Source organism: Flavobacterium calami (assembly GCF_038290035.1).
Classification (GTDB): Bacteria; Bacteroidota; Bacteroidia; order Flavobacteriales; family Flavobacteriaceae; genus Flavobacterium; species Flavobacterium calami.
Genome location: NZ_JBBYHS010000001.1, coordinates 57,672 through 115,342 on the forward strand (window position 1 = coordinate 57,672; position 57,671 = coordinate 115,342).

Genomic DNA, 57,671 nt, shown 5'->3' on the forward strand with positions numbered 1-57,671 from the left:
TTAAATATTGCGGCGGATGTGTTGAAGGATCTTCCGCCCTAGGCATGGTAAACAACGTAAGATACCCTACCACAGCAACCAGCAGAAATATAATCAGTGTAAACTGATAATTTTTAACAGCAAAGTTTGTTATTTTCATAATACTGATTATTTAATGATCTTGATAGTTGATTGTTCGTTGAGATAAGCACTGTTTGAGATCACAATCTGATCTGTTTTCTGAAGACCTTCTTTTATGAATACTTTATTGTTCTCAAATTTATTAATGGTCACCGGCTGTCGTTTTACTTTGTTGTTTTCCACAATAAAAACAAACGCTTTGTTTCCGTCAGCTTCAATAAGCGAATTGTACGGAATGATGATGAAATCTTCTGATTGTTCTGCCTTTATTTCGGCTTTTCCAAACATTCCCACCGCTGGTTTGCTTTTTTTAAGGCTCAGTTTTAATTCGACTTGAAAGGAGCCCAATGCCGCATCTGCCGCCTGAGATTTTCTAAAAATAAAGGCATCGAATTTTTCATCAGGATAACCGTCAAGCGTCACAGTGGCTTTCTGCCCTACTTTTACCGCGGCCCATTCTTTGTCTGTCAATCCTACTTTTAGCAGATAATTATTGTTTTGGGTGGTTTCATTTATAGCCAGAATTGGCGATCCTGCGCCAACTACTTCTCCTTCGCTGGCTATTTTTTTCGAAACAAAACCATTCGCAGCAGCATAAATTTTAGAATAACGCGCATTAAAAGCAACCGCATCTTTCTGTTTTTTAGCAATGTCAAGGCCCGTTTTGGTATTCTGAAGCTGTTCTAATGTATAAACACTGTCTTTGTACAAATTGCTTGCTCGTTTATAATCACGCTCGTACTTTTTGAGATTCAAATCGGTTTGGTTCAATCCTGCATTAATCTCTGTTTCGTCTAATGATGCCAGAAGCTGGCCTTTCTTAAAAAACTGGCCTTCTTCAACATAAATACGACTGATGACCCCTCCTATTTTAAATCCATAATTGGCCTGATTTTCTGTTGTTACTAAACCTGATGCGCTTATGGTATTGTTAAGAGCAAAAGATTCGACCGGAGCTGTTTTAATCGGGATGACATCCGCGCTTTCAAAGGGCGAATTTTCCTTTTTTTCTTCTTTACAGGCGTAAAAAAGCGTTAAAGCAAGCAATATAATCAACCCTTTTTTGGAGGCTGCGATATGTTTTTTTAGATAATTGTGAATCGTTAATTTCATGTTTTTTATTTTTAGTTAAAAGTAAAAGTGGCGTTGGCTCTTTCTAATTCTGCAAAAGCAATCCAGGAGTTATAAAGCGAAATATTAGTGTTAAGCTGCGCATTCACCCATTGGTTCTGTGCATCAAGCAGTTCTATATATATTGCCTGGCCTTCCTTGTACAATTTGGTAATGTCATCATTGTACTTTTTGGCCGACTGCTTTTGATTTTTATCAGCATTGAACTGCTCTAAGGCCGATTTTAGATTGTTCTGTGAAACCTGAAGCTGAAGCAGCAGCTGCTGTTTTACATTATCAGTTTGCGAGATGATTTTTTTACTGTCTTCTTCAACTTGCTTCAGCTTCCATTTGTTTTTGTTTCCCGAAAAGATATTCCACTCCAGCCCCACTCCGGCAAAATAGTAGCGTGAGTTTTTATCCGCCTGAAAATCAAAATCCTGAATTCCGAAATCGGCAAAGCCGTTTACTTTTGGCAGCCAGTACGATTTGGTCAGTCTGCTTACATTTTCGTTTATTTCTTTTGCCTGAGTGAGCTTTTGCAGCTCTTCTCTATTTTGGGTATTTTCTGAAAGTACTTCTATTGGCAGTGCTTCACTCTGATCAGTTTCTATTGCGGCATCAAGTTTTTGATTCAATAAAAAATTAAAATAGGATCTGGCATTATTACTGGTTTGTCGGGCGGTTTCTAAATTGGCCTGAATGCGGATTACCTCATTATCGCTTCGTAAAACGGCAGTCCGGTTTATTTTTTCATTTTTAAATAAAGCCTGATTTACCCTTTGGTTTTCTTTTACCAAAGCCAGGGCATCTTCATAAATCTTAATACCTTCAACCGATTGCAGGTATTTGTAATAAGCAATTTTAATTTCCTTTACTAACTCTCTTTGATAGATTTCGAGTTCTATTTTTTGAAGCGTCGTCTGCTGGGCTTTTATTCTTTTATTATAAATAATTTCAAAATTCAGCAATGGCATCGTGGTATGAATTTTAGCATCATAAAAATTATCCGGATTTATCAAGACCGACTGATTTTCTAACATCGGAAAAGCGTTAGAATTGGTAATTTGATTTAAAGTATTATACACCGGATTCAGCATATCTCCAATTGGAATATCGATTGTCCTTCCGCCTTCTGCTTTGGTGTAACTTCCATTTAGGGAAACTGTTGGATAAAATAAAGCTCGTGCTTCTTTTAAGGCATACATGCTTTTATTAATATCAAAATTATGCTGCCTGATTACTTCGTTATTTTTTAAGCCGGTCTTTATATAAGTTTCCAGCTTGTTCTGTGCATACCCTAAATATCCTAGACAGAGTATTGCAAAAGTTAGTTTAATTTTCATTTATTGTACATTGTTTATTATTTGAACATTGTTCATTTTTTTGGGCAAAAAAATTTTTAAAGCTTTTCTATCATTTTTAGATATTCATTGTATCCGTCATACAAAATGGTATCGGGATTCGTAAAATTTACATTTTTAATTCTCTGGTGAATTTCCAGACAGCACATGCCATGTACCAAACTCCAAACCATAAATGCCAGCGGCTCTACATTATGGCCTTTAAAATAACCTTTGTTAATACATTCTTCAATAGTTTTTTTAACTAATCCAAATGCTGTGCATCCTTCATCCCAATCTTCATTCTCGGAGTCTTTCAGGAATTCTATTGGAGCTTTTAGATTAAACATCAAATCGTACATTTCAGAATTTTCGATGGCAAATTTGATATAGGCAAATCCCATTTTCTTTAATCTTTCCTTCGGATCTTCTATAGTATATAACTCCATAAAATAACTATCTAATTCCTGAAAACCTATTGTATGAAGATCATGGAGAATATCATTTTTATCTTTAAAATAAACATAAACAGTGCCTACACTGTAGTTAATTTCTTCAGCAATGTTTCTTATGGTAGTATGTTCAATTCCTTTTTCAACAAAAAGCTTTTTAGCACCTTTTAATATCAGGGCTTTTAAAGCTTCTTTTTCTTTTGCTTTTCTATCAATTGTACTCATACTTATTTTTATTACTGCAGACAAAGATATAAAATAAAATGAACGCTGTTCATTTTTTATTCAGTTAAATATTTTTATACAAATTAAGATTGCAATCTGGCCGTAATACCTTTATGATTCAATAACTTGTAAGCTAACTTTGGTAAAAATCTATTTAACAGATAAATCGCTTTTGTATCGCCAACACGAATAGTGTACGTATTGTTTTTTAATCCTTTTATTAAAGCATCAATTAGCACATCTGGTGTTATCGATTTACCTTCCATTCCCTCAGACATATTTGTTTTTACCAACGGCGGCAATAATTCAAATATTTTTATTCTGCTTCCAATTATCTGTAAATGATCTCGTAATGCTTCTGTATAAAAACGTACCGCAGCTTTTGATGCTGAATAAGTTGGTACAAGATTAGACGGCGTGTAACTCAATATCGATGATGTATTGATAATAGCTGCTTCTTTTCTGCTTTTAAGCATATCCAGAAAAAGATCATTTAAGAGAATAACTCCTAAGTAGTTAGTATTAATTTCCATGGCAGCTTTTTCAAAATGTTTTGAATTACTGAAACCTAAATTATCCTGACCATTCATAATTCCGGCATTGTTATAAAGTATATCGATACCACCCATTTCATTAATTTGGTTGTACAAAGCAACCGCGGCTTCCTGGCTGGACGCATCACTTTTAATGGTCGTAATGGATGGATACATTTTTTTGGCAAGATCCAATTTTTTCTGATCTCTTCCTGTAATAATTACTTTAGCACCTTCTGTAATGAACTGTTTTGCAGCCTCTAATCCGATTCCGGCAGATCCACCTGTAATCAAAATTATCTTACCTTTTAATTCCATAATTTTTCTATTTAGTTTATTATTTCTATATTTGCTTGCGAAATGCAAGTGCAAATATAAATACATTTACTTGCAAAAAGCAAGTGATTTTAATTTTATTTTATGAAAACTCAAAAAAAGAGATCAGACTGCCCGGTAAGTTTTTCACTTGAAGCCTTTGGTGACAAGTGGTCGCTGTTGATTGTTAGAGATTTAATGCTTAAAAAAAAATGTACCTATGGCGAATTGGCAAAATCCGATGAGAAGATCGCAACTAACATTTTAGCCGCTCGACTGCTCTCGTTAGAAGAAAACGGAATTATTCAGAAAATGGAGCATCCCGACAGTAAAGCCAAAGTATTGTATCAATTGACACAGAAAGGAATGGATTTAATTCCAATAATTGTTGAAATTAATCTTTGGGCAGAAAAGTATACCAACATTCCTGAAGAAAGAAAGGAATTGCTGGCACAAATGAATGCTGATAAGGAAGGATTTATTAAAAATGCTTTAAAAGAACTTGAATTAAATCTATAGTATAGATTACATAGCTACTACTTTTTTTGCCACGATAAATTTGGACTGGAATGTGCATGACAAAACACGCCCCCGCAGGTGCAGAACTGCCTCCAATTTTGTCACACAAGCTAAGGCGGTTTTAATAAAAGAGGTTAGCGATTTGTTTTTTGAAGGTACATCTCCTTCAATCCCCAACAGGACATTCAAACCAAATTACCAAAGCCACTGGAAGACAAACAACTACATATAATAAGCCAATTTCTTCAAATCATCCAAAAAAAATGTTGAAATTTGTCCCGTCGGGGTCACTCTTAAAGAAACGTTAAAACATCAGTTCTAGCGTTTTTTTTATACTTTTTTAATAAAATTTAACCCACTTTTACCTATAAAATTGAGCGGTTTGAAAATCTAGTAAGGGTGACTACTCAGGATTCAAACCATTAGCAAACCCATTGTTTAAAGGAATAAGCCGAATGTATTATCTTTATTTTAACAAAAAATAGTAGAAAGTTGAATAATGGAAAAATACCCCAAACAAAAATTATATATTAAAAAGGTCGTTATTATATTTAACGAAAGAATAATATGGATATAGATTTGAACAAAAAACCTCCAAAATCAAATGACATTGAAGGTTTCTGAATTATAGTGGTCTTTACAAACCATTTTTTTACAAGATAAAAAAGCTAGTTATTAAAAATGATTAATATTTTATATTTTCTAGCATTCTAAAATCACATAAATATTAAACTATTTTAAATCGACTGTTACTTTTTCAATTTTACCAGTAAATTCGAAAGGCATTTTGTAATTCCAATCAACAGGAGAACCAACATCTTTTCCTATGTCCATTCCTTCTACTATAGAGAATTGAACCGGAACCGTTTTTTCTAATCTGCCTTCAGCTATTTTTTTACCATTTGCACTCATGCTGATCTTCCCTCCTTTTCCTAAACCTCCTCCATCATATAGAAAATCAACAATAAGTTTAGTCTTGCCTTTTGGCAATGCTTCTTTTGCATTAAAATATATCCAGTCTAAAGCGAGATAATTGTATACAAAAACCGGTTTACTATCTTTTAAATACAATCCATATCCAGCCTGCATCCCTCCATGAGTTATAATTATACCATTAGTATTAGAATCTGACAATTCTAATTCAGCCGTAATAGTCCAGGATTTATTAAGCATCGGTGGCGCAGCTGCATCTGGCAGACCAAATGTTCCTGGATAATAGGTCATTGTTTTACGCTTCCCTATTAAACTTGGCCTACCCATTAGTTCAGCGTTAAATCTAGGATTTGAGCCACGCCAATCTAATGGCAATACATTATATTTGGAGGCCTCTATCCACCACAAATCCTGCATTTGTCGAAGTTTGTCAGGGTTTTGTGCTGCTAAATCATTTGCTTGTGTAAAGTCATCATCTATATTATAAAGTTCCCATTTCTGTTTATCAGGATCAAATGCTCCACGTTCAGCTACCCATGGAGGAAAAGATAATGCTGATGCCATCATCCATTACTATAAATTCCTCTATTGACCCCTAATTCAAAATATTGTGTATTATGACGTTCTTTCGCTTTTGCATCGTTAAATGTATAAGCAAAACTAATTCCTTCAATTGGTTTTTGTTGTATGCCGTTAAGTTCAGTTGGAGCTGTTATACCTACCGCTTCATAAATTGTAGGTACTACATCAATTACATGTGTAAACTGACTTCTTAGTCCTCCTTTATTCTTTATTTTTGCCGGCCAATCAATAATCATTGGATTACGAGTACCCCCAAAATGACTTGCAACTTGTTTTGTCCATTGAAAAGGTGAATTCATTGCCCATGCCCATGCAGATGGAAAATGATTATAGTGTTTAGGACCTCCTAATTCATCAATTACTTTTATGTTATCTTGCCATTTTTCAGGATGTCCGTTAAAAAAAAGCATTTCATTAACAGATCCTTCAATACCTCCTTCTGCACTAGAACCATTATCTCCGGCAATATATATAGTTATTGTATTATCCGCATCTGGTAATATTTTAATTGCATCTGTGATTCTTCCCATCTGATCATCAGCAAATGAACCATAAGCAGCAAAAACTTCCATCATATGTGAATAAAGACGTTTCTGTTCGGCATTCAAAGATTCCCATGCTGGTAAACTTGCTGGTCTTGGAGTCAGTTTTGCATTTGCAGGAATTACACCTAATTTCTTTTGACGTTCAAATGTTTGTTCTCTATAAAGATCCCATCCCATGTCAAATTTTCCTTTAAACTTTTCAATCCATTCTTTTGGTGCATGATGAGGTGCATGTGTAGCACCAGGCGCAACATATAAAAAGAATGGTTTATCTGGCGCAATACTTTTTGTTTTTTGTACCCATGAAATTGCTTTATTCGCCAAATCTGTAGTCATATAATAATTTGGATCTGTAGATGCTGGGACAAGATTTCGATTTTCATATAATACAGGGTTCCAATGGTTCATATCACCACCATTAAAGCCATAAAAATAATCAAAACCTAAACCATTTGCCCAATGATCAAAAGGACCAACATCACTTGTCTCCCAAGTAGGTGTATTGTGATTTTTACCAATCCAAGCTGTAGCATATCCATTTTGGCGAAGAACTTCTCCAACGGTACCGCAACTTTTGGGTAGGATACATGTATATCCTTCATATCCTGTAGCTGCTTCGGTAATACCCGCAAAAGCAGCAGAATGGTGGTTGCGTCCCGTTATTAATGATGCTCGCGTAGGACTACATAATGCAGTTGTATGAAAACGATTGTAACGTAATCCCTCTGAAGCAAGTCTATCCATTGTTGGTGACGGAACTCCACCTCCAAAAGTACTAAATTGTCCAAAACCAGCATCATCAAGTAAAATTATCACAATATTCGGCGCGTTCTTAGGTGGTTTAACCGGTTGAGGAAATTGCGCTGGATCTGAATCTAAATAAGTCCTACCTACATGACCATTAAAATGAAAGTCCGGTTGTGGCAATATTTGAGGTGTTCCTACTTTTTCATTTTCTTGTGACAGAATTAAATTTATTGAAAGTATTCCAAAAAGAAGAAAAATTTTTTTACACGTATAAGTATTCATAGTCTAAAATTTATGTTCATAATAAATCTTTATACTATAAAATTAACGTAACAATTTTAAAATTAGTCAATGATTTTTTATAGAATAGGTTTCAAATTATAAAATGCAACACATTAATAAAATTTTCATCGATAATACGAGAGATTAAAACTAGAATTCCAGCGAGAATGAAAATAAGTCCAAAAATTAAGTTTATAATAAAATCAGTATGCTACGAAACATCTACCCTTTTATCTTCAAAACTTAGAGTGTAATATTTTAGAACTTACCATCAATAAATTTTGATGCGAATATTTTCAGAATAATAATTTAAATTTACTTGTGAAAATTTGATTTTTTATGTTCAAAATTTATTGAAAAAATTTATAACCACAAATCATTATTATACAAATTATACCTTCGTCGAATTAACACTTTTTAAATATTTAACCCTGACGATACATACAAACCTCTCATGATTGAAAATTTAGAATAACTATCTTACAATTTCACTTGAAAGTAAGCTAATTTCTTTAAATCATTCATAAAATGGTTTGTAAATTGTTCAGTAAGGGTCACAAACAAGCCAAATGGCGCCAATTGAAGACAATTGTCGCCATTTTTTTTTATAACCTTGCTTCTTTTTGTTAATCTAAAGAGCCGGGCTCCTAAGTGTAAATCTTAATTTAAAATACACCGCCTGAAGAATGATATGGATCAAACCTAAAGCTTTTCAAAAAAACAGATAACTTTTATTTTTTTATCGCAATACATTCTATTTCAATGCTCGCGTTTTTTGGCAATGAAACCACTTCAATTGTGCTTCGCGCGGGAAAGTGATTGTGGAAGTAGCTTCCGTAAATGTTGTTCACGGTTTCAAACTGCTTGATGTCTGTAATAAAAATCGTGGTTTTAGCAATATGATTCAAATCGGAGTTGTTGTTTTCCAGAATGGCTTTTAAATTTTCGAAAACCTGAATGATTTGTTCTTCAATTCCATTTTTCAAAGTGTTTGTTTTTGGATCAATGCCTATTTGCCCCGAGACAAACACTAAATCTGCAAAACTGGTGGAATGGCTGTATGGGCCAATTGGTTTTGGCAGATTGGAATGGTTTACAGTAATTATGGATTTGGTATTACTGCAGGAAGCGAAAACTAATATGGCTAGAAATAATGCTATTCTTTTCATCTCTATTTTATTTTAAAGGATAAAAAAAGAGGCTAATTTTTTAAAACTAACCTCCTTATGAATTTTTATTTTTTTACAAATTTCAATAACTCTGAATTGAATTTATCCAATTCTTCGATGAACAAGGCATGGCCGCTTTTTTCCAAAGGTACCAATGTAGAATTTTTTAATAGGGAGTGCATCTGTTCAGCTAATTCATAAGAACATATTTTATCCAATTTTCCGTGAAGGATTAATGTTGGGATTGTGATGTTTTTCAAATCCTCTCTCAAGTCGCTGTCTCTAAGCGTTTTTAATCCTTCGGCCATTGCATAAGGCGAAGCTTGCGCCTGAATAGTACCTAACCATGCGCCATATCCGGGAGAAACGCTTGTTTCGTTAGCAGGGAATATTTTTCCAAAGTTTTCCAATAATTGAGGTCTGTTGGTATTGTTCAATTGGATTAATCCATCCACATCTTCTTTACTCCAAAAACCATAATTAAAGTCGGCTCTTTTTGTCCATGTTGGCGCTGCCGCTCCGAATAAAGCCAGTTTAGAAACATGTGCCGCTTTGTATTTGGCCACATAATGCACTACAGTTGCACCTCCCATTGAAAATCCTCCGATTGTTGCGTTTTGAATGTTCAATTTGTCAAGAACCACTTTGATATCGTCTGCAAAAACATCGTAGTTGTATTTTCCTGCCGGCTTGTCAGATAATCCGAAACCTCTCAAAGTAATTCCGATAACTCTGTATCCTTGTTGAGTAAAATAAGCATATTGATACTCATACATTGCATCGCTCAATGGCCATCCGTGGATCAAAACGATTGGCTGTCCCTCGCCAAGGTCGGTAACGTGAAGCTTTACATTTTTTTCAACTTCTACATATTCTTCTCTTCCATAAGATGCTGGAACTCTTTTTGTCTGTGCAGACGAAACGCCGCTAAATAATACTGCTGTAAATAAACCGATTGATAAAATTAAATTTTTCATGTTTTTCTAAATTTTAGATTGTTATTTTTTTAATAATTTGGTTATTGTTATTTGATGTTGCAAAGTTGGAGCAAAGTGCAGGAAAGGACAATGGATGGTTTACTCTTTGAACTGCACTTTTTTCCCTTTCTTGATTTATGACTGGATAAATTCCAAAATGTCTTTGTTGATAGTCTCAGCTTCAGTAGTCGGCATACCGTGTGAGAAGCCAGGATAAATGATCAGTTTTCCGTTTTTCAAAAGCTCGGCCGCTTTTACAGCAGTTGTTTCATAAGGCACAATCTGGTCGTCGTCACCATGCTGAACCAATACTGGAACATCAATACTTTTAAGGTCTTCAGTAAAATCAGTTTCAGAGAAAACTTCAATACAATCATATTGCGCTTTTATGCTGCCCATCATTCCCTGTCTCCACCAGTTGTCCTGTATTCCTTTTTTTACATTCGCACCTTCACGGTTGTAGCCATAAAAAGGAACAGTCAAGTCTTGGTAAAATTGCTGTCTGTTGTGTAAAGTATTGTGTCGGATATCATCAAACACCGCCAATGGCACACCATTTGGATTTCTGTCGTCTGCAATCATATAAGGGGTAATGGCACTGATCAAAACGACTTTTGACACACGTCCTTTTCCATATTGTGCCGCATAACGCAAAGCCTCTCCGCCGCCAGTTGAATGCCCGATATGTATTGCATTTTTAAGATCCAAAAACTCAACCAGTTCAGCCACATCCTGCGCGTAAGTATCCATGTCGTTGCCTTTATATGTTTGGGCAGATCTTCCATGGCCTCTTCTGTCGTGGGCGATTACCCTGTAACCCTGATTAAGGAAAAACATCATTTGGGCATCCCAGTCGTCAGATGACAGCGGCCATCCGTGGTGAAAGAAAATTGGCTGTCCTGCTCCTAAATCTTTGAAGTAAATTTCTGTTCCGTCTTTTACTGTAAACTTGTTCATGTTTTTATATTTAAATGTTATTGCTGTTTTGATAAGGCAAAGTTGGGATTAATCCGGGCGCCCATCAATGGATGGTTTTCTCTTTGAACTGCACTTTTTTCCCCATGCTTTAAATTTTATTATTTCTTGAAGCATGTACTTGTCTTTGCCACGGAATGAGTCCGCTGTCCGTTTCAGGTTTTGTACAAATTCTGGCGCGCCAGGCTCTCAAATTCTGCTTGGGATTATTTATTTTTCAATACAAGAAGAGGCTTGTTCTTCTCCACAATGTAGGTGGCAAGCTCCGAAGCTTTACCGTTGCCTACATTTTTTGCGGAATGATTTTTTCCTTTGGGAATAAAAAGTACGTCGCCAGCTTTAAGAATAATGGGTTTTTCTCCTTCAATCTGATATTCAAATGTGCCTTCCAGCACATAAATCAGTTCCTCGCCCGGATGGTTGTGCATCCCAAAAGCGGAATGTGCTTGAAAGTCTATCCGGGCCTGAATAGTTTCATATCCCGAAACCGAAATGTCATGTCTCTGCAGATTAGTGCGGCTAATTCCTGACTGCTGTGCAGAAGCGGTCGCTGGAGTTAAAAATGCAGTCAGTCCTGCCAATGCAGCTGCACCTAATAATAAATTCTTATATGTTCTCATCTGTCTATTTTTTATTTTTAATTATTTTTCTTGTTGTTACTATTTTAAATGTGCCCTTAAAATCCAAGCTGTTTTTTCGTGTTCCTGCATCAATCCCGTGATGAAATCGCTGGTTCCTAGATCCTCATAATCGTTAGCAAAAAGATTGATGTTTGACCTTATATGATTGATTATAGCTTCATGCGCTGAGAGCAGTTCGCTTATAAAACTTTGGCTGTCGTTTTCAGCAGGAGCATTTTCTGTAAGATGGCTCAGTTCCAAAAACGCTTTTAGAGTCCCAGGAACCAAATGTCCCAAAGTGCGGATGCGCTCAGCAACGCTATCTATTGTTTCTGCAATCTGCCCTGCCTGCTCGTCAAACAGTTTATGCTTGTCATAAAAATCATTTCCTTCTACGTTCCAGTGTGCCTGTTTGGTTTTGGCTAAAAGGACAAATTCATCTGCCAGTATTTTTGATAATATGTTCGCTACGGATTTTCTGTTTTCTTCCGAAATTCCAATATCTGTTGTCATGATTAATTGTTTTTGTTAATTTGATATTGCAAAGTTGCAGCAAATACTTCCCCACAACAATGGACGCTTTTCTCTTTGAATTGCACTTTTTTCCTTTTATACTAGATTGTAGTTATTTAGATTACGCCTTAAAAATGGACTAAATCTTACTGATGAAAATTTCAGAAAAACTAAATTTTCATTCCATTGAAGCGTAATAAACTACTTCTTCTGGTTTGAAAAAGCACAAACAGTTAATTGAAAAAATGTACTGTACATTAAAAAATAGATGTTATAACCAAATAAAGAGATGGTTAAAAGCAAAAAGAAAGCTTATTAGAAAGTCATATCTATCGATTCAGGATTAATCGGTAAGCGTTTGATAATTCAATCTTTGCTTTTGTGTCAAATGGAGATACAAATTCTTGTGCTGAAAGCAAAACGGGAAGCAATAATGTAATTTTTTCATTCTCTTTTTAGTCATTATTAAATTAAGTTTTCTCAAATCGCAATTGTCTAATTTGAATACGAAGACATTTACGTTGGAGCAAAATTGAACATTACTGAAAAATAAAAATGAATTTCAATGCCTAAAAAACGTGACAGGTGTTAAGAAAAAATGTGACTTTTAATATTTAACGACTAATTCTAGAGAGGTATTCATAAAATGACATGCTTTTATCAATCTCCATTTTGTTAAAAATTCGCTCCTTTCTCTTTCTGCAAGCCTCTTGTGTAATATTGAAGATTGAGCAAATCTCTTTGGAGCTCAAATTCATATAAACGTAACATATAAAACGAATGTCATTAGCTGTAAGGTTCGGATGTTTTTCTTTTAAACAATTTAAAAATCCTTGATTGACTTCTTCAAAATGAATGATAAAATTGTCCCATTCTGAATTTGATTTCAAATGTTCTTTTAAGGACTTAATATGGCTCTTTAGCGTATTATCGTGAGAAACATTTGGAATTTCTGAAAGGGAGTTAACAACTTCCTCTATCATGTCATTTCTCCCGGAGAGATACAATGCTTTTGCCAACAGTTTTCTGTTTTTTTGTTCGATCTCGTTTTTAAGACGTTCTTGCTCTAAAAGTGCCTCACTTTCAATCTCTTTTATCTGTTGCTCCAGCATCCGCTTGTTACTCTTTTCACTCTCAAGTTCAAGGTTAATGATTTTTTGCTCTCGCTCTATAATAATTTTCTTTTGTTCTTGTTTAATTATCCTATTTCTGTGCATTCTAAACAAAAAAAAGAGCAATAAAATAAAAAAGACGATTAAGACGCCAAATATTTTATGCTCAAATCTTGATTTTTCTCTCGATATCTTCAAATCGTTTTTATAATTCAATACATCAAATTTCACTTTATTAGTTTCGTAAACATTCTTCTGAGTCATATTATCTAATGAATCTCTCGTAGAAACCATCATTCTCAATGCAGCTAAAGCCTTACCGTCTTTTTTCTGAAGCACATACACATCAGAAAGTTGATCATACAGTCTCATTCGACCTTCCAGATCTCTTGTTGCTTTCAAGCATAAATTGATATAGTAAACACATTTGTCATAATCTTTTTCCAAAAAAAAGGCCCTAGCTAAAAGATTAAGAATCGTTGAATTAATATTTCTATTTTCAAAATTGTTTTCTTTATTTTTAGCTTGTAAATCGAATGCTATTTTCTTTCCTGCTTCAAAATCACCTCTGCATAAAAGGTTTTCAGCCAACATCGCTTGCACCTGAAGTTCTAGAGGCTCATTACCTTTAGCAAACACTGCTGCCTCATTCAAATAATCACTAGCAACATCTAGTTCATTAAGCCAGTTGGATACTTTTCCTAAATTAACACCATACAAAGCCAACTTGTTTTTATCTCCCAATTTTTTTGCTATATCGTATGCTTTTAAATAATATTCCTGAGCTTTTTTGTATTTTTTTTCCAGGCAATAAAGCACGGCAATATTATTTAATATGGCTGATTCCTTATTTGATTCGAGGTGCTGTGTTGCAAGAATATAGGCTTCTAAATAATAGTTCAATGCTTCGCCATAATCAGACAAATTCATGTAAACAACTCCGATTTTATTCTTTGTCTCAAAAATTTGAAGATACCAATTGTTCTTTTCGGCAAGCAATTTTGCCTTTGTCAAATCTTTCAAAGCTTTCGCATAATCGAACTTATCCATTGCAGCTAATCCCGATTCTTTGATTTTTATACAATCTTCAAGCGTTTGTGCGTAATTGTTCAAATTAAAAAACAGACAAAAAAGTAATGTGAAAAATATTGATTTCGGACTTTTTACAGTAGTAAAAATATTATGATCGTTAATTCTGTAAAAAACTTTCTTTTGCATAAATGATTTTTAATAATTGTATTTCTTTTGGTGACAAAAAAGCAAACCTACAGCTTTTAACATAATAAAACACGTAATAATACTTTGTTTTTCAATGCTAAGCCAATTACTTTTTGTTGTTGCTTTATTTCTTTTTCAGTAAAATATTTAATTTATAATCACTATGAATTTAGACAATATTGATTTTTAAATTGTTGCTATTTCTGAATCATTTTTTAAATATTGTTAATTCAAATAAGGTCTTGCTTTTAATTAAACGTTAGTCTAGATTAGATACTGCAAAGTTGATCAATTAGGGAAATTTTATCATGTTTTTCCTTTGAATTGTACTTTTTCCCTTTTAATGCTAAAAAGCTACTATTCGTAATAATTTAAAGCGTGAAATCTAATTCTAAGACATAAAAAAGTATGATTGGGATATCATACTTTAAAAATGGAGCTTCTTAATGTTAAAATTGCTTTCTAAATGATAATGGAGAGATACCTGTGTTTTTTGTGAAAAACCGGATGAAATAGGCATCATCGTCATAGTTTAAACTGAACGCTATTTCTTTTACCGTAAGGGCGGTGTGTGCTAACAATCGTTTACTTTCCAGGATAATTCTGTTTTTTATGATGTCATTTGGCGTGTCTTTGCTAACCATGCCAATTTTTTTTCCAAGGTTCTTAGGGGTTATAAACAACATTTCGGCGTAATCAGCAACAGTGTGATGTGTTTTGTAATGCTGTTCGACAAGTTTGCTGAATTTCCTTAAGAACTGAACATCAGACTGCTGGTCCTTCTCAGCTAAAAGATGCTGTTGTTTCCAGATTCTTGTTGATTTTAAAATGATAAGCTTTAATAATATCCGCAGCATTTCTTCTGTATTTGAGTCTTCATCTTCCATTTCAGATTTTATTTCATTAATTATATTCTGAATGTCTGCCGACTGGCTCTCATCTAATTTAATAAATGGAATTTCAAAAACATTATTGTAGAGTATTCCGTCACAGGCGACTTCCTGATCGTGAATTTCGATACAATAAAAATCACGGTTAAAATGGAGTAAGACTTCTCCTCCGAATCCGGTCACGGGCTTTACTATAACTTTTGGGTTGATGAAAAGCAGGCAGTCTGTTTCGATTTGAAACTCCTGAAAATCGACATGAACTTTGGTTTCTTTTGGTAAAAATAAAACTTTTATGTGATCGTCAATTTTGATCAATGTACTTTCATCAAGGCATTGTTGACTAAAACTAAGATTTCCAAACTGTTTGTATGAGAATTCTTTGAGCATTTTATATTTGGTTTAAAGCAGTTACGGGGTTTAACATATCAAAAGAAAAAACTCGAATCAGGGCGCAAATATAAAATTATAAATAAATAAAAAAAGTTCTTTAGTTTAAGAATTCCGAAAAGATTTGAATGCTATCCCACAATAAAAAATTACTAAAATTAAAAGCTAACCTATAATAAAAAGCAAATTTGTCTAATAGGCACGGAATCTTTCAGATGTAAATCCTTTAGCGACAATTAATCATCAACATCGAAAATTCTTGTATTCCAAAAAGCATACTTTCACTATTCTAATCTTAAAATTAAACGGACCTTTTTCCTCCACAGAAAGATACTGCGAATTTTAAAGGTCTTTTAACTTTCATATTTTTATATAAACGTGATCTTTTTTAGAACTGCCATATTTTACTAAATCAAAATTCAAGGCTGTATCCTTCAGTAGACTAATTATATTACATAAAGAGTCAAAGAGAGACCGTTCTACTTTAAATAAGCCACTCTCTTAAAATCCTCCATAATATTTCTAGAATTGCATATTAGTTCACAGCCATAAAACCAATTGAGTTTTTATATTATTTGCATCAATCCCCAACAGGACATCTAAACCAAATTTGCAAAGCCAATCAAAGACAGACATTACATATAGTAAGCCAATTTCTTCAAATCATCCATAAATGATGTTGAAATTTGTCCTGTCCCTGTCACAAAGCCAAATGGCGTCAATTGAAGACAATTGGCGCCATTTTTTTTTATATCACTTAGACAGAATTAACTTTGAATCATTTTTGCGTTTGTTTCATTTTTTCAATCACACTTAAAATATGAAATAATCCATATTTACAAGAATTGCAGGATATTTTCCAAGTTAATCATCCCATATGCAGGAGAGCAATGTTCTTAAACGGGGCTTGTTCAGTTTCTGAACTTCTTAGGATGGAAAATCGAAAGGCAATTTTGAAAATTTTAAACTTCCTCAAAAAGTTTCTGAATTCAATATCGGAATTATAGGCTTGTATACATCTATATTTGATGATATTCTAAAATTGATGAGCCGGTCAAGACAGCGCAAAGAATTAAATCGACTAAAGTCGATAAATTTTGCATTATAAGAATCGGGACATATAAATTCCTAAAAGAAGATATGGATCAGCTTTTTAAAAATATGCAGAATAATTTTATTGACATTGAGTTCTGTACTTGACAGATGAATATAATGGAAATCGGACTGTCATGGATTAACAAGAAAACCTCTATTCTGCCCTAGCCCCGATAGCAGCGAAAATCCTTCCGCGGTGGCGTTCGTTGCAAAAGATTTCAGAGCATAGCGCTGAAAAAGCTCCCAAAAAAATAAAACTTCAAAATTATTCGCTGCCATTAGCGCAATAACCGCAAAGAGCCCTTATGTATCCCCGCGGGATATATTCTTCCGGGGAAACAAAAAACAGTTTTTTACCGAAACCAGCAAAGCCTCGACCACTCCAGAGAGAACACTTTTCTCAAGAACCGCAAACCGATTTGAGACACTCATTCAATCCATGTAAAGTACTAAAAACCAAAAAGGTGTGCAGAAATAAAAAGCGGCCGTAAAATGCCATAGATAAACCCGATTTGCTTAATTTTGCCTAATGATGCGCTTTTGTCCAAAAAAATCAAAAATCGGCCAACTGCCCTAAATCGTTAAGTCCAATTAAATCCCCAATAATCAATGATAGATGTTTTCTTAAATTACCTGAGCGACAAATTCATCCTAAGTGAAGAAGAATCATATGCATTCAGCCGGGTCTGCACCATAAAAAAACTTCGCAGACGACAGTATCTTTTACAGCAAGGCGATGTTTGGCAAAAGAATGCATTTGTTGCAAAAGGAGTTTTGCGTACGTATCGGGTAGATGAAAAAGGAACAGAACATATCATGCAATTCTCCATCGAAAATTGGTGGGCTGGAGACAGACAGAGCTATCACTCCGGATTACCCTCTGCATTTAATATTGAAGCTCTGGAAGACGCTGAAATTGTACTCATCCCTAAAGCAGATTTTGATCGCTTGGAAATTGAAATTCCTAAGTTTGGCGAGTTTACCAGATCATTGCTAGAACGTAGTTTTATTGCTTCACAAAACAGAATTCATGCAAGCATCAGCTATTCTGCAGAAGAAAAATATGCCGATTTCACAAAAACGTATCCTGATATTACCAATCGAATTCCACAACACATGATTGCTTCCTATTTAGGAATTTCTCCTGAAACACTAAGCCGAATACGTAATCAAATAGCAAAAAAATAACACCTACTCAAGAACACTTACCCATTGAGGCAAGTGTTTTTTTCTTCTGTATAGTGCTTATTCATTACTTCTTTTTAAAATCTTGATAAATGCAGAGGGTTTTATCTGTCTTTAATCAATGGATTGGGTGTGCTTTCTGATGCTGCTTTGCAACAGAAATTTCAAGGGGATTTCATCAATTAAATACTCAATAATTATGAAGACAAAAATTATAATCACTGTATTATCCTTGACAAGATTTATAGGCCGTCAAGCAAACACCAATCATCAGAAGAAAAAACCCTATTGTTATTTTGCATGGAGCATGCCCGAAAGCAGCAGACCGGGAAAAATTTTCCAATGCTTTAAGATCAAAAAATAATGAAGTTACAATCATTAATCTTCCAAGCATGTGGCGATGCCCCCCTTAATGCTTACTATGCAAACGTATGCTGATCCCATTTGTTATTGGAAAACAAAGCGTACTACAAGTTTCTGCGGCCGATGACCCTAAACATATTGGCAATTACATTGCCCCAACTATCGACCCAAAACTTTATTGCCACTTACTACACCTATAAATCTCAGCCACTCTAAATTTGCAAAGGTCAAAAAAGCAGTTTTATTGACTATTCAAGACAACACTATTGCCGTCATGTTATAGCAAAAGATGGCAAAAAATGCTGGCATAGAAAATCCGGTATTCCTAAAAGCCAGCCGCACACCATTCATTGCACAAGCTGAACTAGCTAATAATTATGTTTTCTTGATAAATGTCAAGAGTTTTATTTGCCTTTTATCAATGTCCAGAATGCCCTTTCGGTCGCAACTTTGTAACAGAAAATCAAACTAAGAAATCATGCAAACAATTGACAGCAAAGCGTATTCAAAAAGTAGACTGGAAGTAAAAATGAATTCCATCACATTACAAATGTTTTTTGAAACCGAATCCAAAATGACATTTACAATCATTGACGGAGGCGAAAAAATTGAAAGCGGATACACCGAAACAGCAAAAACAAAGATTATAAAACTGAGAACAAATCTGTTTTTAATCACTTGGAAAGAAATTTCAGGAGCAGCCATCAGTCAGGTTCAAGATTTAGAAAACGAATTGGTTTACACCAATATAACAATGCCTAACGGTAAATTTTATCAAACCAAAGGAACAATCAAATACATTAAATAATACTAATTTTTAAACATTAATATCATGAAAATAGGAATCATCGGTGCGGGAGCCATAGGACAGGCTTTCGCCAAACAATCAGCAGACGCAGGTTATGACGTAGTAATCAGTAACAGCAGAGGAGCAGAATCGCTCAAAGAAATTGCAACCCAATTGGGTGGAAATGCAAAAGCAGGCAGCGTTGAAGAAGCCGCTACTGCCGAAGTAATCTTCCTTGCTCTCCAATGGCAGCATATTGAGCAAGCAACACAAAACATCAACTGGGAAGGAAAAATTGTAATCGACCCAACCAACCCAATCTTACCGGGCTTTAAATTAGCCGATTTGGGCAATAAAACGTCAAGTGAAGTCGTACAGGAATGGGTTTCAGGAGCAAAACTGGTAAAAGCCTTCAACACCTTACAGCCTGGAATTTTAGCTTCAAATCCTATTCAAAACGGAGGGAACAGAGTATTATTCTTTTCAGGAAATTATGACGATGCCAAAGATATTGTTTCGGGCATTATCAACCGCATCGGGTTTGCAGGAATCGATTTGGGCCGCCTTAACGAAGGCGGAAAGTTACAGCAGTTTCCGGGTGGAGCATTGCCAGCACTTAACTTAATCAAAATGTAATTCTTAAATCATTATAAATTTTTATTCACTTTAAAACATTAAAATCATGTCAACACTAATAAATAAAACAGCTTTAGTAACCGGAGGCAGCCGCGGAATTGGTGCCGGAATTGTAAAAAGATTAGCTTCGGATGGAGCAAACGTAGCCTTTACCTATGTTTTTGATAAAGAAAAAGCAGAAGAATTGGTTAAAGAGATTGAAAAAACTGGAAGAAAAGCATTCGCTATCGAATCAAACAATCAAAATCCCGAGGAAGTCATTGCAGCCGTTGAAAAGACAGTAGCAGAATTTGGACAGCTTGATATTTTGGTCAACAATGCTGGAATTGGTATTGTGGCCCCAATTGAAGAGTTTACCTTGGAGAATTTTGACAAAACAATGGACATTAATGTCAGAGCCGTTTTTGTGGCTATCAAAGCTGCCGTTAAGCACATGAAAAAGGGCAGCCGTATCATCAATATCGGAAGCATCAATGCAGACAGAATGCCATTTCAAGGCGGTGGTGTTTATGCTATGAGTAAAGCAGCTATTCAGGGTTTAACAAGAGGATTAGCCCGTGATTTTGGACCACTGGGAATTACGATAAACAATATTCAGCCTGGCCCGATTAACACCGAAATGAATCCTGAAGAAGGAGAATTTGCAGATTATCTAAAAACCCATATTTCTGTTGGAAGATATGGCCAGCCACAAGAAATAGCCAGTTTGGTTTCTTATCTTTCTGGCCCGGAAACAGGCTATATAAATGGAGCCAGTTTGAATATCGATGGCGGTTTTGCTAGCTAATTGAAAATTAAAATCCCTTTTCAGAATTGCTTGAAAAGGGATTTTAATTTTTTGAAGGGGATTGCCTTTATGCAAAAAAAGCAAACAAGTTTTTCTAATAATTCAACGGAGATAGTGAAATTAAATCTGCCCTCACAATCTTTGGCTTTAGAATTCATCTTATCCTTTGATAATTTAACAGGATTCGAACACCAGCAACAGAACAGAAACCGGCTCTGTAACACTATTGTTTCAATTTGTTTTTAATATTAGATAACAGTGGAGCCTATTTTACAATTAAGAATTATCTTTTTAGTCCAGATAGCAGTGGAAATGCTTTTGTGCTGGAGTTCGGCATAAAAGATTGGAACGAATAGCGGGAAAAGCTCCAAAAAATCTTTCATATAAATCACAGACTGTAATCCATACAGCCAAAAAAAGACAATCCTACCTTAAATTAAAACATTCTTTTAGAATCCTCCATGAATTTTGTAAATTTATATATTAGTTTAATGCGAGGACTCAATTGAGTTTTCAAAATTTTTGCGTCAATCCTACTCAGGACATCTAAACCAAAATTATAAAGCCAATGGAAGACAGACCCTACATGTAGTAAGCCAATTTCTTCAAATCATCCAAAAATGATGTTGTAATTTGTCCCGTCGAGGTCACAACGCCAAATGGCGCCAATTGAAGACAATTGGCACCATTTTTTATTTATTTTTACTATATAATCAACTTAAAATAATTTTTTCCTTTACTTTCTCTTTTTGACTGAAATTAAATTTTTACTACAGACGGAGGCGTCCATTGATTTTTAATTACGGACTGCTTTGGGCCGTAGCATCTGAAATATAAACAGAAATCATCTGCAGGGCTTGGCAGCCAATTGGCTTTTTTGTCCCCTTCCGGCTCCGCATGCTGCACATACAATGTAAGGGAACCATCGACATTGTACTTTAAATCCCGGTTTTTGGTTCCAACCGAATAGCGTTTTATGACATTGGGATAGAAAAAGTGATGCTCGTCATAAAGTGTAAGAGACCAGAAGCCGTCTACAGGCGGAAGGTTACCTTTTGCAAATGTCAGGGTATACTGTTTAGAACCATTCAGTCGAGATCCTTTTGAATCGAGATCCTGATAAAAATACTTTGTTTCTTTACCTGCATTCACCAGTATATTGGATTTTGCTATGGCTGTACGGGTGAAATAATCCGTTCCAAAAGCAGCACAGTTATCGGCAGTAGTCCAGTTCCCTGGAAGAGGTATTCCCCAGTTGCGAAATTGCAGTAATGGATCAACCAGTTCTTTGTCCGCTTTATGGGCTTCATCAATCATCGCTTTTTTCAATGCAGGATCTTTCTTTGCTGCTTCGATCACCGACAGTACCTGTGCGTAACGAGCTTCCTCGCCGGGCAATGGAGGAGCATCTTTCAATACAATAGGAAGCTGATCGAAAAAGGTATCTGGAAAGACCCATTTCGTTTCTTCAGATCCGCCATCTTTTGTCGGCGAACCTAAGGATGGAAGCCTACTCCAGTCCTGCTGTTTCATTTTTCCGTCAAATTTATCCAGAGCATAGACATCAATAGAATTAATTATGGCCTGGACTGCATTTTTATCTGAGGGCGTATCATCCTGAAAAACTCTAGGTACAATAAAGGCTGTGCCTGTTTTGCTGTAAAATACTTTAGTGATTCCTTTAGGCACCTCTCCTTTCCAGTTAGGCCCCGCCAGCATGTAAAACCCTGGTTTTGTACCATACATCTTCCCAAGCTGGGCAAAAGCATCTGTGCGAAGATCCACCACCTGATATACCCAGAAACGCTTGCCAAAATCCGGAACCTGTATCACGACGGGAGTCTCATCAAGAGCGGCAATAGCAGCTCCGTAAACCACATCCTGATTTGGACAGGCAACCCAGCGCTGTTCAGGCTTAATATAATCATGCAACATTGCCAAAGAATTTAATGGCGCAAATGGCAGTACGCCATTCATAAGACCTACTTTTGGTGACTGCTTGAACGCAAGACGTCTGTTGTAAATGTTTTCCATTGGCCAAGCCCAGAAATAGGCATCTCTTGCGACCTGTCTTGCATAAGATTCTGTAATCTTTACATTTACATCGGGGCCATTCGGTACTGAATCCGAAAATTTGCCTGAAACATCAGCATCAGTTTCTGCAGAAGAGAATGTTCCATTTTTATCACTTTTATTCTGATTGCAGGCTGTCATTGCAAGAAGTACAATGATTAAAATCAATTTGTTTTTCATCTTTTAAAATTTAAAAAATAACTATAGCTTATTTAATTTTTTCTAAGTCATTTAGTTTCCACCTCTGATCATACAGCTTTGGAGTTGGGCCTTAAAAGCGGGCTAAAATTTTAAATTTCCCTTTAGGGTCCGTTGGAATTCAATTTGATTCGCCGGATTCAGGTGCAGTTGATTTTAGCAAAAGCATCAACCGCTAGTTGAAAATGTACTGCCAGCATGCACCAAATGGCAGATTCTATTCCTCGTTGATACAAAATCTGTTCCTGAATATTAGCGTGCTTAAAATCTGAAATTGCCGAAACCTTACATAATCTACTAAAAAATAAACAATTTCAAATTATTATACAGTATAAAGCTACAATATTTTTTTTAAAATACATTCACTTTTATGCACAAGTATAAAAATCAACAACATTAACTAGAGCTTCTCGTCCAAGTATCGTTTTTGTTTATGTCAAGTCATGGCAATTTTTGCTCTGGACTTGGTACTATCATGCTACAAAATGTTAATGAGAATATTAAATAAGTTCAGCAAACCATTCAACTACACATATGTACACAAAATATCGGGAAGACTTATCAAACCATAAAAAAATGAAAAAGATTTATTTAAATACAAGATTGTAATTTATAGAGCCATAGAAAGACAATTTTACCTTAACATAAAACATTCTTTCAAAATCCTCGATAATAGTTGTAGAATTGTATAGTATTTTATAGAAATAAATCAATTTTTAACCTCAATCGAACGACATTTAATGAGTTTATTAAATATTTTTTATCGTCCAGAAAATAGGCAAATTAAATGTCCAATTCAATTAGTTTCTGATTGGATTAAAGCAATATGAAAACACTAGTATCCTTACCAAATTTTAATTTGAATAATCTACGAATTATTATATAATTTTACTAAAAACTGGCTCACTTTCTTCAGGAAGTAATAAATTTTATTGTCAAAAATTTTATTCTAAACCTTTATATCTTAATAAAATATAAATATATAGATGTTTTAACATTTTTTAACTTTTAACCCTTACAATACATACAAACCGCTTCCAAATAAAAAATCAAAATAATTATCTTACAAATTCACTTGAAAGTAAGCCAATTTCTTTAAATCATTCATAAAATGGTTTGTAATTTGTCCTGTCCCTTCACTTAAGGAGACAACTAGCAAATAGTTGTCTCTTTTTTTATGCCCTAATACGTAGATTTTTCAAGCCTTTACAGCCTAATATTTGTGATTCGATTTTTTTACAAGAAATTCTTAGTCTGTTTGAAATAAACAGTCTTAAAGTGGCGCTATCAGAGATTTAATCGAAGCTGAACGATGGTTCGAAATCCCGTTAAGGATATAGTTTTTTTTCGGTTTCCGTTTATTCACGTCTGTACAATCTTTAATACAAGTACGACAAAGGAATAACTAAAAAAGCATTTTCATTCCTTCATGTGATGAAACAAATCCTAATTTTTCATAAAATTTTATTGCTTCCGGTCTTCTTTTATCACTGCTAAGCTGTAGAAGATGAGCTCCCCGTTCTTTTGCCCTGTTAATTGCCCATTGAAAGAGTAAGACCCCATATCCTTTTCCACGATCAATTTCCCTTATACGGACAGCTTCTTTCTGAGCCCTAATTCCTCCTTGGTAGGTTAAGTATTGAATAAAACTTAACTGTAATGTGCCAATTACTTCCTTATTCTCGTTCTCAACAACAATTAATTCTTGTGAGGAATCACTACTTATTTTCATAAATGCACTAATGTAAGTCTCTGGAAGGGGGTCTTTGAAATTTTCTCTGGTTGTTCCCAATTTATCTTCTGCAAGAAGCTTAACTATATCGACAAGATGCCTCATCTCTGCAATATTAAACTGTAAATTCATTTTATTTAAATTATATGTATTCGCGAGTTATTACGAACAAACAAAGCTAAAAAATACCTTTGATTAATTTAACTTTTCAATTCTTGCTATAAAGCTTCTTATCTACTCGATTATCAATTCGGAAATAAACTAATTGAGTTTTTACAATTTTTGAATCAATCCCCAACAGGACATCTAAACCAAATTTACATAGCCAATGGAAGACAGACACTACATATAGAAAGCCAATTTCTTCAAATCATCCAAAAATGATGTTGTAATTTTTCCTGTCCACGTCACAACGCCAAATGGCGCCAATTGAAGACAATTGGCGCCATTTTTATTTTATCATTTAATCTTTTCGATAATGATATCCCCGTTTATAGTATAAAACTATTTTACTACTTTCACTATAGCTGGCGGAGTCCATTTTCCATTTACTACTTCCTCCTTTGGCCAGTAAGTACGGAGATAAAGCGAAAAATCTCCTTTTTCAACAGCCGGGAGCCAGTTGTTTTGGGTTTTCGCCTCAGTCGGAGCTGATTGAATATAAATGGTCAGCGAACCGTCCGAATTGTATACCATTGTCTTGTTCTTTGTCCCCAATGAATATCTGTTGAGCTTGTTGATTTCAAAAAAGTGATGCTCATTATATAGGGTAAGCGACCAAAATCCATTGACAGGAGGCAGCTGTCCTTTGGCAAAAGTAATTTTGTATTTGCTCGAGCTGTTCAATCGGATGCCTTCCGAATCCAGATCCTGATAAAAGTAGCGTGTTTCATTAGGTGCATTAACCAGAATATTTGATTTGGCAACTGCGGTCCGTGTGAAATAATCCGTGCCCCACGACGCACCATTGGTTACCCCTGACCAGTGAAACGGCAATTGGATTCCCCAGCTACGGAATTCCATTAAAGGCTTTATCACCTGATGTTCTGTCTCAACAGCTGCATCGATCATCGCCTGTTTCAGTTTTGGGTCTTTCTTGGCGGCTTCCACTACAGCAAGTATCTGCCTGTATTTCGCCTCTTCGCCCGGCAGTGGCTTTGCATCTGCCAGCACGATAGGAAGCTCGTCAAAAAATGTCTGGGGATTCACCCATACCGCTTCTTCTTTTCCTCCTTCGCCTCCGGGAAGTTTCTTGATATTGGCCCAATCGATGGTTTTCATTTTGCCGTCATAGTCGGACAACGGATACATTACCACTGATTTCAATACCTCCTGTATTGCTTTTCGGTCTTCTTTTGTATCATCCAGGAAAACGCGGGGACCGACCAATCCTGTATTGGTGGACGAGCGGAAAACTTTTGTTATTCCTTTCGGCACCTCGCCTTTCCAGTCCGGTCCTGCCAATAAATAAAAGCCCGGCTTATTATCGTACATCTTTCCCAATTTGGCAAAGCTTTCTGTCCGCAGGTCAACTATCTGGTAGACCCAGAAACGCTTGCCAAAATCAGGCACCTGTATTACCACTGGCGATTGGTCCAAGGCAAGGCATCCAATACCGTACACCACATCCTGGTTCGGGCAGGCTATGGCACGTTCCGTAGGTATCACATAATCGGTAAGCATGGTAAACTGATTCAGCGGAGCCATTAGCAGAGGTCCGGACAAGGCCAGCTCTTTTACATCCTTGAAAGCCATTCGGCGGTTGTACATGTTTACCAGCGGCCATGCCCAAAAATAGGCCTCTTTAGCCGCCAAAGCGGCATACTCTTGAGTAATTTTCACATTGGTGTCGGGCCCTGCTGGCAAGGAACGTGATGCTTGAGTTGAAGTAACACTGTCAATCCCTTTAGAATTTGATGCTTCCGCATCACTGTTTTTATTTTGGCTGCATGCCGTCAAGGCTGCAATCAAAATCACGCAGATGAGTTTCTTTTCCATAAGTTTAGCAATTGATTATTTAACCTCTTCTATATCTCCAAGTTTCCATATCCTATCGAAAAAAGGTTTTTCCGGGCCGTAAATCCTGAATAATACTTCAAATTTTCCTTTAGGATCCGTTGGGATCCAATTTGATTCCTTGCCTGCAGGGGATTTTGGGCCAAAGTAAATATCAACCGAGCCATCTGTGTTCTTTTGGATCTCTGTCGCATTCGATGCTCTGCTTGCACGCGACAGATTTTTGATAAGGCAATGTGTTGTCCGGTCGTAGACTGTTGCCGACCAGTATTGCTTGGTGGGCACATTTGCAGGCACGTGGAGCATATAGGTTTTATCGCCGTCAAGCGCGCGGCTTTCCTTGTCTTTTCCTGCAATAAGATATATTTGCGCTGTACCCAGGCGTTTTATGCCTACATAACCGATTGAATAGGTCAGTGCTCGGGCATCTGTAGGATAAATATCAGATTCCGCATATCCCGAAGATCCCGCCTTAACGAGTTCAGGCATTGCGGGAACAGCCCATTTTGCATCAGGATTTATCGGCGGGAAGCCTTTTTCAAGCATTGCTTCCAAATAGTCATGCGCACTATTTGCCGCCGCATTCAGAATCTCGGTGGTTCGTGCATCAGGGTTATAGGGTTTCCCCTTTTCAATACCTATGCTTTTTAGTTTATCAATCATCGCCTTGTCGCGCTCCAGCATAGGCTGGCTTTGCACAATGCGGTTAAGAGAGATGAAAAACCGGCTGTTGTAGGGGATGACGGAATTGTAAAGTACATCCTTCACGTCTGTATATTTTGTTTCGCCGGGATTTTTAGCTTTGGCAAGCGGATATAGTTTTAGCTGTCTGCCGTAATTGACTGCATTCACGATATCGGATTCACTGTGGCTGGGCAGGTTGGAGCGGAATAATCCATAACCCTCATAGGTATCGGCTTTCAGCACAATGTATCCTTTAGGAATATTTTCCTTATAGTCAGGCGGCAGTATCAGATATTTGCCGCCAGCGCCTTTATCGGCTCCGTAGGGTCCTGCATCTTCAAGGGGCATCTGCCAGATATTGTCGATATTGGCGGCAAAGGAGCCATTTTTTGCCGCAGGGACATCTATAACTATTGGCCCGGCATCCTTTGTGTTGAAAAAAAACATAAAGTAAATCGCGTCGGGATTTGGCGTTAATGTCTGATTATGCCAGTCTACGGGTTTTGACCAAAATATGATCTCATTTTGTTTCCCTTTGGTGCTGCCCAGCATTGCCTGAAGCATAAGGTCATAATTAACGGCAGGCATGCCCCATACTAAAGCTTCGATTGCGCGTTGGTAAACCATCTGTTCCTTGATGCTGGCAGGTTTGAATTCTGCCGAAACAGCACCCTCAATATCGGCTTTCTCACCGGAATTTGCTGATGGTGTTTGGTTGCATGACGTCAATAGCAGGACAAATGAAAAGACAAAAAGACTTTTTTTCATAATATATCAAATTTTAGCAGTTATATATCTTCTTCCTTAGTTATCCATCCTTCATATAAAAAAGGAAACTATTAAATAATTTGTAGTGCCATTAAAAAAAATCCCTCTGATGTGGCAATTAAAATACTAAGCTTTATGAATTCTTTAAATGCATAACTTATAGTACTACATATCAAATAATTACATAAAAATAAACAAAATTCCTACAACTTTTATTTTTCCTTTATTTTTTTTATTTGTAATACTAAATCGAACAAAATTTAAATACAAACTTCAAATTCACAGAGCCAAAGAAAGACAACTCTGCCTTAAGTATAACAATCTTTTCAATCCCTCCATAATATTTGTAAATTTATATATTAGTTTAATGCCATGAATAAAGTGAGTTTGTATAATTTTTGCATCAATCCCCAACAGGACATCTAAACCAAATTTACATAGCCAATAGAAGACAGATACTACATATAGAAAGCCAATTTCTTTAAATCATCCAAAAATGATGTTGTAATTTGTCCTGTCCCTGTCACTTCTCGGGACAAAAGATAAAAATCATCTTTTGTTCCGTTTTTTTTTGCTTTTAACTGTTTGTTAATAAGGTAAATAGACTCCACTATTTTGTTCACTCTAGCGGTTTGTACTTTATTTTCGTGAATTGTAAAATTTTCGGGGTAAACTAAACCAATTAGGCTTCTTGCATCAGATAAATCCCTTTTCAAATATGAATCACTAAGTTTGATAAGGTTGTCAACCCCCTTTACCAGTAGCTCTTCAATACTATGCTTATCTTTAGTGACTGTTGATAGCTCACGTTCCAGGTTTGCAATTCGTGCACCATAGTCATCTTTCATTAGTTTATAATCATCCGCTTCAATTTTTGATGTAAGAAGAAGATCTCTTGCATTGCTTAATCTGAGTTCATAATCTTTTATCTGTTCTACAAGTCTTCTTTTCTGTTCGCCGGCATTATTTGCGAGATCACGATGTGTTTCATATAAAATCGAGCTGTATAATTTCTTAACTTCAGCTATAGGTTGATACTTATTAAGATCTTCAATAAAAAGTTCATTAGCAATTTCTGAGTTAATTCTAAACTTACATTGTGCTTCACAGTGGTAATAATGATAGTATTTGTGTCTTCCTTTACATTTACTTCCTTGCAGCTTCTTTTGGCACTTTGGGCAGATAAAAAAGCCTCGTAATGGGAAGTCAACGACAGTTTTAATTTTAGGTCTGTAAAGGCGTGATTTTCCATCTAAGATATCCTGTACATTATAAAAAAGGCCTTCAGAAATAAGTGGCTCATGTTGCCCTGTAACAAATCTGCTTTCTTCATCTTTATATTTCGGTATAAATATTTTACCACAATAAACAGGATTTCTTATTAAGCCCCACATGTTATTTTTAGTTCTTTTAAATCCTCTTCTGCAAGCCATATGATATATTTGCTCTGTATTGAATATTCCTTTAGCCAATTCTTCAAATATCCAGCGCATAACAGAAGCGTCAGGTTCTACAAGTGCAATATATTTACTTCCGTCTTCTTTGGATTTATTAGCATATCCAAACGGTGCAATACCCATATATCTACCTTCTTTTTTCGCCCTTCTCATTCCATGAAAGGTATTTAAAGCTCTTCGATCGTTCTCAACTTCAGGAGCCGCTAAGTAAAAAGCTAACATCATTTTATTTTCTGGAATTGCCAAATCAAGAGGTTGCTCAATCGCTTGAGGTTCTACACCTAACTTTCTTAATAAACTTATCATCTGATAGGCATCTCCGGCGTTTCTGCTGAAACGATCCCATTTGGTAAACAAGACCAGATCAGTTGTGTTTTTCTGTTTTTTCAGATTCAGTAAAAGTTTATTCCATTGTGGTCTATTTTACGTAAAAAATAAATTACCTTTATCCGGCATTACCACTTTATAAGAAATTAAAATTTATTTAAGCTTTAAATCCAATCCTATGAGCCAAGAAGAATTATTGGTATTAATCCGTAAAAAAGATGAAAGAGCTTTCACCCATCTCTACGATATGTACTCAAAAAGCTTATTTTCGGTCATAAATATTCTGGTAAAAAACCGGGAAGAAGCCGAAGATGTCCTGCAGGAAGTCTTTGTAAAAATCTGGAAGAACATTGATACATACAGCGAAAGCAAGGGCCGGTTCTACACCTGGATCCTTAATATTGCAAGGAATACATCGATTGACAAGCTGCGGTCCAAAAATTTTAACAACACCCAAAAAAACCTTTCCTCCGATAATTTCGTAAATCTCTTAGATGATGGCAGCAAACTCACAAACAGAATTGATTCTATAGGAATTCATGAATTCGTAAAAAAACTGAAACCAAAATGTATCGAGATTATTGACCTGCTATTCTTTAAGGGATACACCCAGCAGGAAGCATCAGAAGAGCTTGCCATGCCGCTGGGCACTATCAAAACACAAAACAGAAACTGTATCAACGATTTAAGAAATTATTTAAAGATATAATGGAAGCGAAAGAATATATTGAATCAGGCATTTTAGAACTGTATGTTTATGGTCTGCTTACAGAAAAAGAGAATCTGGAAATTGCCGAATTGGCCAGAGAAAACCCCGAGGTTGAAAATGAAATCATTTCTATAGAAAAAGCTATTTCAGCCTTATCATCAAGCTTCTCACCTTTTCACTCAGTTGCTAATTTCGAGAAAACAAAAGCTCGTTTAGAGCTTAAACATAACAAAGTTGTCAGTATAAAACCAGCATCAGACCGGTCGCAATACTTGGGCTGGGCAGCTGCAGTATTATTACTGTTAGGTTTTGGATATCAGACTTTAGAATTGGCAAAATCTAAACAGGAAGTCTCTAAGGCTGGAGGCGAAAAAAATAAAATTGAAAGAGAATATGCTTTTTTAGATCAGCAGAATAAACAGACTGAGAAAAACCTAAATATTGTGAGAGATATTAAAAACACAAACGTTACTATGGGCGGACAATCGGTATCTCCAACATCATTTGCAAGAGTGTACTGGAACAAAGAAACAAAAACGACTTATATTGATGCAGCAGGTCTGCCAAACCCTCCAAAAGGAATGGTTTACCAAGTTTGGTCTTTAAAACTAAGTCCGGTGCTTACCCCGACAAGTATTGGTCTGCTGGATAATTTTGAAGGAAACTCTCAAAAAATCTTCGCTGTAAGCCAAACCGATTCAGCTGAAGCTTTTGGCATCACGCTGGAAGTTGCAGGGGGAAGCCAGACACCTACAATGGAGCAGCTTTATACTTTAGGAAAAGTTTAAACCATAAGTAATCCAACTAAAAAAGCGCATGTTGATCCTGTTCAATATGCGCTTTTTGGGTTTTAATACTGCACAGTGGCGTAAATTTACCCAGAGGGATTGCAGAGTTCTTTAAATCTGCTAACTCAAGAGGATACCCTTTTCTTCTGCAAAAAGCCAAGGCAATTTTAATATAAATATTATATGCTTCATTTTCATTCGATCCCCGACAAGGACATCTAAACCTATCGAAATTCAAGAGCAGCTACCAAAAAGATATTAATTTCAATAGTTTTTTATTAATCAATATATATTTAAAATTTAGATGGTGACAAAATTAGTTGTGGTTTATAAATTTACCCCCTTTACTGGTTTAGTAAAGAGATATTTACGGCCCTAACTATTGTAACCAGAGGAGTATGATTTTTTGAGTTTACAGCGTTTTCAACAATATTTTTGCCCGGATACATTGCTGCTACCTCCTAAAATTACTGTTTTCTGAGCATTAACTGCAGAACCAAATCCTACTGTCAGAACTACAAGAACCAAAATTTTTCTAATTTTCATAATTACATTTTTTTAGTTATAATCTCATTTGCGGAGTTATTATCTCTATGGTTTTAAAAATTTTAAAAACCCTTTCTTTAGTTTATTTATGACAAATTGATTCTGTATTTTTCTTCTATTGATGAAAAAGTTTTATTCGGTGCAAGCTGTCCTATCTGAAATACTTTTTCAATAAATTCAATACTTTGATCTACTGAAGTGTTTTCATTTTTTAAATGGCTGGCAAAATGGTTTGTTAATTTTTGAATAATTCTTGAACTGATTAAATCAATCTGAACATCATCAAAATTTGTTCTTTTCTTTTTTTGAAGAGCAAATTCAGCCGATACAATATCATTTAATTTAGCTTTTAATGCATGAATAGTTGGTGCACATTTTCGACCGTTTACCCAAGTATTCAGTTCTAGTTTCATATCATCAATAATAGCTTCTGCAGCGGGAATATGCTGTTTTCTTGTTTCCAGCGTGTCATCAGTAATTTGAGATAAATAATCCAGATGTATTAAGGTTACACCGGGTATCTCTTCTACATTAGTATCTACATTGCGTGGAATAGACAAGTCCAGAATCAATAATGGTTTCTGTAGAGCAAGCGATGTTTTGTCAATAGTCGGTTTTTGTGCTCCTGTAGCTACAACCAGCACATCGGCCTGCTGTACTTCTTCTTTCAAATCGTCGTAATCTTTTACGATAACATTCAGCTTTCCAGCCAATAATTCAGCTTTACTTTTTGTTCTGTTTATAAGGGCAATATGGCTGTTTTTAGTATGTTTTACTAAGTTTTCGCAAGTATTTCTTCCTATTTTCCCTGTTCCGAATAATAAAATATTTTTGTTTCCAATATCTGTCACATTTCGGATAATATATTGTACTGATGCAAAAGAAACAGACGTAGCACCAGAAGAAATTTTAGTCTCTGTTTTAACTTTTTTGCTCGCTTGAATAACCATATTTACTAAACGGTCCAGAAATGTATTGACCAAACCTTCCCGTTTACTATTGTTAAAGGCGGTTTTAATCTGGCTGATGATTTCAAAATCACCCAGAATCTGACTGTCTAAACCTGTTCCTACCCGAAACATGTGGCTGACAGCTTCTTCATTCTTATATATATAAGCAGCTTGCCGAAATTCTTCTACAGAACCATTGCTGTTTTCGCAAAGCAATTTGATGAGTTCATAAGGATGATGGGCAAATCCATAAATTTCAGTTCTGTTACAAGTAGAAGTAACAATCAATGATTCTATACCTTCTGCTTTGGCTTGCATCAATAAATCAGATTGTGCTTTAGTATCTAAACTAAATTTTCCTCTTACAACTGCATCTGCTTTCTTATAGCTTAACCCTAATGCGTAAAAAGTGGTGGATCTGGACATATTAAAATTTTCCATATTTATGCTTCCTTAAAAAGTTCAAAAAATTATTACTAAGTAATTTATATAACAAGGCTAGAAGGAGTTACTATATCGCTTTGCAATACATTGATTCAAATTGGCGATTTTATATAATTTCCTGCCATTATACATGATAGTAGACTTTCAAAATATTTATATACTGATTCTAAAATATTGTTAAGAGTCCGGCACTTCAAATAGTATTGAAATATAAAACGCTGCCTGAAAAAGGCAGCGTTTTGAGAAGAAAATTATTTTTGAACTATAGGAGTTCTCAATGATTCCAAAACAGCAACGATATCCGTATAAAGCTCTGTATTTGAGGCAACTCCATTTGCATTGGCTGCTGCCCCTACGTAACCTTCGAATTTTGTATAATCTGCACTGCTTGATTTTGTTCCCATACGAGGATTTTTCGCAGGATCATGCGCTGCAACCATATTCAAACCAGAATATGTATTTACAGCATTGGTACCTCCCGTATTAAATGAAAAGAAATCAGTCAGATTATCTGATAATTTAGCAATATTGGTCGACTGGGTAGTTCCAGTTTCTGCCAATAAAGGAGCAAAATGTGCCTGCAGATTACCTGCCGCATTAGATTGAATATCAGCAACAATTAATCCGATAGTTGAATTTACCACTTTGCGGAAACTCAAACGTCCCTGTTCAATCATTTGTCCCGAATTATCAGGATCAGAAACCATTTTAGTTCCGCCTAATCGCTCGTAAATAGAAAGTTTTGCTGGTTCTGGGGTTTCGTCGTCATTACTGCTGCAAGAAATCATAGCTGCAGATGCAGCAAGCAATACACTAAGTGTAAGTTTTGAATAAATTTTCATAAATTAAGGTATTAAAGGGTTAATTAAAAAAACGATTTATTTTTTGAGATAATTTGTAGCTCAAACTATTTTGATTCATTGGGCAGACTTCTTTGTTTGCTAAATTTGCCGGCAGAATATAACGCTTAGCATCATAGTGTCTTTTAGACATCAACTCATTGAAAACTTTCTCCGAGTTTGTAATTTTATTGTTGTGGAAATACACCACAACGTTTCTTTTAACAATAATAGAATCAGATGTCAGGCCTTTTATACTTCTTAAATCGGAACAAATTTGTCTGGCCTGCAAAGAATCAATATTTGATTTAAAATCGATTCTGCTTACCTGCAGATTTGGCGTATCATAAACGGGTGGTTTTGCTGTTATAATGTGAAAAAGCAAAATGGCAATAAATAGCCCAAATACTCCGCTCAGTATAAAAAGTCCTTTTTTGATTATTTTATTAGTTTTCATAATTTTTTTATGGTTTTAAAATTATCTACGTTTACTTTATCGTTGTGGTTTTATAAATAATCGCAAATCGATTAATTTAGAATCGTTTTAAATACAGAAATTACCTAATAATTTAATTATAAAGCAGATACTAGAAAACTCTGGCAAGATTAAATCCAAAAAATATATCTCCTTTTGTCCAGTCGCCAGTTGTTCTTCCAAGATATCCAGCTTCATCAATTGCCTGAGAACTGGTAAAATGCATTTGAAAAACATGCCCGCCTGTTTCTAAATCAAAACCTATAGATAGTGGATTTTTATAAATAGAATTCGGCGCTCTGTTTAAATGCGCCGCATAGTCCATATTTAAAGACCAGCGTTTAGCGAATTTATATCTTCCTCCAAAACCTATGGCATATTGAGTATTGCTTTGATCTACGTCCTCAACAAAATTTTGATGAAAGAATGATGGCACAATTTCTAAAGAAAGTTTTTCAGAAAATTTTCTGGAAATTAACAACTGTGCTACATAAGTAAGCCTGTCTTTAAATTCAAGTTTAGGGTACAAGCTTTCTTTTAACGTGTTATTAATAGACAAACTATTGAACCCGGCGATAGTGACGGGAAAACCATCTTTTATTTGAGGAAATAGCATATACTTTGTTGCAAAGTCATATGCAAATTCACTTCTGGCCGCACTTACATTAAGTCCATTTGTCAAACCGTAAATAAATTTAATTTGTGTATTGGCATTATCCAGTCCGTAGAAACCTTCAAAACCATCTTTAATAGAACCAAATCGGTGTGCAACAACAAAATACAAATCACCTTTTGCAGCCAATTTTGTAGACTCAAGATTAACGATTTTTAAGGCTTTGAATGCAGATGTCACTTTTTCTTTTGTAGAAGGAGTTTCTACACCAGACAACAAATCGGTTTGGGAGAAAGTTGATATCGGAAATAAAAAAAATAATAGAATAAAGTTTTTCATGAAGTTAGTTTTAAATTGTTATTTGTATTAGTGTACAACTGAAGATTGGTCTATTTTAAATTCCTGGAGCAATTCGTCATATCCTAAAAACCTCCCTTTAATCTTGAGGGTTTTCCCGGAAGTAATACTTTGAGGCAAACGGTTTTTGAATGTCACAAATATTTTTTCGCTCATAACAATTCCATTACCAGCTTTATCGATACTTGTTACTCGTGCAGATAATTCAATTGTTTTGTCCTGATATTTGATGTAAGCCAGACTGTCGTTTGAAGCAAACTCTCTTTCTAGTTCGTTAACGGTTACAACATAATCGGCAGTTTCTGATTCTATGTCCCTATGCCCTTTGTAGATGTAGAAGAAAGACAAAATTCCGATTATTATAAAAAGGGAAATTGTAGTTAGTATTTTTTTTTTCATAACTGGTTTTTAGTATTTGAATTTATTTACGTTAAAAAATACTTATTGGATTTAAACCATTAAATATGCCTTTTGTTAAATCTGTATTATTCTTTTCAACGTATATGATTTTGAAATGCCTGATGATACTTAAAATCATGCCTTTATTTATAACTAAAAAACCAATCTTATGAATCTAAAAACACTTTTCGTAATCTCATCATTAGCTTCAATCTTTGTAAGTTGTGCCAACGATGATCCAAGTACCTTAATTGACTCTACACCAATGAATGGTTTGGCAACATACAACCAAAATGTAAAATCTATTATTGATAATAACTGTGTTGTATGCCATGCATCAGTTCCTAAAAATGGAGCGCCTATGTCGTTAGTTACTTATGATCAGGTGAAGAATGCAGTTTTAAATCGAGGATTGCTTACACGAATTTCTTTAGAAAATGGAAATAGTTCCTTAATGCCGCAGGGCGGACCAAGATTACCTCAAACCACTATCGATATTATAAATAAATGGAATCAGGATGGATTATTAGAAAAATAATCTAGAACAAGATCATGAGGAAAATCATAATAATGCCAATGCTATTGGCTTCTTTTATTGTTTTTTCGCAAGAAAAAATAGTAACTAAATCTGCAGCAATAACGTTCGAAGCTTCAGTACCTTCTTTTCAGCCGGTTGCAGGAACTAACAGCAATGTAACTTTTGTTTTCAATCCCGCAACAGGAGAAGTGGCAAGCCTTGCTTTAATGAAAGGATTCCAGTTTGAAATGGCTTTGATGGAAGAACATTTTAATGAAAATTACATGGAAACCGATAAGTATCCAAAAGCCATTTTTAGAGGCCAAATTGAGCGGTTCGACATTAAAAGTCTAACAGAAGATTATAAAGATTATATCATAAAAGGGAAGTTAGAACTTCACGGTAAATCTAAAGATATAAAAGCCACTGCAAAAATTACCAAGACGGGGCCGAGAATCACCATCATTTCTGATTTCGACGTAAATGCCAGTGAGTTTAGCATCCCTATCCCATCGCTTATTAAGTATAAACTTGACGATAGGGTCAAAATTCAAATTATTGCGGTTTTAAAATAAAAGCCAAAAACAGAATGATTTTATAAAAAAATAAAAAACAAAATAATGAAAAAAATCATACTCATTGCAATGTTATGCGTTTGCGCCATTGGCGTATCACAAGAAAAAATGGTCAGTAAATCGGCAAAAGTTACTTTTGAAGCTTCCGTTCCTTCTTTTGAAGAAGTTAAAGCAGTAAATCGGAATGTTACTTTTGTTTTGAATCCAGCAACAGGAGAGATTGCAAGTTTAGCCCTGATGAAAGGTTTCCAGTTTAAGGTTGCTTTAATGGAAGAGCACTTTAATGAAAATTACATCGAAAGTGACCAATATCCAAAAGCCGTATTTAAAGGAAAAATAGAAGGATTTGATCTTCAAAGTTTAAGCGCAGATGCTAAGGATTTTATTATTAAAGGCAAATTAGAACTTCACGGTAAATCCAGGGATATAAATACAGCTGCAAAGATAAGCAGATCACCATCAGGTGTCAGCATTTCATGTAATTTCAGCATAAATGCCAGTGATTTTAATATTGAAATCCCAAATTTGGTTAAAAGCAAGCTTTCCAATAAAATAAATATCCAGGTTGTCGCAGTCTTAGGTACAAAAAGACAATAACCTCCTAAACACTATCTTGAAAAGTCAGTAATTTTTATATCAAAAAAATGGAGGAAGAAATACAAATTGAGGACGGTCTTACCCTTATTCGTTTCCAGAACGACAGTTCAGAATCTTTTTTTGCACAGCACGAAATAGGTGCCGGCCTGATACAGTTTCATTTCGGACTAAAAGGCAATGCATTTTTTTTGTCCAGTCAGGATCATTGCACTTTAGAATTGAAAGAGGAAAAATCACTGATTTTGTGCAATCTGCAGCATCAGTCATTGCTTAAGGTAGAACTTTCTCCAAATTCATGGGTGATTTCTGTTATTGTTTCGATTAATAAATTTCACTCGTTATTTTCCGTTCAAGCAGATTATATTTCTATTTTAAGCCCCGATAAGAAGAAAAAAAAGTATAATGCCGAAGGGACCATCTGTCCTTCTATGGCTGTTGTTTTGAGCCAGTTATTTCATTACAGCCTTCATCCTTCCCTAAAGAACCTTTATTATAAAGGAAAAGGATATGAATTATTGAGTTTGTATTTCAATAAAATGGAAGATCCAAACGCAGTGCAATGTCCGTTTTTGATTGATGAAGATAACGTCCTGAAAATCAAAAAAGCCAGAGAAATACTTATCGCTAATATGGCCGAACCGCCAGGATTGCAGCAGCTGGCAGATGAAATTGGACTGAATATGAAAAAATTAAAAATAGGCTTCAAACAAATTTATGGTGATACGGTATACGGTTTTCTGTTTGACTACAAAATGGATTTCGCCTTAAAACTATTGGACAGCGGTTCTTACAATGTAAATGAAGTCGGGCTGAAAATAGGATACAGCACCGGAAGCCACTTTATTGCGGGATTCAAGAAAAAATTTTCCACAACCCCAAAAAGATATCTAATGTCCATTAACACCAATCATAAAAACAGTATCGCTTTTATAAATTAGAGCATAAATAAAAATATATTGATTAATTTCTAAGAAACGGCAAGCACTGAGTTTGAACAAAGCTTAAAACAAAAACGATAATGAAAGGCGTATTATTAGTAAATTTGGGATCTCCCAAAAGTCCCGCACCAAAAGATGTAAAACCGTATTTAGATGAATTTCTAATGGATAAATACGTGATCGATGTTCCGTATTTATTGAGAGCATTATTAGTTCGCGGTATTATTTTAAGAAAAAGACCAGAAGAATCAGCGCACGCTTATGCGAAAATTTGGTGGGAAGAAGGTTCGCCATTAGTTGTTCTTTCAGAAAGAATGCAGAAAAAAGTGCAGCCTCTTGTAAACGTTCCAGTTTCTTTAGCAATGCGTTACGGAAGTATGACCATCGAAAAAGGACTTCAGGAATTAAGTGATAAAGGAGTTACAGATGTAATGCTTTTTCCTTTATATCCGCAATATGCAATGGCTTCAACTTTGACTATTTTAGTAAAAGCAGAAGAAATTCGCAAGAAGAAATTCCCACACATCAAATTTACAGCTGTTCCTGCTTTTTATAACAGACCGGATTATATCCGTAATCTTGCGGATTCAATTCAGAAACATTTAGCCGGATTTCAATACGATCATTTGTTATTCTCGTATCACGGAATCCCGGAACGTCACATCCGCAAGACAGATGTAACCAAATCGCATTGTAAAATTGACGGTTCCTGCTGCAGCACGCAATCTCCGGCACATGAATTCTGTTATCGTCACCAATGCTATGAAACCACAAGACAAGTTGTACAATTATTAGGTCTTCCCGAGGATAAATACAGCTTAACTTTCCAGTCGCGATTAGCTGGAGATAAATGGCTGGAGCCTTATACTGATATTGAAATTGACAAAATGCCGGCAAAAGGAATTAAAAATCTGGCTGTTGTAACACCAGCTTTCGTTTCGGATTGTTTAGAAACGCTCGAAGAAATCGCCATGCGTGCCAAAGAAGATTTTGAGAAAAATGGAGGGGAAAATTTCCTGGCTATTCCCTGTTTGAATGACGACCAGAGGTGGTGCCAGACTGTTAGCAACTGGATTAATGAGTGGGCTGAATAATGCTAAAATAACAATAGGGTATATTGGAGCTTTCATTATTAATATATCAATTCGCCTCTTGTATTCATTTTAATTTATTTTTTACCTCTTTTAAAACCAAAAAGAATATTAAAGCGTAAATGACTTTATAACTTAAAAAAAGTAATTATGAAAACTAGAAAATTTTTAGCAGCAGCAATCCTAGCATTAGGATTTGGATTGACATCATTTGCACAAAAAACAGTAATGGTTGGTGGAGCAGCTATGTATCCTAATAAAAATATTATAGAAAATGCAGTAAACTCAAAGGATCATACCACCTTGGTAGCAGCAGTAAAAGCAGCAGGATTAGTTGAAACTTTACAAGGTAAAGGGCCATTTACTGTTTTTGCACCAACAAATGAAGCATTTAGTAAATTGCCGGCTGGAACTGTTGAAACATTATTGAAACCTGAGAATATTAAATCATTACAAACTATATTGACATATCATGTAGTGGCCGGTAAAATGAATAGTTCTGATATTGCAAAAGCAATAAAAGCTGGTAAAGGAAAAGCTTCTTTAAAAACAGTTAGCGGCGGAACTCTAACTGCCTGGATGGATGGAAAAGATTTGTACATTAGTGACGAAAGTGGCAATAAAGCTAAAGTTACAATTTCAGATGTAAATCAATCTAATGGTGTCATACATGTAGTGGACACAGTACTGCTTCCAAAAATGTAGTTTGCTGAAAATAAATTACAATTAAGCCCTGAAATTTCAGGGCTTTTTATATAATTACTATGCGACAAAATAGTAATAGTCAATTGTATTAGAGATTTTGATTACCATTTTATTGCCAGCTCAAAACTTTAAATATAAGGAATTGATATCTTTTTTTTACAAAAAATTAAGGCCGTCTCTTTTTATTTTTGGTAAAATAATACATAAAACTAAATATATTTTTGCTTCAATCCCCAACAGGAAATCCAAACCAAATTCTTAGTGCCGCTAAAAGACAATACCTACTTCCTGTAAGCCAATCTCTTCAAATCTTCAATAAAATTTATAGAAATTTGTCCCGTTGGCACTTAAGGAGACAACTATCAAATAGTTGTCTCTTTTTTTTATGCCCTAATGTGTAGATTTTTCAAGCCTTTACAGCTTAATATTTGTGGTTCGATTTTTTCACAAGAAATTCACAGTCTGTTTGAAATAAACAGCCTTTAAGTGGCGCTATCAGGGAATTAATCAAGTTGAATTATGGTTCGAAATCCCGTTTAGGATACAAGATTTTTTCTCTTTTGGTTTATTGCAATTTTTTGATATTGTTATTCAACTGACGTTAAAAATTGATTTATTTCTCTATTCCCTTTCTCTAAATTCTATTAGTGAGTTCCATCTATTTCCTATAAGTTTCGAGTACAATCTTAACTTCTTTCCTTTTTTATTTTTTCACGATGTTGCATTCCCCATTTCGTCATAGCACCGACCACTTCTTCTAAAGTATTGCTGTATGGTAAAAGTTGATATTCTATAGTTACAGGGTATCCAACATCGACTTTTTTAATGATAAAACCATTCATCTCAAGTTCTTTGAGCTCATTCGAAAGAACTCTTGCAGAAATTCCGGTTACCTGTCTCTGAATTTCCGTAAATCGATTATTACCTCTAGCTATAGCAATGATTATCATAAGTTTCCACTTTCCTCCTATTGCATAAAGCGCATCACTTACTGCCAGCAATACTTTATGACATTCATCTGTAAACTCTTTATTTACTTCTGTATTTTCATTTTGATTTTTCATTCGCAAACATTTAGATTAGTCACTAACCTTTGAGTAACTACTAACAAATTGTAAGCGAATATACAATAATTTTGAAAATAGATAAAAAGCAGTATTAATCTGAAACTGCGGCAGAATAATATTGCAGTTAACATTTAAACATAGAAAATTATGACACTAGAATTTTTAGAAAAAAAAGAAAAACTAAGAAAATTAATAGATGATTACGCTGTTTTAGGAGATGAGAAGAAAATTACGGAACAAATGGAATTATTTACACCGAACATAACCTATAAAGCCTTTATGGGCGGGATCGTTGTATCAGAAGTTTCGGGAAAAACCAACATGGAGAAGGAATTTATTGGGCATGCATCGCTGGTAAAAACCTACTTCACCCTTAATGGACAGCATGAAGTACAAATTGACAATGATACTGCCTTTGGTGTATCATTCGCCCAAATAAAAATGATACGAGAAGTTGACGGAAAAAATGTATTAACAGACTACAGCGTTAGATATGATGATAAATACGTATTCCAAAACGACAAATGGCTTATAAACTATCGTGAGGGTCATTTTATTATTATTGAGGAAAGGCTATTAACTTCGTAATATGCAATTGAGGCTTGTAATTTATGCAAGCCTCAATTTTTCTTAAAAACTGGAAATTAGTTTAAGTCTTTCATAAGCACACGTAATAGATTTGAATTTATTAATTTTGCTCTTATGAAAAAGAAAACAGTACGCAGTATTTCTGAGTTTAATAACGATCTTAAACTAAAAGGTTTTAAAGCCTTTCAGATTGAAGACGACAGTAATGCAACCCGCACTTACAGCCGGAAAGAGTTTTTTAAAATCTGCCTTACTACCGGCCATAGTAAAATACATTATGCGGATAAAAGTTTTGATCAAGACGGAACTATTTTATTTTTTGGCAACCCTAATATTCCTTATTCATGGGAAACGATTTCTACAAAGTACATCGGTTATACCATACTTTTTTCTGAAGATTTTTTGAAAAACTCCGAACGATCAGAAAGCCTTCATCAATCTCCTTTCTTTAAAATTGGTGGTACTCCCGTACTCCAAATCTCTGAAGAACAAAGACTTTTTCTAAATGGTCTTTTTCAGAAAATGATTGATGAACAGCAGAGTGATTATATATACAAAGATGAATTAATACGCAATTATATTAATTTAATAATCCATGAATCGCTGAAACTGCAGCCTTCGGAAAATTATAAGGTAGGTAAAAACGGAACTGCCCGGATTGCTTCGATATTTTTGGAACTGCTCGAAAGACAATTTCCAATTGAAAACGCTGATAATCCGCTAAAACTGACAACGGCACAGCATTATGCACAAAGCCTGCATATTCATGTCAATTATTTAAATCGTGCAGTTAAAGAAATTACTGGAAAATCGACAACAACCCATATAACAGAAAGAATTACAACAGAGGCAAAAGCGCTTTTACAGCATACTGATTGGAATATTGCCGAAATAGGATATGCATTAGGTTTTGCCTACCCTACGTATTTTAATAATTTCTTCAAAAAACAAACAGGAACCAATCCTAAATCAGTAAGAAACACCGAAGTTTGAAATTCTTATTTTTTGGTTTGATATTCTTTAACGGCACCACTTGGTGCCGTTTTACTTTTGTATCTGTAATTCAAAATATAATTTGATATGAAAATAACAGCATTTATTGCAATGACTTTCCTATTCATCGGACAGACATTCGCACAGAAAAAAGAAACGATTCAAAACAAAAAGAACATGAAAACAGAACAAGAACATTATACATTTCAATTAAGTGATAAAGTAACACGTCAAAAAGTGAGTTTTAACAATCGATATGGAATTACGCTGTCAGGCGATCTATATCTTCCAAAAAACCCGCAGACAAAATTATTACCCGCTTTAGCTGTAAGCGGCCCTTTTGGTGCGGTTAAAGAACAATCTTCAGGATTATATGCTAATCAAATGGCAGAACGCGGCTATGCAGTTTTAGCATTTGATCCTTCCTATACAGGAGAAAGTAACGGAGAACCTCGTAATATCGCCTCATCAGATATTAATACAGAAGATTTTAGCGCAGCTGTAGATTTTTTAGGACTGCAGAAAAATGTAGATAGAAACAAAATTGGTGTCATAGGGATATGCGGATTTGGAGGTTTTGCTCTAAACGCTGTTTCAATTGACAAACGTATAAAAGCGGTAGTTACGACAAGTATGTATGATATTCCACGAGCAGCATCAAAGGGATATTACGACAAAGTAACTTTGGAACAGCGTACCAAAACATTAGAAGAAATGAGTTTACAGCGTTGGAAAGATGCTGAAGCTGGTAAACCAGAATATGGAAATTGTCCAAATCCAGATGCTATAAAAGGTGATGAACCACAATTTGTAAAAGATTATTATGACTACTATAAAACAGAACGAGGTTTTCATAAACGTTCCATCAACTCAAATGCTGCTTGGACAAAGACAAATGGTTTCTCAATAATGAATATACCAATATTGGCATACATTAAAGAAATAGCTCCAAGACCTATCTTGATTATTGCCGGCGAAAATGCCCATTCAAGATACTTCAGCGAAGATGTTTACAAAGCTGCCGATGAACCAAAAGAACTCTTGATTATTCCAAATGCAGTTCACGTTGATCTATACGACAGATTAGATAAAATTCCATTTGATAAACTGGATGCATTTTTTAAAAATAATCTAAAATAGTTGGTCATACTATTTTTTAAAATTGAAAAAACTAAAATGGATACAAAAGCAACAAAAGAAGATGTTTTTGCACAGCTTTTGAATGGCGAAACTATCTCTTCATCAAACGCTCAGGCTCATAGGCTGCTTGAAGAATCTTTCATTACAAAAAAAATACTTCTTCGTTTAAATAATACAGCCGATCCTTCGGAAATCCGTTCTATTTTAAGCGAAATTATTACTAGTACAATTGATCCAAGTACTACTATATTTACTCCCATTCATATTAATTATGGAAAGAATATCAAAATAGGAAAAAACGTCTTTATTAATTTTAACTGTACCTTTTTGGATTTAGGCGGCATTACTATAGAAGATAATGTATTGATTGCGCCAAGAGTAAATATTATTTCGGAAGGACATCCCATTTCCAGTCAAAATAGACAATCGCTTGTTCCCGGAGCTGTACATATCAAAAAAAATGCTTGGATCGGAACTGCGGCAACTATTCTGTCGGGTGTAACTGTCGGAGAAAATTCAATAGTTGCCGCTGGAGCGGTAGTTGCAAAAGATGTGCCTGATAATACAATAGTTGGCGGTATTCCAGCAAAAATTATTAAAGCTATTCCAGAATGAAAATAAAAAAAATAATTCTTACATTTATAACAACTTCAATTTTAACTGCTTGCAGTTCTAAATCAGAAAATAAAATGAGTACAACAGAAATTTTCCCACAAGGAGAGCCTCTTCCAAACGAATGGTTTACAGGCAGTGCCTTTTTAAAACCATTAGTGGCACGTGACAAAAACAATGAATTTTCAGCTGGAAGCGTAACATTTGAACCAGGAGCAAGAACCAACTGGCATACTCATCCTAAGGGACAGGTTTTACTAGTTACAGAAGGAAGTGGAATCTATCAAGAAGAAGGAAAACCGGCACAGGTAATAAAAAAAGGCGATGTTGTAAATATCCCTGAAAACGTAAAGCATTGGCATGGCGCATCCGCGGATACAAAAATGGTTCATATTGCGATTACCAATTTTAAGGGAGATACTCAAGTAACTTGGCTTGAACCTGTCTCAGATGAGCAATATTCAGAAGTTAACTAGACAAAAATAAATCAATTTTTAACCCCAATCGAACGACAATTAATGAGTTAAATTAAATATCTTTATTTGTACAGAAAACTAACAAATTAAGTATCCAACAAAATTAACTTCTAATTAGATTAAAACAATTTAAAATACTCTAATATCTTCAACAAATTTTGATTTGAATAATCTCCAAATGATTGTTTAATTTTACTAAAAACTAATCTGTTTTTATTTAGTCAATACTAAATTTGATTTTCAAGAATTTTATAAAAGTTTTTACATCCCTGTAAATTTAAATATCCTTCTTTTTTAACATTTTTTAACGTTTAACCCTTACAATACATACAAACCACTCTCGAGTAAAAATTTAAAATAATTATCTTACAAATTCATCTGAAAATAAGCCAATTTCTTTAAATCATTCATAAAATGGTTTGTGAATTGTGAACTAAACGTCACTCTTCGGGACAAAAGATTAAAATCATCTTTTGTCCCTTTTTTTTTATGTTGTAACTCCTTGTTTACCACATAGATAGCAGTAGTAATTTCATTGACCCGAGCGGTTTGGAATTGATTATTTTTAAATGTAAAATTTTCGGGATAAATTAAACCAATTAAATCACGAGCCTCTGCCAGACTAGCTTTTTCAAAAGCATAATTTAATTGCGCAAGCTTTTCAATTCCCATATTTACTAATCCTTCTAAACTATATTTGTCATCAGTAATATTGTTAAGCTTTACTTCAAGTTCATTTATTATTTTTCCGTACTCCATTTTCATTTTTTGATAATCATCAGCATCAATTTGTTCAGTTTACCAAAAGTTCTCTGGCTGTTGACAATCTCTTTTCATAACTAGATAACTGACTTACAATTTGAGTTTTTTCTAATCTAGCTGCAGATGTATGCCCGTTATAAACTTCTAGTATAACTTTTGAATACAATTTAACTACAGGACCTAACGGCATGTAATCTTTCAGGTTATTAATGAAAATAGAATTTGCGGTTTCTGAGTTAATCCTATATTTACAGCTATTTTCACAATGATAATAATAATAGAACTTATTTCTTTCTTTACACTTGCTCGCAGTAAGTTTCTTCGAGCACTTTGGACAGAGAAAAAATCCACGGAGAGGAAATTCATTTATAGTTACTATTTTAGGCCTGTATACTCTCGATCTACCATTTAAGACATCTTGAACTTCATTAAATAATTCCTCACAAATAATAGCTTCATGTTGTCCCGTTACAAAATAGCTATTCTCATCCTTATACTTTGGCACAAATATTTTTCCGCAATACAAGGGATTTTTTATCATAATCCAAAAACCACTTTTAGTTACAGTGAGCCCTTTTTTCTTTGCGAGAAAGTATATAGACTCAGTATTAAAAGCCTTTTTAGCAATCTCTTGAAATGCCCACCTAATGATAGTAGCCTGCTTCTCATTTATAGCTATATACTTCTTCCCGTCCTCTGTACTCTTGTGCACATAGCCAAATGGCGCAGTACCCATGTACCTCCCTTCTTTTCTCGCTCTTCGCATACCATGCATAGTATTTAAAGCTCGTCTGTCATTTTCAACTTCAGGCGCAGCTAAGTAAAAGGCAAGCATCATTTTATTTTCTGGAATAGTTAAATCTAATGGTTGCTCAATAGCTTGTGGTTCAACACCCATTTTTCGGAGAAGATTAATCATTTGATAGGCATCCCCAGCATTTCTGCTAAATCTATCCCATTTTGTAAATAAAACCAGATCTGTTTTATTTTTATATCTTTTTAAATTCAATAAAATCTCCTTCCATTGTGGTCTTTTAAAAGTTTTTGCTGAAAAGTCTTCGTAAACTACATCACGTACTTCAATACTATTTAGAAGGCAATACTTTCGCAACATCTCTTCTTGATTTCTTTGGGAATACCCTTTATCTGCCTGTTCATCGGTGCTAACACGTACGTATAAATCTGCTTTCTTTGTCATTTTTCTAAATATTTGATAACCGGCCTTAATGATCTGTCTATAAAACTTTTATTTTATACTGACAGTATCTGAAAGATCAGCCTGATTTATAAAAGCTTTTATAAAATCGTGCACTTCATTGTGCCGCTCTGCAGGTGTCTCAAAAGTATTGATATGAAATTCCTCATCCTGATCCAGAATATGAATAATCTCAGTAAAGCCTCCGGCAATCAAACTGCCTTTTAATTTTATGACATCCTGCTGCTGGAGGCCGTTAAGCTCTTTTCGAACCTGCAGCTTAAATGACTTTTCTATTTCCGGTTAATTTAAATTATTACATAATACAGTGATAAAAATAGAAAAATAATAAATCTAATTCCTTTTTAACATCCGTGCACTACTATTTATCAACAATCGGCCTGTATTCCCTCAGGCTGTATTGGGATTAGCACAACATTTCTCTTTAAGTTCATTATGAAAAACAGCAAGGTAATCTGTAATACGTCTTTTTAAAAACAATTCAAAGAGCAGCATCCAGAACTTGGATTTAAATTTAAACCTATACTCCCATTGAGTACATGTTATCTCTTCAGGATTAGTATATTTAACAAAATAATATTGATAATCCATACTATATATACCAGCCCAAAAAGCTCTCTCAGTCCAGTCTGTAGAAACCAAAAATGAAACGAAGTATAGCATTCTTCAATAAAATGATTGAAATTTTGATCTGTAGGATTTAGTACTATAAAAATTATAGTTGCAAAAATACTTATAGTGAACTACCTTTGCAATAACTATCAAAAGCGATAGGTTTACTTTTATGGGAAAAAATGTAGTAGTTAATGGTAAAATGTATGCCTGCACCATAAGTCTGGCTATGGATATAGTGGGAGGCAAATGGAAAACGGTTATTCTTCATCACTTGAAAAGTGGTGAGAAGAGATACAATGAATTACGAAAGGAAATACCCGCTATAACAGAAATGACCTTAAGCCTTCAATTGAAGCAGCTTGAAGAAAATGGACTTGTTAACAGGGTTGTATATGGAGATAAACCTCCTATAAAAGTGGTTTATAATCTGACTGAATTTGGGAGAACTTTTATTCCCGCTTTGGAAGCTATTGATCAATGGGGAATTTTAGTAGCGGATAAGATTGGTGAACCTGTTCAGGAAAATATTTGATAATTATGAGTCAAAATAGAAAATAATTATCTTACAAATTCAAATAAAATACGCCAATTTCTTTAAATCGTTCATAAAATAATCTGACCATCACCCCGAAGCAGAGCCTTCATAATAAAAATAAATTCAGACTTAACACTTTTAAATTATATAAATTAAGTGCAGAATTATATAAATAATATGAATTGTGATTCATGTAATTTTGAATGAGAAATAAAACCTCAAAATTATATAAGCAATTTATTATGAACTCAGTAACATCTTCCTCTTCTCTTTTTAACTCAGTTAAACAATTCAATATCCTTTCAAAGTCTAATGTTCGAAAAACATCGTTTAGATTTAGAAAAAAACATACAACAGTATTAGCTGACTTATATTTTAAGCATGAAGACGAACCTGATTTTGACTGCGATTTTTTACCTACGATCAGTCAAAACATTCTTGAAAAAATATAGAATTGAATTAGAATCCGTTATGTAATTATTGTAGAATTTTAACTACAAGTTTTATTTTTAAGTTGCAAATCTTGTATTATAAGTTACCTTTGGTAATAGAATATTAATTGTATCATTGAGATTATTGCTATATTCAGAATATTTCTATGAGTCAAAAATTATTTAAACACGTCCTGCTGGCAGATGACGATTTGGATGATTGCGATTTTTTTTCGATGTTTTTAAAACAAATTTTCCAGATGTGAAATTAACTGTTTCAAATGATGGCAAAGTATTAATGAACCTGCTTGAAGGTTCACCTGCAGATCCGACATCCAGAAAATGTATTCACTTAGGCCAATTATTTTATTACAAAACCTGCTGAATACAATGATTTGTCCAAACTGATCAGCAAAGCAATGGCATTAGTATCTCAAACTGATATTCAGCCTTCGTTTGAAAACTTATATATTAAAATTTAATTATTTTTGCAGTAATGATGGAACTTCCAGACTCAGTAAGAGAAAATGTTTTACGCAGTGTAATCGATACAGCGCCTTTTCCGATCGGAGTGTATACAGGAGAAAAAATGAAAATTGTTCTGGCCAACCAGAGTATGATTAAAACCTATGGAAAAGGACCTGATGTAATAGGAACCAACTATACTGAAATTCTTCCTGAACTTGAAAATCAGCAGATATTTGATCAGCTCCGCGAGGTGCTGCATACCGGAAAACCTTATGAAGCTAAAAATGCAAGAGTTGACATAGTTGTGGATGGTGTTCTAAAACCACATTATTTCAATTACAACTTTACGCCTATCTTTGGTACTCACGGAGAAGTCTACGGCGTAATGAATACAGCTGCTGAAGTGACAGAGCTTAATGTAGCCAGACAGCAAACCATAGAGATTGAAAAAAAATTAAGACTTGCAGTTGAATCCTCACAGCTGGGTACATTCGAAATTGATATTAATAAGAGTCTGATAGCAGGATCTAAACGTTTTATAAGTTTTTTTGAATTAGAAGAAAGAGATCTGACTCTCGAAGCTATGGTCTCTTTGATTCATGCTGAAGATACAGCTCTTTGGCACAATTCCATAAAGGGAGTCTCGGATACAGGAGACTTTAATTGTGAAATAAGGGTAATTATCAATGAAAAGCTGCACTGGATGAGATTTTCGGGTACGCTTTCTGAAAGCGATAACAAAGAAAATATTATAGTGGGAATCGCTCAGGATATTACCGAGCAGAAAAAGAATGCCCAAGAACTTATGCAGCTGGTGGAACAACGGACTCTTGAACTTAAACGTTCGAATGATGACCTGAAACAGTTTGGACATGTCATCAGCCATGATTTAAAAGAACCTGTTCGCAAAGTTCTATTATTCTCAAATATTCTAAAGGATGATATAAACAATGGACCAACGCCAAAAATAAGTCAATATGCCGACAAAATAAATAAAAGCGCGGCACGTCTGACAGAGATGATTGATTCCATATTAAACTATTCATCTGCCGGCAGTCAGGATTTGGAAGAGGCCGTCGATCTAAATTATATTATAGAAAGCATAAAAGAGGATCTTGAAATAAAAATTCTGGAAAAACATGCAATAATTGAATATTTAAAATTCCCTCTTATTCGCGGATCGAAAATTTTATTTCATCAGCTGTTTTACAATCTGATTGCCAACTCGCTGAAGTTCTCCCGTGACAACTACGATTCTTATATTAAAATTGACTACAGCATTGATGCCGAAAATTTAAAAATCAGAGTAGCAGACAATGGTATCGGCATTGCAGCTGAAAATTCTCAAAAAATCTTTAATGTTTTTGAGAGACTGCATTCTAAAGATGCCTATGAAGGAACAGGATTAGGGCTTGCACTATGTAAAAAAATTGTAGAAAGACACGGCGGAAAAATGATGAATATTGAATCTGAAAGTGCAGGTGCTGTTTTTGAAATTACCCTCCCGGCTGCTATTTTACAGTAATGGTTTTTAGAATTCGGATAGACAATCATCTTGTCATCATATAAGACGAAACTTTTGCGGGTTATCCAGAAGATTCCAATCCATCCTCATTACTTCGCTCAGAAACGATCTCATGACCTGTAATGAATTGGGTTTGACAGCATAAAATGAAGCCCCCAGTTCGTGAGCTGATTCAATATCTGAAGGGTCACTGCTGGTAGACAGCATAATAACCTTTACCTTTTTTAAATTTTCGTTCTGCATTTTGATTTCCCTAAGACACTCCAGACCACTTTTTCCGGGCATATTGATGTCAAGAAAAATAAGATCAGGAATCACCAGTTTACTTTCAAGAAGACTCTCCATAAGATACATGCCATCCTCTAATTGCTTTATAACAGCATCAGGATCAACCTCCAAAAGGGCATCTGCCAAAAAGTCTCTGTCATCTTCATCATCATCCACTATGAATATATTGCGGGAAGTATTTTTTGGAGTAGCCATAATTTACTAATTAGCAGTTAAAAGATAAAACAAGAATTCAAAAATCTGGAAATGTTTAGATCTGAAATATAAGTTTCTAAAAAACAGAAATATTTGGGAAATGGATTACTAAAAGCAAAGATAGCTAATAAATTTAGAATTGACCCATCTGGACTTTCAATAGAAGCTCTGCACAATTTACTTTATATTTGATTTTTAAAACATCAAAAAAAAGAAAAATATATACTAAATAATACAATTTTATATACAGTTAACAACAGTTTTAAATTAGTGTATCCTCAGGATCACAGGGAAAATAAATGGTTATACTCGCCCCTTCTCCTACTTTTCCTCCAGCAGTAATTGTTCCTCCTAATGTCTGCATAATTTTTTTACAAAGTGCCAGCCCGATTCCTGATCCGCTGTATTCCTGCTGCGTATGAAGCCTTGTAAAAACTTTAAATAAAGAATCTGCATGAATTTGGTCAAAACCGATTCCATTGTCCGAAAATTTGACCCAGTTACAATATACATGAAACAGCTGTTTTATGATTACCGGTTCCTGTGAAGCAGTTATCTTTATTACAGGCGGCCGATCCGGCGAAGCATATTTTAAGGAATTTTGGATAATATTTAAGAATAGCTGCTTCATTAAAAAGCCTATTGCCTGCACTTCTGGAAGTTTCTCACACTCAATAACCGCATTATTTTCTGAAACTGCCTCGCTTATTTCATCTATTACAGATTCAAAAACTAAATTAAGATCTATTTTTTCAGCTGCCTCTCTGGTATTTTTAATTCTGGTGTATTTCAAGATATCCTGCAGCAGTTCACGCATTCTTGAAGCAGATTTTGAGACACGCTGCAGAGAATCAAAATCAGGGTCTTGATGATTACCTTCTTTTTCCGCAAGTAGCTTGGAAGTAATCATCTGAATTTTTCTAAGAGGCTCCTGCAGATCATGCGTACTGATCCAGTTTATATTTTCCAGTTCAGAATTGGTCTCCCTCAAAACTTCACTTTGAAGCCTGTATTTTTCTTCTTCCTCACTAAGAAGAATCATCATTAAATTATTATGAAGGGAATGTGCATATTTGGCAGCTGAGTTTACCTCGTACTGCCTCCAGATACTGCTTTGACCTTTAACAACCTGTTTCCACGTATTAAACGAGTTTCGTGGATGCAGCCCTTTTTCATCCTTCACTATACTTTTTTCCGGATCACCTGCCCAGTTAATTTCTGAGACGGTTTCCGGGCGGTACCAAATGATATGGTTTGAATTGCCAAGAGGATGATAAATTACTCCGGCAAAATTAGAAGATCTTTCTAAGTCAGGAAAATCATCGCTGATTTTTCTAGTCACATAAAACTCAGCCGATCTTTTGTTCTCGGCCTGCTCCACAAAAGCTTTTATCTGATCATCTTCAGGGGTTAAACCGTTTTTATAAATTTTATCTCTAAATGATATCGAAACTCCTCCCGAATTGCAAAGAGTCAATAACTCTGGCATTTTGATAATGGCATTCAAAGAATTTTCAGCCAGCGGAAGATCATGAGCTGTCAAATGCTCCAATGCTTCAATGGATTTTCTGGCATTGATATTTTCGTCATTTGCTTCCCTGATATCAATCTGTGAGGTGATAAACTGGCCCTGAAGTTTTGCAGCGAGCCTCACTGCCGGCGAAATATTTTTTTCAGAATAATGATGGCAGGCAATCAGTCCCCATAAACGATCATGATGAATAAGGGATATGGTCAGCGTTGCGCCGACTCCCATATTTTTAAGATACTGCACATGAATAGGTGAAGTACTTCTTAAAATCGAAAGACTTAAATCAAGGTTTTTATCCTCTTTATTATCAATGGTAAAAATGGGAACGGGCTGGTAATTAATATCGACAATTAATCTAAGCTGATTCCTGATGTACAATTCCCTTGCCTGCACTGGAATATCAGTATGCGGATAATGCAGTCCTAAAAATGGTTCAAGGTCATTTCTGCAGCTTTCAGCATATACTTCACCGTTATACTGTTCATCAAAGCGATAAATCATTACACGGTCATAACCTGTAATTTCCCTTGTGCCCTCTGCTACCAAGCCACAAAGATCTTTGAGTGATTTTGTGTTGTTCATCTGTGTTACAAACTGAATAGTCTGCGTATAAACATCTCCCAGAATCTGTTTATCGAACTGAGGCTCGGCTTCTAAAATATAAACAGTATCACTCTTATGAATATTCACCTGAAATTTTTTGCCCAGCAATTCTATTTCCAGCGGAAATACATCCTGTACGGTATCTGAATTTATATAATTAAAAATCCCTTCGTTGGCGGTGCTGCCAAAAACAGTTTCAAATTTATTTCCTAATACCTGTGTATGGCTTACATCAATAAAAGACGAAATATTACTGGTACAATAGTCTATTATCCAATCATTTGTAAGTCCAATTAAAAAACCATGCGGCTGGATCTGTCCAGGAATATGTATCGGCTCTTGGTCACAATTGGTCAAGGTAACCAAATCGCGGTTAACTATATCTTTAATGTTCATTAAAATAATTGAATTTAGAAAGTATCAATGTATGCTTTTACAGCAGAAAACTTACCTTTAGTGTTAGTAGATAATTGCAATATTATTAACCTCTGCAAATCAAAATGATTTTTACGGCATCTAACTAAATGGATAAATATTTTCTGGTAAATTGGAGCGCATACTCTCCAGTGTGCTTTTCAAATCAGTCTGCACTCCAATGCAGAGCTGCTTCATTATCGCCTGGAGTTCACTAAAATCAGAAGGCTTAATAATATAGGCTTCCGCACCTAATGAATGTGCCTCACCTATACCTTTCAAAGCATTGGAAGTTGCCATCATTATAACCGGTACATTACCAAACTTCAAATCCTGCTTAATAATCCTTAATAGTTCCCAGCCGTTCATTTTCGGCATTCCGGCATCCAGTAATATCAAATCAGGCAGTGAATCTAATTCGGAAAGCAAACGAAGTGCGGCATCACCGCTGTCCACAAATTTAATTGCAAAAGTTTCTTCTGTACCCTTCATTGCCCACTTAAAAAATTCTGCATCGTCAAAATCATCATCTACCAGTAAAATTATTTTTTTATCCATTATGTAAATATAGTATTACAGCAATTTTATAAGCTGCAATGATGTAAGTAAATTTAACCATCAATTCTATGGAAAGCAAGGGAAAACTGCAGTTTGTTTTAAAAATGAAGTACTGCCAAGAGTAAATTTCCTTTTTTAATAGAATTCTTTTTTTATTTTAATTTATTAATAATCAATTCAACAGCTAATTAATTCTAATCATAGTTCTTTTGCAGCATCCTATTACATTCATCTTAATGAAACTCTTCCATTTTATTACTACAGAGCTAAGGTATATCATTAAAGATTAATTTATCTGCTATTCCAAAACTAATTCATTTATCATTCCGTTAAAAATAAAACCATGAAAAGGCAAAACAGCATACCAGTAGAGCTTACCTAATATTCCCTTTGGTCTAAAGGTGGCCGCCTGGTATAGTGTATTATTAAAGATTTTAAATTCCAGCCATGCCTCTCCGGGCAGTTTCATCTCGGCATACAAAATTAATTTTCCTTCTTTTTTATTAGCATAAACCACACGCCAAAAATCGAGTACATCGCCGGTATGAATTTCATGTCTGCTTGTCCTTCCCCGTCTGGCGCCTACACCTCCAAAAAGTTTATCAATAAAACCTCGCAGACTCCAGAGCCAATCTCCGTAATACCAACCCGTTTCTCCGCCAATAGACCAAATTTTGGCAATAGTAAGATCTCTATTTATGATTTCTCTTTTTCTTCTGTCAATAAAACAGTCCTTTTTTGGAACCTTAAGATAATAAGCAACACTTCCTTTAAACTGACCGCTGATCTGGGCATCTTTCCAACTCGAAGCCACTGCATCTTCATCAATTTTCAGAAGTGCCTTCTGTAATGCCTCATGGTAACTCATCGGCTTTACATTCAATAAATCGTTAATTCTATCATCACTGCAAACCACCTCTACTTTCATGCTGCTTACCAATGCCGAAGCGAGTTTAAAAGAGGTCGAAGTAATAAAATACAGCCAGTACGATGATAATTTTGGTGTCATTACAGGAAGCGTAAAAATGTATCTTTTAAGCTTCTTTGCCTCTGCAAATTGAAATAACATTTCCTTGTACGTCAGGATATCAGATCCTCCGATATCAAAACTCTCCTTGTAGGTTTTAGGATTCAGCAATGCTTTTATTAAAAATTCTAAAACATCTGCAATTGCAATGGGCTGGCATCTGGTATTGAGCCATTTTGGTGTAATCATTACAGGGAGTTTGTGAACGAGATCCCGTATAATTTCAAAAGATGCGCTTCCCGATCCAACAATTATTCCTGCCCTGAGCGTGGTGGTCGGGGTTTTTCCGGTTTTTAGAATTTCTTCTACTGCTTTTCTGGAGGATAAATGTTTAGATAACGATTTATCATTCACAATGCCGCTTAAATAAATAATTTGTCTGGCGTTTGTCTTGCTTATTTTTTCTTTGAAATTAGTAGCAGAAATACTTTCGAGCTGATCATAATTATCAGCACCTGACATAGAATGAATCAGATAGTAAGCAGCATCTATATCATTTGGAATCTTTTCTAGACTTTCCTTATTTAAAAAATCGACTTCAATAAGCTTTATATTTTCGGAAGCTTTTTCAGGAAAATAAAATCGGTTCTTATCCCGCACACAACAGATTACCTCATGTCCCTGATCCAGCAGTAAAGGCAGCAGCCTTTTGCCAATATATCCTGTTGCGCCTGTTAATAAAATTTTCATGCTTCGGTTTCTTATATTTTAAAACTAACCAGACCATAATCCATTTGAAAAATCTGACCGGAGATTGATCCTGCGGCTTTGGATATCAGATAATCTGCCATTTGTGCCACTTCTGGAGGTTTTAAATAATTTTTGAGTGGATGACGTTCGATCATATTTTCTTTCATCCGATCATTTCTGAGTATTGAAGCTGATAATGTCGTTTCGGTAATAGTTGGTGCAATAGCATTAATACGAATTGTGGGAGCCAGCTCAGCGCCTAATGATTTAACCAGTCCTTCAACTGCTCCTTTTGCAGCAGCAATACTGGCGTGATAAGGCATTCCCAGTTTTACCGCAACGGTGCTGAAAAGAACAATTGACGGATCTGTCCCCTTTTTTAAAGCCGGCAGATAATGCTGTATCGTTTTTTCTGCGCCAATAACATTGATTTCAAAATCATTTCTAAAATCATCGGTACTTAAACTCAAAATAGGTTTCAAATTTATAGATCCCGGACAATAAATTAGAGCGTCGATACTTTCAATTTCAGGAAGTGCATCAACTAAAACATCAGCTTTATAATGAATTAAATTAGGATGCGAAATATCAGGAGTATTTCTGCTGATATTATATACCTGCTTATTTTCTAATTGCTGCAATACTATTGCATTGCCAATCCCTCTGCTGCCTCCAATAACTGCAATCTTTTCCATTTTTCTGTCTATAATTAAAACTGTCAATTGATTGAATTTCCAGCCAGCTTCAACAATGAAGCTGAAAATATAGTTTAAAGATAGTTATTGTTTAACTTTTATTAAAAAATATTAAACAAAATAATTTAATAAAATTTTTTTAGCTTAGGTTTCTAAATTCATTTGGGGTCACTCCCACCTTTTGTTTAAAAAGACGAGTAAAATGCTGCTGGTACTTAAAACCCAGCTCATCTGCAATTTCATTTATTGATTTTTTAGGTTCAAACATTCGTTTTTTTGCCTCTTCAATTAATTTTGCCTGTATGTAATCTAAAGCGGTATTACCTGTTTCTTTTTTTATTAAATCCCCAAAATAGTTCGCCGAAAGATTAAGCTGTTCCGCACAGTAGCTAACAGTGGGAAGACCCAGTGTCTGTGATTTGCCTGACTTGAAATAGTGACGCAGCAGATTCTCGAATCTTATCAATATATCATTATTTACATGGTTTCGGGTTATAAATTGTCTGTCATAAAACCGCATGCAGTAATTTAAAAACAGCTCAATGTTTGAAACTATCAGGGTCTTGCTGTGCTTGTCTATATTAAGTTCAATTTCGTTGGCGATCTTATTGAAAGAGTCAATTATTGTCTCTCGTTCTTTTTTTGAAAGATGAAGCGCTTCATTGACATCGTATGAGAAAAAAGTATATTCTGTAATTGTTTTTCCCAGCTGTGTGCCGGCAATCATATCCGGATGAAAAACGAGTGCCTTTCCTGAAGGTTTGATAATTTTTCCACTGTTGTCAATTCCATAGATCTGACCCGGAGCAATGAATATGAGCGTGCCTTCTTCATAATCGTAAGGCTGGCATCCATACCTGATATCGCCGCATTTTATGTTTTTTAAGAAAATACAATAAAGTCCCATGTATCTTCGGAACTGCACATAAGTAGGTATTTGATCAAAATCGACCACACTAACTAATGGATGTTTTGTTTCAACACCCATCTCTTCATTATACTGCTTTACAGTTTCAATCTTTTT

Annotated in this window: 56 protein-coding genes and 1 pseudogene (2 of these 57 cut by a window edge); 20 read left to right on the forward strand and 37 right to left on the reverse strand. The window is 35.0% G+C overall.

Annotated features, from left to right (window positions below):
* From AAEO57_RS00200 to AAEO57_RS00220, 5 genes are all read right to left on the reverse strand, one after another.
* Positions 1-139, reverse strand: the 5' portion of a protein-coding gene (locus tag AAEO57_RS00200) for an efflux RND transporter permease subunit (protein ID WP_341688283.1). The gene continues 2,912 nt to the left of window position 1, outside the view; only the first 139 of its 3,051 coding nucleotides appear in the window; it begins with the start codon at positions 137-139; its stop codon lies off the left edge, out of view.
* Between the two features lie 8 nt (positions 140-147).
* The gene (locus AAEO57_RS00205) at positions 148-1,233 is read right to left on the reverse strand and encodes an efflux RND transporter periplasmic adaptor subunit (RefSeq protein ID WP_341688286.1); all 1,086 of its coding nucleotides are present in this window, start codon (positions 1,231-1,233) and stop codon (positions 148-150) included.
* An 11-nt stretch (positions 1,234-1,244) separates the two neighbouring features.
* Entirely contained in the window at positions 1,245-2,576 is a 1,332-nt protein-coding gene (locus AAEO57_RS00210; protein WP_289660351.1) for a TolC family protein, read from the reverse strand.
* Between the two features lie 56 nt (positions 2,577-2,632).
* Positions 2,633-3,250, reverse strand: coding sequence for a TetR/AcrR family transcriptional regulator (locus AAEO57_RS00215; protein WP_229350995.1), 618 nt, complete (start codon positions 3,248-3,250; stop codon positions 2,633-2,635).
* An 83-nt stretch (positions 3,251-3,333) separates the two neighbouring features.
* Complete coding sequence (locus tag AAEO57_RS00220) at positions 3,334-4,101, reverse strand: SDR family oxidoreductase (RefSeq protein WP_281233745.1); 768 nt, start codon at positions 4,099-4,101, stop codon at positions 3,334-3,336.
* Positions 4,102-4,203: 102 nt separating this feature from the next.
* On the opposite strand from AAEO57_RS00220, the gene AAEO57_RS00225 reads away from it, so the two are divergent.
* A complete protein-coding gene (locus tag AAEO57_RS00225; RefSeq protein ID WP_281233746.1) occupies positions 4,204-4,617 on the forward strand; it encodes a winged helix-turn-helix transcriptional regulator in 414 nt (137 codons plus the stop codon).
* A 732-nt stretch (positions 4,618-5,349) separates the two neighbouring features.
* Here the strand turns inward: AAEO57_RS00225 and AAEO57_RS00230 are convergent.
* The 9 genes from AAEO57_RS00230 to AAEO57_RS00270 form a co-directional block, all read right to left on the reverse strand.
* The gene (locus AAEO57_RS00230; RefSeq protein WP_341688297.1) at positions 5,350-6,114 is read right to left on the reverse strand and encodes a hypothetical protein; all 765 of its coding nucleotides are present in this window, start codon (positions 6,112-6,114) and stop codon (positions 5,350-5,352) included.
* Positions 6,114-7,493 carry an arylsulfatase gene (locus AAEO57_RS00235; RefSeq protein ID WP_341688299.1) on the reverse strand — a complete coding sequence of 460 codons (1,380 nt, stop codon included), beginning with the start codon at positions 7,491-7,493 and terminating at the stop codon, positions 6,114-6,116. The genes AAEO57_RS00230 and AAEO57_RS00235 overlap by 1 nt, the downstream gene beginning before the upstream one ends.
* A gap of 944 nt (positions 7,494-8,437) precedes the next feature.
* The gene (locus AAEO57_RS00240; RefSeq protein WP_341688301.1) at positions 8,438-8,875 is read right to left on the reverse strand and encodes a Rid family detoxifying hydrolase; all 438 of its coding nucleotides are present in this window, start codon (positions 8,873-8,875) and stop codon (positions 8,438-8,440) included.
* Positions 8,876-8,940: 65 nt separating this feature from the next.
* Positions 8,941-9,852, reverse strand: coding sequence for an alpha/beta fold hydrolase (locus tag AAEO57_RS00245; protein WP_341688303.1), 912 nt, complete (start codon positions 9,850-9,852; stop codon positions 8,941-8,943).
* A 135-nt stretch (positions 9,853-9,987) separates the two neighbouring features.
* Positions 9,988-10,809, reverse strand: coding sequence for an alpha/beta fold hydrolase (locus AAEO57_RS00250; RefSeq protein ID WP_341688305.1), 822 nt, complete (start codon positions 10,807-10,809; stop codon positions 9,988-9,990).
* A gap of 224 nt (positions 10,810-11,033) precedes the next feature.
* Positions 11,034-11,447, reverse strand: a complete 414-nt coding sequence (locus tag AAEO57_RS00255) for a cupin domain-containing protein (RefSeq protein WP_341688307.1) — start codon at positions 11,445-11,447, stop codon at positions 11,034-11,036.
* Positions 11,448-11,486: 39 nt separating this feature from the next.
* On the reverse strand, positions 11,487-11,960 hold the full coding sequence (locus AAEO57_RS00260) for a Dps family protein (RefSeq protein ID WP_341688309.1): 474 nt from the start codon (positions 11,958-11,960) through the stop codon (positions 11,487-11,489).
* Between the two features lie 614 nt (positions 11,961-12,574).
* On the reverse strand, positions 12,575-14,290 hold the full coding sequence (locus AAEO57_RS00265; RefSeq protein WP_341688311.1) for a tetratricopeptide repeat protein: 1,716 nt from the start codon (positions 14,288-14,290) through the stop codon (positions 12,575-12,577).
* A 449-nt stretch (positions 14,291-14,739) separates the two neighbouring features.
* A complete protein-coding gene (locus AAEO57_RS00270) occupies positions 14,740-15,567 on the reverse strand; it encodes a helix-turn-helix domain-containing protein (RefSeq protein WP_341688313.1) in 828 nt (275 codons plus the stop codon).
* Positions 15,568-17,271: 1,704 nt separating this feature from the next.
* On the opposite strand from AAEO57_RS00270, the gene AAEO57_RS00275 reads away from it, so the two are divergent.
* The 4 genes from AAEO57_RS00275 (at position 17,272) to AAEO57_RS00290 (ending at position 20,420) form a co-directional block, all read left to right on the forward strand.
* Positions 17,272-17,850 (forward strand): Crp/Fnr family transcriptional regulator, encoded by a 579-nt coding sequence (locus tag AAEO57_RS00275; protein ID WP_341688314.1) that lies wholly within the window; start codon positions 17,272-17,274, stop codon positions 17,848-17,850.
* A gap of 838 nt (positions 17,851-18,688) precedes the next feature.
* Complete coding sequence (locus AAEO57_RS00280; RefSeq protein ID WP_341688316.1) at positions 18,689-19,018, forward strand: MoaF-related domain-containing protein; 330 nt, start codon at positions 18,689-18,691, stop codon at positions 19,016-19,018.
* A gap of 24 nt (positions 19,019-19,042) precedes the next feature.
* The gene (locus AAEO57_RS00285) at positions 19,043-19,633 is read left to right on the forward strand and encodes an NADPH-dependent F420 reductase (RefSeq protein WP_341688317.1); all 591 of its coding nucleotides are present in this window, start codon (positions 19,043-19,045) and stop codon (positions 19,631-19,633) included.
* 46 nt (positions 19,634-19,679) lie between these two features.
* The gene (locus AAEO57_RS00290) at positions 19,680-20,420 is read left to right on the forward strand and encodes an SDR family NAD(P)-dependent oxidoreductase (protein WP_341688318.1); all 741 of its coding nucleotides are present in this window, start codon (positions 19,680-19,682) and stop codon (positions 20,418-20,420) included.
* Positions 20,421-21,179: 759 nt separating this feature from the next.
* Here AAEO57_RS00290 and AAEO57_RS00295 read toward each other — a convergent pair.
* The 6 genes and pseudogenes from AAEO57_RS00295 to AAEO57_RS00320 all read right to left on the reverse strand — a co-directional run.
* The gene (locus AAEO57_RS00295; RefSeq protein ID WP_341688319.1) at positions 21,180-22,673 is read right to left on the reverse strand and encodes a DUF1254 domain-containing protein; all 1,494 of its coding nucleotides are present in this window, start codon (positions 22,671-22,673) and stop codon (positions 21,180-21,182) included.
* Between the two features lie 1,423 nt (positions 22,674-24,096).
* Entirely contained in the window at positions 24,097-24,555 is a 459-nt protein-coding gene (locus AAEO57_RS00300) for a GNAT family N-acetyltransferase (protein WP_341688320.1), read from the reverse strand.
* Between the two features lie 372 nt (positions 24,556-24,927).
* The gene (locus tag AAEO57_RS00305) at positions 24,928-26,421 is read right to left on the reverse strand and encodes a DUF1254 domain-containing protein (RefSeq protein ID WP_341688322.1); all 1,494 of its coding nucleotides are present in this window, start codon (positions 26,419-26,421) and stop codon (positions 24,928-24,930) included.
* Between the two features lie 15 nt (positions 26,422-26,436).
* Positions 26,437-27,891: a DUF1254 domain-containing protein gene (locus tag AAEO57_RS00310; RefSeq protein WP_341688324.1), complete on the reverse strand. Its 1,455-nt coding sequence runs from the start codon at positions 27,889-27,891 to the stop codon at positions 26,437-26,439.
* Between the two features lie 458 nt (positions 27,892-28,349).
* Positions 28,350-29,501: a recombinase family protein gene (locus AAEO57_RS00315; protein WP_341688825.1), complete on the reverse strand. Its 1,152-nt coding sequence runs from the start codon at positions 29,499-29,501 to the stop codon at positions 28,350-28,352.
* Positions 29,484-29,759 (reverse strand): annotated as a pseudogene (locus AAEO57_RS00320) (recombinase family protein); the annotation flags it as partial. The gene AAEO57_RS00315 and the pseudogene AAEO57_RS00320, both read right to left, overlap by 18 nt.
* A 94-nt stretch (positions 29,760-29,853) precedes the next feature.
* Here AAEO57_RS00320 and AAEO57_RS00325 point away from each other — a divergent pair.
* Together AAEO57_RS00325 and AAEO57_RS00330 are read left to right on the forward strand one after the other, a co-directional pair.
* The gene (locus AAEO57_RS00325; RefSeq protein ID WP_341688325.1) at positions 29,854-30,384 is read left to right on the forward strand and encodes an RNA polymerase sigma factor; all 531 of its coding nucleotides are present in this window, start codon (positions 29,854-29,856) and stop codon (positions 30,382-30,384) included.
* Entirely contained in the window at positions 30,384-31,172 is a 789-nt protein-coding gene (locus AAEO57_RS00330) for an anti-sigma factor (RefSeq protein ID WP_341688327.1), read from the forward strand. Before AAEO57_RS00325 ends, AAEO57_RS00330 begins: the two co-directional genes overlap by 1 nt.
* A 423-nt stretch (positions 31,173-31,595) precedes the next feature.
* Here the strand turns inward: AAEO57_RS00330 and AAEO57_RS00335 are convergent, their stop codons facing one another.
* The 6 genes from AAEO57_RS00335 to AAEO57_RS00360 all read right to left on the reverse strand — a co-directional run bounded on the left by AAEO57_RS00335 (position 31,596) and on the right by AAEO57_RS00360 (position 35,795).
* Complete coding sequence (locus AAEO57_RS00335; RefSeq protein ID WP_341688329.1) at positions 31,596-31,718, reverse strand: hypothetical protein; 123 nt, start codon at positions 31,716-31,718, stop codon at positions 31,596-31,598.
* 86 nt (positions 31,719-31,804) lie between these two features.
* The gene (hemA, locus tag AAEO57_RS00340; RefSeq protein WP_341688331.1) at positions 31,805-33,109 is read right to left on the reverse strand and encodes a glutamyl-tRNA reductase; all 1,305 of its coding nucleotides are present in this window, start codon (positions 33,107-33,109) and stop codon (positions 31,805-31,807) included.
* Positions 33,110-33,363: 254 nt separating this feature from the next.
* A complete protein-coding gene (locus AAEO57_RS00345; RefSeq protein ID WP_341688333.1) occupies positions 33,364-33,954 on the reverse strand; it encodes a globin family protein in 591 nt (196 codons plus the stop codon).
* Positions 33,955-33,973: 19 nt separating this feature from the next.
* The gene (locus AAEO57_RS00350; RefSeq protein WP_341688335.1) at positions 33,974-34,408 is read right to left on the reverse strand and encodes a hypothetical protein; all 435 of its coding nucleotides are present in this window, start codon (positions 34,406-34,408) and stop codon (positions 33,974-33,976) included.
* 130 nt (positions 34,409-34,538) lie between these two features.
* On the reverse strand, positions 34,539-35,378 hold the full coding sequence (locus AAEO57_RS00355) for a DUF5777 family beta-barrel protein (protein WP_341688337.1): 840 nt from the start codon (positions 35,376-35,378) through the stop codon (positions 34,539-34,541).
* A 27-nt stretch (positions 35,379-35,405) separates the two neighbouring features.
* The gene (locus tag AAEO57_RS00360) at positions 35,406-35,795 is read right to left on the reverse strand and encodes an OB-fold protein (protein WP_341688339.1); all 390 of its coding nucleotides are present in this window, start codon (positions 35,793-35,795) and stop codon (positions 35,406-35,408) included.
* A 169-nt stretch (positions 35,796-35,964) separates the two neighbouring features.
* On the opposite strand from AAEO57_RS00360, the gene AAEO57_RS00365 reads away from it, so the two are divergent.
* The 6 genes from AAEO57_RS00365 (at position 35,965) to AAEO57_RS00390 (ending at position 40,218) form a co-directional block, all read left to right on the forward strand.
* Complete coding sequence (locus AAEO57_RS00365) at positions 35,965-36,333, forward strand: hypothetical protein (protein WP_341688341.1); 369 nt, start codon at positions 35,965-35,967, stop codon at positions 36,331-36,333.
* A 14-nt stretch (positions 36,334-36,347) separates the two neighbouring features.
* Entirely contained in the window at positions 36,348-36,887 is a 540-nt protein-coding gene (locus AAEO57_RS00370; RefSeq protein WP_341688343.1) for a YceI family protein, read from the forward strand.
* Positions 36,888-36,932: 45 nt separating this feature from the next.
* Positions 36,933-37,484, forward strand: a complete 552-nt coding sequence (locus tag AAEO57_RS00375; RefSeq protein WP_341688345.1) for a YceI family protein — start codon at positions 36,933-36,935, stop codon at positions 37,482-37,484.
* Between the two features lie 47 nt (positions 37,485-37,531).
* On the forward strand, positions 37,532-38,422 hold the full coding sequence (locus tag AAEO57_RS00380) for an AraC family transcriptional regulator (RefSeq protein ID WP_243234844.1): 891 nt from the start codon (positions 37,532-37,534) through the stop codon (positions 38,420-38,422).
* An 80-nt stretch (positions 38,423-38,502) separates the two neighbouring features.
* Positions 38,503-39,516, forward strand: coding sequence for a ferrochelatase (gene hemH, locus AAEO57_RS00385; protein ID WP_341688349.1), 1,014 nt, complete (start codon positions 38,503-38,505; stop codon positions 39,514-39,516).
* Positions 39,517-39,663: 147 nt separating this feature from the next.
* Positions 39,664-40,218, forward strand: coding sequence for a fasciclin domain-containing protein (locus AAEO57_RS00390; protein WP_095955070.1), 555 nt, complete (start codon positions 39,664-39,666; stop codon positions 40,216-40,218).
* Between the two features lie 686 nt (positions 40,219-40,904).
* Here the strand turns inward: AAEO57_RS00390 and AAEO57_RS00395 are convergent.
* A complete protein-coding gene (locus AAEO57_RS00395) occupies positions 40,905-41,282 on the reverse strand; it encodes a winged helix-turn-helix transcriptional regulator (RefSeq protein WP_243234846.1) in 378 nt (125 codons plus the stop codon).
* Positions 41,283-41,432: 150 nt separating this feature from the next.
* Between AAEO57_RS00395 and AAEO57_RS00400 the strand changes: the two genes are divergently transcribed.
* From AAEO57_RS00400 to AAEO57_RS00420, 5 genes are all read left to right on the forward strand, one after another.
* Positions 41,433-41,873, forward strand: a complete 441-nt coding sequence (locus AAEO57_RS00400; protein WP_341688354.1) for a nuclear transport factor 2 family protein — start codon at positions 41,433-41,435, stop codon at positions 41,871-41,873.
* A gap of 114 nt (positions 41,874-41,987) precedes the next feature.
* On the forward strand, positions 41,988-42,866 hold the full coding sequence (locus AAEO57_RS00405) for a helix-turn-helix domain-containing protein (RefSeq protein ID WP_243234848.1): 879 nt from the start codon (positions 41,988-41,990) through the stop codon (positions 42,864-42,866).
* An 87-nt stretch (positions 42,867-42,953) separates the two neighbouring features.
* Positions 42,954-44,006 (forward strand): alpha/beta hydrolase, encoded by a 1,053-nt coding sequence (locus tag AAEO57_RS00410; protein ID WP_243234849.1) that lies wholly within the window; start codon positions 42,954-42,956, stop codon positions 44,004-44,006.
* A 36-nt stretch (positions 44,007-44,042) separates the two neighbouring features.
* On the forward strand, positions 44,043-44,621 hold the full coding sequence (locus AAEO57_RS00415; protein WP_243234850.1) for a sugar O-acetyltransferase: 579 nt from the start codon (positions 44,043-44,045) through the stop codon (positions 44,619-44,621).
* A gap of 74 nt (positions 44,622-44,695) precedes the next feature.
* Positions 44,696-45,094, forward strand: coding sequence for a (R)-mandelonitrile lyase (locus AAEO57_RS00420; protein WP_243234851.1), 399 nt, complete (start codon positions 44,696-44,698; stop codon positions 45,092-45,094).
* Between the two features lie 366 nt (positions 45,095-45,460).
* Here the strand turns inward: AAEO57_RS00420 and AAEO57_RS00425 are convergent, their stop codons facing one another.
* From AAEO57_RS00425 to AAEO57_RS00440, 4 genes are all read right to left on the reverse strand, one after another.
* Positions 45,461-45,853, reverse strand: a complete 393-nt coding sequence (locus AAEO57_RS00425; RefSeq protein WP_341688360.1) for a hypothetical protein — start codon at positions 45,851-45,853, stop codon at positions 45,461-45,463.
* Between the two features lie 34 nt (positions 45,854-45,887).
* A complete protein-coding gene (locus tag AAEO57_RS00430) occupies positions 45,888-47,054 on the reverse strand; it encodes a recombinase family protein (protein ID WP_341688362.1) in 1,167 nt (388 codons plus the stop codon).
* A 48-nt stretch (positions 47,055-47,102) separates the two neighbouring features.
* Positions 47,103-47,267: a hypothetical protein gene (locus AAEO57_RS00435; protein ID WP_341688364.1), complete on the reverse strand. Its 165-nt coding sequence runs from the start codon at positions 47,265-47,267 to the stop codon at positions 47,103-47,105.
* A gap of 195 nt (positions 47,268-47,462) precedes the next feature.
* Positions 47,463-47,735 (reverse strand): hypothetical protein, encoded by a 273-nt coding sequence (locus AAEO57_RS00440; RefSeq protein ID WP_341688366.1) that lies wholly within the window; start codon positions 47,733-47,735, stop codon positions 47,463-47,465.
* Between the two features lie 121 nt (positions 47,736-47,856).
* On the opposite strand from AAEO57_RS00440, the gene AAEO57_RS00445 reads away from it, so the two are divergent.
* Both AAEO57_RS00445 and AAEO57_RS00450 read left to right on the forward strand, forming a co-directional pair.
* Positions 47,857-48,219 carry a winged helix-turn-helix transcriptional regulator gene (locus AAEO57_RS00445; RefSeq protein WP_341688368.1) on the forward strand — a complete coding sequence of 121 codons (363 nt, stop codon included), beginning with the start codon at positions 47,857-47,859 and terminating at the stop codon, positions 48,217-48,219.
* A 930-nt stretch (positions 48,220-49,149) separates the two neighbouring features.
* Positions 49,150-50,646, forward strand: coding sequence for an ATP-binding protein (locus tag AAEO57_RS00450; RefSeq protein ID WP_341688370.1), 1,497 nt, complete (start codon positions 49,150-49,152; stop codon positions 50,644-50,646).
* A 36-nt stretch (positions 50,647-50,682) separates the two neighbouring features.
* Here AAEO57_RS00450 and AAEO57_RS00455 read toward each other — a convergent pair whose 3' ends face one another.
* The 6 genes from AAEO57_RS00455 to AAEO57_RS00480 form a co-directional block, all read right to left on the reverse strand.
* On the reverse strand, positions 50,683-51,090 hold the full coding sequence (locus tag AAEO57_RS00455; protein WP_341688372.1) for a response regulator: 408 nt from the start codon (positions 51,088-51,090) through the stop codon (positions 50,683-50,685).
* Positions 51,091-51,391: 301 nt separating this feature from the next.
* A complete protein-coding gene (locus AAEO57_RS00460) occupies positions 51,392-53,659 on the reverse strand; it encodes an ATP-binding protein (protein ID WP_341688374.1) in 2,268 nt (755 codons plus the stop codon).
* 120 nt (positions 53,660-53,779) lie between these two features.
* Complete coding sequence (locus AAEO57_RS00465; RefSeq protein WP_341688376.1) at positions 53,780-54,235, reverse strand: response regulator; 456 nt, start codon at positions 54,233-54,235, stop codon at positions 53,780-53,782.
* 298 nt (positions 54,236-54,533) lie between these two features.
* Positions 54,534-55,952, reverse strand: a complete 1,419-nt coding sequence (locus AAEO57_RS00470) for an SDR family oxidoreductase (protein WP_341688378.1) — start codon at positions 55,950-55,952, stop codon at positions 54,534-54,536.
* Between the two features lie 11 nt (positions 55,953-55,963).
* Positions 55,964-56,647, reverse strand: coding sequence for an SDR family NAD(P)-dependent oxidoreductase (locus AAEO57_RS00475; RefSeq protein ID WP_341688380.1), 684 nt, complete (start codon positions 56,645-56,647; stop codon positions 55,964-55,966).
* A 139-nt stretch (positions 56,648-56,786) separates the two neighbouring features.
* Positions 56,787-57,671, reverse strand: partial view of a helix-turn-helix domain-containing protein gene (locus AAEO57_RS00480; RefSeq protein WP_341688382.1) — the 3' portion only. 12 nt of this gene lie beyond the right edge of the window; 885 of the gene's 897 nt are visible here — the last part of the coding sequence; its start codon lies beyond the right edge, outside the window; the stop codon is at positions 56,787-56,789.

Excerpts from the sequence above, each read along its gene's own strand:
- AAEO57_RS00220 (WP_281233745.1), bottom strand. The coding sequence starts at position 4,101 with ATGGAATTAAAAGGTAAGATAATTTTGATTACAGGTGGATCTGCCGGA.
- AAEO57_RS00270 (WP_341688313.1), bottom strand. The coding sequence starts at position 15,567 with ATGCTCAAAGAATTCTCATACAAACAGTTTGGAAATCTTAGTTTTAGT.
- AAEO57_RS00285 (WP_341688317.1), top strand. The coding sequence starts at position 19,043 with ATGAAAATAGGAATCATCGGTGCGGGAGCCATAGGACAGGCTTTCGCC.
- AAEO57_RS00415 (WP_243234850.1), top strand. The coding sequence starts at position 44,043 with ATGGATACAAAAGCAACAAAAGAAGATGTTTTTGCACAGCTTTTGAAT.
- AAEO57_RS00420 (WP_243234851.1), top strand. The coding sequence starts at position 44,696 with ATGAGTACAACAGAAATTTTCCCACAAGGAGAGCCTCTTCCAAACGAA.
- AAEO57_RS00370 (WP_341688343.1), top strand. The coding sequence starts at position 36,348 with ATGAGGAAAATCATAATAATGCCAATGCTATTGGCTTCTTTTATTGTT.
- AAEO57_RS00210 (WP_289660351.1), bottom strand. The coding sequence starts at position 2,576 with ATGAAAATTAAACTAACTTTTGCAATACTCTGTCTAGGATATTTAGGG.
- hemA (WP_341688331.1), bottom strand. The coding sequence starts at position 33,109 with ATGGAAAATTTTAATATGTCCAGATCCACCACTTTTTACGCATTAGGG.
- AAEO57_RS00295 (WP_341688319.1), bottom strand. The coding sequence starts at position 22,673 with ATGAAAAACAAATTGATTTTAATCATTGTACTTCTTGCAATGACAGCC.
- AAEO57_RS00450 (WP_341688370.1), top strand. The coding sequence starts at position 49,150 with ATGATGGAACTTCCAGACTCAGTAAGAGAAAATGTTTTACGCAGTGTA.
- AAEO57_RS00265 (WP_341688311.1), bottom strand. The coding sequence starts at position 14,290 with ATGCAAAAGAAAGTTTTTTACAGAATTAACGATCATAATATTTTTACT.
- AAEO57_RS00255 (WP_341688307.1), bottom strand. The coding sequence starts at position 11,447 with ATGAGAACATATAAGAATTTATTATTAGGTGCAGCTGCATTGGCAGGA.
- AAEO57_RS00360 (WP_341688339.1), bottom strand. The coding sequence starts at position 35,795 with ATGAAAAAAAAAATACTAACTACAATTTCCCTTTTTATAATAATCGGA.
- AAEO57_RS00305 (WP_341688322.1), bottom strand. The coding sequence starts at position 26,421 with ATGGAAAAGAAACTCATCTGCGTGATTTTGATTGCAGCCTTGACGGCA.
- AAEO57_RS00315 (WP_341688825.1), bottom strand. The coding sequence starts at position 29,501 with ATGAGAAGGGCGAAAAAAGAAGGTAGATATATGGGTATTGCACCGTTT.
- AAEO57_RS00440 (WP_341688366.1), bottom strand. The coding sequence starts at position 47,735 with ATGCTATACTTCGTTTCATTTTTGGTTTCTACAGACTGGACTGAGAGA.
- AAEO57_RS00430 (WP_341688362.1), bottom strand. The coding sequence starts at position 47,054 with ATGACAAAGAAAGCAGATTTATACGTACGTGTTAGCACCGATGAACAG.
- AAEO57_RS00445 (WP_341688368.1), top strand. The coding sequence starts at position 47,857 with ATGGGAAAAAATGTAGTAGTTAATGGTAAAATGTATGCCTGCACCATA.
- AAEO57_RS00395 (WP_243234846.1), bottom strand. The coding sequence starts at position 41,282 with ATGAAAAATCAAAATGAAAATACAGAAGTAAATAAAGAGTTTACAGAT.
- AAEO57_RS00205 (WP_341688286.1), bottom strand. The coding sequence starts at position 1,233 with ATGAAATTAACGATTCACAATTATCTAAAAAAACATATCGCAGCCTCC.
- AAEO57_RS00345 (WP_341688333.1), bottom strand. The coding sequence starts at position 33,954 with ATGAAAATTTATTCAAAACTTACACTTAGTGTATTGCTTGCTGCATCT.
- AAEO57_RS00230 (WP_341688297.1), bottom strand. The coding sequence starts at position 6,114 with ATGGCATCAGCATTATCTTTTCCTCCATGGGTAGCTGAACGTGGAGCA.
- AAEO57_RS00475 (WP_341688380.1), bottom strand. The coding sequence starts at position 56,647 with ATGGAAAAGATTGCAGTTATTGGAGGCAGCAGAGGGATTGGCAATGCA.
- AAEO57_RS00405 (WP_243234848.1), top strand. The coding sequence starts at position 41,988 with ATGAAAAAGAAAACAGTACGCAGTATTTCTGAGTTTAATAACGATCTT.
- AAEO57_RS00380 (WP_243234844.1), top strand. The coding sequence starts at position 37,532 with ATGGAGGAAGAAATACAAATTGAGGACGGTCTTACCCTTATTCGTTTC.
- AAEO57_RS00410 (WP_243234849.1), top strand. The coding sequence starts at position 42,954 with ATGAAAATAACAGCATTTATTGCAATGACTTTCCTATTCATCGGACAG.
- AAEO57_RS00325 (WP_341688325.1), top strand. The coding sequence starts at position 29,854 with ATGAGCCAAGAAGAATTATTGGTATTAATCCGTAAAAAAGATGAAAGA.
- hemH (WP_341688349.1), top strand. The coding sequence starts at position 38,503 with ATGAAAGGCGTATTATTAGTAAATTTGGGATCTCCCAAAAGTCCCGCA.
- AAEO57_RS00335 (WP_341688329.1), bottom strand. The coding sequence starts at position 31,718 with ATGAAAATTAGAAAAATTTTGGTTCTTGTAGTTCTGACAGTAGGATTT.
- AAEO57_RS00280 (WP_341688316.1), top strand. The coding sequence starts at position 18,689 with ATGCAAACAATTGACAGCAAAGCGTATTCAAAAAGTAGACTGGAAGTA.
- AAEO57_RS00245 (WP_341688303.1), bottom strand. The coding sequence starts at position 9,852 with ATGAAAAATTTAATTTTATCAATCGGTTTATTTACAGCAGTATTATTT.
- AAEO57_RS00375 (WP_341688345.1), top strand. The coding sequence starts at position 36,933 with ATGAAAAAAATCATACTCATTGCAATGTTATGCGTTTGCGCCATTGGC.
- AAEO57_RS00330 (WP_341688327.1), top strand. The coding sequence starts at position 30,384 with ATGGAAGCGAAAGAATATATTGAATCAGGCATTTTAGAACTGTATGTT.
- AAEO57_RS00300 (WP_341688320.1), bottom strand. The coding sequence starts at position 24,555 with ATGAATTTACAGTTTAATATTGCAGAGATGAGGCATCTTGTCGATATA.
- AAEO57_RS00460 (WP_341688374.1), bottom strand. The coding sequence starts at position 53,659 with ATGAACATTAAAGATATAGTTAACCGCGATTTGGTTACCTTGACCAAT.
- AAEO57_RS00470 (WP_341688378.1), bottom strand. The coding sequence starts at position 55,952 with ATGAAAATTTTATTAACAGGCGCAACAGGATATATTGGCAAAAGGCTG.
- AAEO57_RS00290 (WP_341688318.1), top strand. The coding sequence starts at position 19,680 with ATGTCAACACTAATAAATAAAACAGCTTTAGTAACCGGAGGCAGCCGC.
- AAEO57_RS00390 (WP_095955070.1), top strand. The coding sequence starts at position 39,664 with ATGAAAACTAGAAAATTTTTAGCAGCAGCAATCCTAGCATTAGGATTT.
- AAEO57_RS00425 (WP_341688360.1), bottom strand. The coding sequence starts at position 45,853 with ATGGAGTACGGAAAAATAATAAATGAACTTGAAGTAAAGCTTAACAAT.
- AAEO57_RS00355 (WP_341688337.1), bottom strand. The coding sequence starts at position 35,378 with ATGAAAAACTTTATTCTATTATTTTTTTTATTTCCGATATCAACTTTC.
- AAEO57_RS00365 (WP_341688341.1), top strand. The coding sequence starts at position 35,965 with ATGAATCTAAAAACACTTTTCGTAATCTCATCATTAGCTTCAATCTTT.
- AAEO57_RS00260 (WP_341688309.1), bottom strand. The coding sequence starts at position 11,960 with ATGACAACAGATATTGGAATTTCGGAAGAAAACAGAAAATCCGTAGCG.
- AAEO57_RS00310 (WP_341688324.1), bottom strand. The coding sequence starts at position 27,891 with ATGAAAAAAAGTCTTTTTGTCTTTTCATTTGTCCTGCTATTGACGTCA.
- AAEO57_RS00225 (WP_281233746.1), top strand. The coding sequence starts at position 4,204 with ATGAAAACTCAAAAAAAGAGATCAGACTGCCCGGTAAGTTTTTCACTT.
- AAEO57_RS00240 (WP_341688301.1), bottom strand. The coding sequence starts at position 8,875 with ATGAAAAGAATAGCATTATTTCTAGCCATATTAGTTTTCGCTTCCTGC.
- AAEO57_RS00350 (WP_341688335.1), bottom strand. The coding sequence starts at position 34,408 with ATGAAAACTAATAAAATAATCAAAAAAGGACTTTTTATACTGAGCGGA.
- AAEO57_RS00275 (WP_341688314.1), top strand. The coding sequence starts at position 17,272 with ATGATAGATGTTTTCTTAAATTACCTGAGCGACAAATTCATCCTAAGT.
- AAEO57_RS00465 (WP_341688376.1), bottom strand. The coding sequence starts at position 54,235 with ATGGATAAAAAAATAATTTTACTGGTAGATGATGATTTTGACGATGCA.
- AAEO57_RS00215 (WP_229350995.1), bottom strand. The coding sequence starts at position 3,250 with ATGAGTACAATTGATAGAAAAGCAAAAGAAAAAGAAGCTTTAAAAGCC.
- AAEO57_RS00400 (WP_341688354.1), top strand. The coding sequence starts at position 41,433 with ATGACACTAGAATTTTTAGAAAAAAAAGAAAAACTAAGAAAATTAATA.
- AAEO57_RS00250 (WP_341688305.1), bottom strand. The coding sequence starts at position 10,809 with ATGAACAAGTTTACAGTAAAAGACGGAACAGAAATTTACTTCAAAGAT.